Source organism: Paenibacillus alkalitolerans, from assembly GCF_016482785.1.
Classification (GTDB): domain Bacteria; phylum Bacillota; class Bacilli; order Paenibacillales; family YIM-B00363; genus Paenibacillus_AE; species Paenibacillus_AE alkalitolerans.
The window spans coordinates 1-57,671 of sequence record NZ_JAEMXM010000014.1; the positions used below are offsets into that span (position 1 = coordinate 1).

The window sequence follows — 57,671 nt, forward strand, 5'->3', positions numbered from 1 at the left end:
TTATGGTCCTCAATGGTATTGCCGATGAGCTCCCCTCCACTGTCGTTCAGCCACAGCGTAATTGGACTGTTTGGACTTGCTGGTGTAGCGGGGGCATTGGCCGCCAGCAGTGCGGGACGACTGGCAGACCGGGGATTAGGACAACGGACGACAGGCATCGCTTTGTTACTGTTAGTGTTTTCTTGGCTGCCACTAGGGTTACTACAGAAGTCCATGTGGCTGTTTATCATAGGGGTCGTTATGTTGGATTTCGCAGTGCAGGCGGTTCACGTTACTAATCAAAGTATGATATTAAGTGTTCGTCCAGAAGCGAGGAGCAGGCTAACCGCAGTGTACATGATCTTTTATTCCTTTGGAAGCGCAACAGGTTCAGTTGCGTCGACCTGGATTTATTCTTGGGCGGGGTGGTTCGGCGTGTGCATACTGGGGACCTTGGTAAGCATGATAGCGGTCGTTTTTTGGGCATGTACTTTGAAAATGTCCGATCGTTCTCCTATTGCTACAGCAATGAAGTAGAAATCGGCTAAATGAGTTCCGGCGTCCAATCGGCATAGTTGAATCGCAATTGGAGGGGGGAGACTGTGCTACTCTAGTAACTTAGATCCCTGATGAGTAGAGGGCCTTGTACTCCGAAGGCGTCATGTTCTGTATTTTTTTAAACCAAGTTGTGAAATAACTTGGCTGATGAAAACCGGACTCAATGGCCGCTTCCAGAACGGTACAATTCCCATTTCGTAGCATGCTCGCAGCGTTGTTTATTCGAATGAAATTCAAATATTCTATAGGCCGCATTCCGGTATGGGTTTTGAAAAATCTGCAAAAATGTGAACGACTTAAGGAGATGACGCCAGCCAATTGGTCGAGTTCAATTTTTTCACGGGCGTGTGTTTCCATGTAGATTAATACTTTCTTGATTAACGATTTAGCTTCGGAACGGTGAATGTGTTTGTTGGCTTTGCCTTTCTCGAGCAAATCATGCTGGTAAACATCTGAAAATAGTAGCAATAATAATCCTTTAAGCCCCAGTTCGTAAACGGCATGTTTGAGTTCGTATTTGTGCAGAATTTGCTGTATTCGAGACAGCAATTGGACATGGATGTTGTCGGTGATGGTTAAATACGAAGGGAATTTTTCAGATTTAAGCACCAAGGATGTAAGTTCATGGTCTGCGGCTTGATCCGAAGTGATCCAAGACAGCTTGAACACGATGGAATAATAAGTGACCTCGCACGATTGATCATTATAGCCGCTATGGAGTTCCCCAGGGTGAACAATTAGAGCCTCTCCTGCATGGAGGGGGAAATCGCTGTCCTCAATTCGAAAGACAGCCTGTCCTTTGTCTAAGAAAATAATTTCCATTTCATCATGCCAATGGATCGGCAGGATTTGTTGAACATCTTGGGGTTGCCTGACTTTATAGATTTGAAATGGAAAATTAGGCCTTCCATGTCTCTTATTCTCGTAATATCGGAATTCGAACAATTTAACCACTTCCTCGTTGAATGTTGGTTAACTGTCTGAGAATCATATTATTACAATAACATGTTGAAAATGAAGGAGGAAGATAATTAAGTGATAATATTGTGATAAATTCGAGCAATAATGTTGGAGAAATAAAAAGTTAGTAGCAATATAATGGCGATATAATGAAATGGAGAAGGTGATAGTGATGAAAATATTAGATTTTCAAGTGAATGAAAGCGGAATTACGATGAACACATCAAATGGTATGATTGATGTTTCTTTTTTCACTTCAAATATTGCTAGAATTCGGTATACCCTCGAGGATTTTTTTAGTGATAAGGAAAGTTTAATGATCGTGAAGCAAGCAAAAACGGAATCGATTCAATGGCATATGCATGATCATGAGGTTTACCTTGAATTGTCAACCGATGATTTGACCATCAGGATAGATAAAGCAACGTGTGCATTCACTTATTTCGATTCACAAGGAAATGTGTTGACGAAAGAGCCGGACAAGGGCGGGAAGACCTTAGAGCGAATCGATGTGATGCGGACGGTATTCAAAGATGCGGCGGAGCTCGAAACTAAACTCGGTGCGGATGGGCTCCGGGTGAACGTAGATGGACTGCAGCAGACTGTCGATAGACAGGCCTTTCGAACGAAGCTGGAGTTTGAATGGCAGCAGGATGAGGCACTGTATGGCTTGGGATCTCATGAAGAAGGCATGATGAATTTGCGAGGAAAGCATCAATACCTCTATCAACAAAATATGAAAGCAGTGGTGCCGGCATTTCTATCCACCCGCGGCTATGGCGTACTTATAGATAATTATTCGCTGATGACCTTTCATGACGACTCATTCGGTTCATACCTATGGAGCGATGTGGATGAAGAAATGGATTACTTTATGATTGTTGGCCCGGAATTTGACGACATCATTAAAGGCATCCGATATCTGACGGGAGAGGCTCCCATGCTCCCTAAATGGGCGTTCGGCTATGTCCAATCGAAAGAGAGGTATGTCTCCCAGCAAGAGCTGATCAATACGGTCAAGGCATATCGTGACCGCGATCTTCCGCTTGATTGCATCGTGCTTGACTGGCGTTCATGGGCCGGAGATCTGTGGGGGCAGAAAACACTTGACCCGGATCGTTTTCCAGATCCTGGTGGCATGATGGAAACACTCCATGCGCTCAATGCCAAACTGATGGTTTCTATATGGCCGATCATGAACTCAGGCGGCGACAACCACCGAGAAATGAGTGAACGCGGATACCTGCTCGGCAACCAAGCTACGTATGACGCTTTTCAAGAAGATGCACGTCTATTATATTGGCAGCAAGCCAACGACGGTCTGTTCTCTCATGGGATAGACGCATGGTGGTGCGACTGCACAGAGCCATTCGAGGCGGATTGGAAGGGCGCAATCAAACCAGAGCCTGAACATCGTATGCTCATTAATACGGGCGAAGCCAAGCGCTACCTCGATCCTGAATATATCAACACATACTCACTGCTGCATTCCAAAGGCATCTACGAAGGCCAGCGCGCTGCGACGGACAGCAAACGCGTGGTGAACCTGACTCGATCCGCTTTCGCAGGCCAGCATCGCTACGGCACCATCACCTGGTCGGGTGATATAGCTGCAAACTGGGACACGCTCAAGAAGCAAATTGCAGACGGACTTAATTTTTGCATCACAGGTTCGCCTTACTGGACGTTGGATATAGGTGCATTCTTCGTGCAAAACAAACCGGATCTATGGTTCTGGAATGGTGATTATGATAAGGGTGTAGATGATCTGGGCTATCGTGAGCTCTACGTACGGTGGTTTCAATTGGGCGCTTTTCTCCCGATGTTCCGCTCACATGGTACAGATACACCAAGGGAAATTTGGCAATTCGGTAAGCCCGGTGAGCCAATGTACGACACCCTAGTGAAGTATTTGAAGCTGCGGTATAGGTTGATGCCATACATTTACTCCCTAGCTGGAGCAGTTGCCCATCAGAGCTATACCATGTTTCGCGCTTTGGCATTTGATTTCCGTCATGATGCGAACACATATAACATAGACGATCAATTTATGTTTGGACCGGCATTTATGGTCGCCCCTGTCACAACGGCCATGTACTACGGTCCGGACTCTCGTGAACTGAAGGGTACACATAAAACCCGTAGCGTCTATTTGCCATCAGGTACTTGGTACGACTATTGGACCGATCAACGAATCGAAGGAAACAAGAGCATAGTGGCTAAAGCAGATTTGGAGACCATGCCGCTGTTTGTTCGAGCGGGCGCAATTGTTTCAACAGGACCTGATATACAGTATGCCGAAGAGCAGCGAGCAGCAGTCATTCATCTAAAAATCTACCCTGGTGCAGACGGGTCCTTCACGCTGTATGAGGATGAAGGAGATAATTACAACTACGAAGATGGACATTTTTCCACGATCGAAATGAATTGGCGCAACACTAAGCGCACACTTACGCTTGAGAAGAGGTCGGGCAGCTTTGAAGGGATGCAGCGGCAAAGACAATTTTCAATTGAAATAGCTGGGGAAGCTCATCATACCGCTATTTCGTATTCCGGTGAACAAGCCATCGTACAATTGTAGGATGACAACGCTTTGCGGCAGGTGAACAGCAAAAGGACCCTTGGACCCTTGGTACTGATCGTATCAAGGGTGTACTAAATGAAAGCGTTATCCAAAAAGGGGGAAGGATTATGCCTGATATAAAATTCAAGTCTTACTCTTTACGGACACTTGTGATTACATTAAGTATTTTTGCAATCATACTTATTGCCCTATGTGGCGGGCTCTTATATTCCAAAGCAAATCAAATAATGATCGAGGAAGTAGCGAAGGAAAGCCGCCATCGGGTAGAGAACATAAAGGATTTTATTGAAACCAATTTATTGGCCAAATATGAAAACGTTTTCTCGAATAAAGTCATGGCAACGATCAGCACAAAAAACAGTGAGGAAATCCGGTATTTTCTGGATCATTCCGAAGAAGACAATTTGTATCGGGTTTCACGACTTCGTAATGATTTGGAATTAATGCAGTCCGCACACTTGGGAATAGAAGATATCACCCTGTATTTTAAAAAATCCGACTTTGTGGTGGATACTAACTATTATTATGAAGATGCGTTAAATTCAGAGGAATATGATTTTATTAATCGTCTGTCCACTTCCGTACCTCATCAATGGTTTCAAAGGGTAAGACCCGACGGCCGTGAAGTATTAACTTATATTTTTACCCTTCCTTATAAAGCTGAATCAGATAAAATCAAGGGATATATGTATATAGATATTGATATCCAATATATCGAACATATGCTAGATGCTATGATGGGTTCACCGGATGAAGCTATTTATATCATAGATAAAGCCGGCAATTCAATTAACTCGACAACCGCAACGTATCAAATCAATTCAATGCAACTCAACCAATGGATGTCCGAAGCAGACTTCAAAGTCGAATCAATCGAAGGACGTAAGACAGTAGTTACATTTTCCAAAGCCGGGACCGGCGACAATGATTGGAATTATATTGTAGTAAGACCCATGCAGTCGTTCTTTCTGTCTGCCCAGAAATTACAGAGGGATATTGTCCTGGTCTGTTTGATTGTGATGGTCATAGGATTGTTAACTTCATACCTAATTTCTCGACGTCTGCATTTGCCTTTGAGGAAAATGGTGGCAGATATTAGACGCATTTATGGAGCTTCGTTTCCTGCTCATCAAGCAAATGAATACAAATATATCAATCAAGTGTTTTTTTTAATGGATATGAAAATTTCATCCTTGCATAATCAACTTAAGAATGAGCAAATTCACAGTTTACTTCGAGGTAACTTACAGGAGATGGATGATCTACCCATTCCTCCTGATTCTTCTTATCTGATCGGTTATATCCGTCTTCACAGCGGGAATATTGACACCTTCAGGACACGCTATCAAAAAATGGGGCACGTACATCCTTATCGTATAATCACGATCAATCCCCGGGAAACCGCTGTTCTGTATATACTGCATCAGGGAGAAGTCGAACACGATTCATATGATCAAATCAGGTCGGAAATCGAAAAATTTAAAATACTTACCCGGAACGACTTTGTTTTTTCAGTAGGTTTAGGAAATCTTGTACGATCCTATAAAGAAATTCCAAATTCATATGATAAAGCATTACAATCACTTGAATATGTATATTTATACGGCTATGGAGCCATCTTATTATACCGCGACATTATAGGACGACGCGGATGGCCTGAAAAAATGGAATATGATCGCCTTGAAACTGCGTTGAGTGCAGGGAATATACAGACTACAACAGATTTTATTCACAAGTTTCAGGAAAAAATGATGGATAGCGACTATTCCCTTGAAGTCATCCATCTTGCTGTTGTACGTTTAACGGCTACACTATATCAAGTCATGCTTCGTCACGAATTGCAAGATGTTTTCAAGGTGACAGCGGACTTTTTTACAAGCTTTAAGAAGGATACCTTAAAGGAGACACTTCACCACATCTTGGAATACTGTCAAAAGGTAGTCCGATTTATAGAAGATTCCCAAAATAATTCTCGCACAAGTACAATGAAGGATATCAAGAACTATATCGATCAAAATCTCGATCAAGACATATCCTTGGACGCGCTCTCTGAGCGGTTTTCATTCTCAATTTCCTATATATCAAGAACGTTCAGTGAAATATTTCAGGTTTCGTTTTCTGAATACTTAACCGGCATGAGACTGGAGAGGGCAGCCGAGTCGCTATGCGGCAGTTCAAAATCCGTAACCGAAATCTCATCGATGGTCGGTTACCGAAATGTTCAATATTTTTGCACGAAGTTTAAAAATAAGTATGGCGTTACACCAAGCCAATATCGAAAGTCTATGCAAGGAAAAGAAATACAGGATCCAGATTATATTTGAATGGTATGCTATGAGCCTCCAACAATGGAGGCTTTTATTATGCTTAAAATTTATTGTGTTCCTTTATAAAATCTTGTGCAGTCAAAATAATATAATCATTAAACTGAAATTGAAATTGCCCCCATTAAGACACTGCACTTAAAATAAGCAACGTGGGAAGCGCACCGGCTGAAGCCATGAGATCAGGAATTCATCTTTATCCCAAAGAACTCTCCTTTGAGGCGTACAAAGCAGCGCTTAATTCAGATGGAATCTGGGTTGGGTTTAGCAATACGATTTTCCGGACTGTGGTGGGAACGCTGCTTTCCTTGGTCTTGATGGCCCTGACGGCCTATCCCCTGGCCAAGAAGCACTTACCCCACCGCACCTTATTTACAATGGTGATTTTATTTACAATGTTTTTTCAGGGCGGCTTAATCCCCACTTACTTATTAATTCAAAATCTTGGTCTGATAGATTCCCGCTGGGTTTATATATTAGCGCCTCCATTCTTAATTAATACCTTTTCCATGCTGATCATGCGCAACTTTTTTATGGGCATCCCAGCCGAGCTTGAGGATTCCGCAAAGATAGACGGAGCCAATGACATACGAATTTTGTCTTCCATCGTAATTCCCCTATCGAAACCAATCCTGGCTACTGTGGCGCTTTGGGCCGCCGTCTTTCACTGGAATTCCTGGTTTGACGGGTTGATCTACATTCAGGACCAAAAGAAAATTTTACTGCAGATTTTCTTACGGCGACTGGTTGTAGAGAACCAAAATCAAGAGCTGGCGATGCTTATGGATATGGCAACCGGTCCCCAATTGGTAACGCCTGAGACGGTTAAAGCTGCTGTGTTGATGGTTACCGTACTGCCGATCTTGCTTGTCTACCCATTTCTGCAAAAATATTTTGTGCGCGGCATCATGATTGGCTCATTGAAAGGGTAATGACATGAAATGTTAAGCGGAACCTATGTTCTATTAACATAAAAAATCACAAGGAGGATATTACCATGCAAAAAGCTAAAAAAATGTTCAGCGTGCTGCTTGTGCTAATGCTAGTTATTGCCTTGGCAGCATGCAGCAGCAATTCGCAGCCCTCGCATTTAAACAAGGGAAATGCAAAAAAAGAAGAAACCAATACTAAAGGGGATTCATCCAGTTCAGCAGACAGTTCATCGTCAAAGGAAGCTCCCATAGAAATTACTTGGCTTAGCTTCTTTCCCCCTGATACCGATGACACCCCTGTACAAAAATATCTAGAAGAAACGTTTAATGTCAAGATTAAAAACATGCGCATTGACCGTTCTAATTGGGGGGAGCAGTTGAATATTAAACTGGCCTCCAAGGAAATTCCAGACATCTTCTGGCTATGGGGTGCGGGCGATATTGAAAATTATGCCACTCAGGGCCTTCTTGCGGAGCTGCCGGTGGAGTTAATTAAAGAGAAAATGCCACAATATGCACAATCCGTAGATGAGGTAGACCCCAAACTATGGGAATATGGGAAACACGAAGGAAAAAGCTACGGAATCCCATTGTATTGGCCTGATGGTACAACACCCTTCCTCCCGGCTTATAACGGCAAATGGCTGAACGCTGTGGGATATAACAAAGCACCGCAGACCTTAGAGGAAATGGAAGACGTTTTATACAAATTTCGCAATAATGACCCGGACGGCAACGGCAAAAAAGATACTTACGGCATCTCTGCCAGAGGAAAAGACGGTCTAGCCTTCGCTTTCAACAGTGTTTTTGGGGCCTTTGGTGTACAGCCAAAATTCTGGACGAAAGATGCGAACGGAGAGCTTGTGTTCGGGATGATCACTGAGGAAGCAAGACAAGGGTTCCTCGTCTTGAACAAATGGTGGAAGGACGGCATTATTGATCCCGAATTCATTACAGTCGATGATGCCAAGTCCACTCAGATTTTATCCGAAGGCCGTGTAGGTATGATGGACGGCGGGATGTGGATGCATTATCATCCGGTTTCAGGGAAAATCGGCTCCGCCTTTAAAGGAGCCCAACCCGATGCTGAACTCATAGTAGGCAAACCGGTAACAGGACCTGATGGAGCCAGCGGCGGATTAGCATGGGGTTCCAAGAACAGCTATATCGGTATGGGAATACAAGTTGCCGATGACCCAGAGAAAATGAATAAAATCTTCGAAATTCTTGAGGCAACTGCAACAGTAGATGAGGCGTATCTAATGACAACCTTCGGTGTCGAGGGCGAGCATTATGAATTGAAGAACGGCGTACCTGAGGCCAAGCCGGAATACGCTGATATCCAGAAAAGGGCAGCCAAGATTGGAGCCGGAAATTTCTACAATATGTTTATTGGAAAATCGTTGGCGATGTTTAAATACAACTACACGCAGGAACAGCTGGATCTCAGGCAGAAACTAACAGAAAACGCTCCAATCATAACGGACGAATTAACGTTCAGAGTACCTGTGATGTCTGAGTACCCCGATCTTGGTAAATTAGGAGACGAGTATTACATTAAGTTTATTACCGGTGAAGTTAATTTAACTGATGGATTTGATGAATTCGTCAAGGAATGGAAACAATCCGGCGGCGAAGCAATTACTAAGCAAGCTAATGAAATCTATGCAGAATAGTTCAATTCATCTAATGCAATGAACGCAAACAGGAGATGCAGCCATCCGCTATGGATGCATCTCCTGTTACATTAATTTGAAAGTGGTGGTTGTAAACCATGAAGTTCGGAATTGCTGATTACGGATTCAATGTTTGGGATGGCGGCTGTTTCGATTATGAAGAACGCTGGCTTCAGCTTAAGAAAATTGGTTATGAAGGAGTAGAGCGGCTTACCTTTGCCAACGCGGAGGATGCGATGCATAAGGCAGCGAGAATGCGAAAGCTAGGAATGGACTTTACGACTGTGCGAGGCCCGAGCGGCGAGCTTTCCATTCAATGGACGTCCGCTCTAGGCAAGTCCTATGTGTGGACGGAAGTCAGCGGCAAGGATTTCAATACCTTTTGCCGGCAGGTGAATATTCAAGCAGAAGCGTGTGAGCGTTGGGGCATTCATGTTGCCCTTCATAACCATATGGGGACCTTGGTAGAGACTCAAGAAGAGCTGGAGGCATTTCTAAACCGCTGTCCTAAGTGCAATCTTGTATTGGATACCGCCCATTTAGCAGCGGCAGGCGGCAATCCGGCAGAGATTGTAAAGAAATACCCGGAGCGTCTTCAGGTAGTTCATCTGAAGGATTGGCTGCTCCTTGACCCAGACAAAGAGCAATGGCATCAGCGCGGGCGGTTCTGCGAGCTTGGCGCAGGCAATATCGGATTGGATAACGTCGCTGTAATGAAAGCCTTGGTAGAGGTCGGATACGACGGATGGGTCTTCATCGAGCATGATACTCATTTGCAGGATCCGCTGAAGGACCTTTCCATCAGCAGAGAGTTTCTGCGAAATATTGGATTCTAGTAGAACCAATCATTGACTTTATAGTAAGGAGTGAACATCATCTGATGAGCAAACCAATCAAGATCGGATTAGTAGGCTTAGGGCGAGCCGGATGGGGAATGCACTGCGAAGAAATCAAAGGCAAAGAAGAGCAATTTCAAATTGTTGCCGCTTGTGATCCCTTGCCCGAGCGCTTGGAAATGATGAAGGAACGGTATCAATGCAAAACCTACTCTACCATTGAAGAACTGATCGCCGATAAAGAGGTTGAATTGGTCGATATTACCTCACGTTCCGTTGACCATGCGAATCACGCTGCCTTAGCACTCTCTAAAGGCAAGGACGTGTTCCTGGAGAAGCCGATCAGCTTAAATTACGAGCAAGCGTTGCAATTGAAAGAGGCTGCCGGACAATCACAAGGCACGCTGTATATTCGCCACAATCGCCGGTTCGATCCCGATTTCCTTCATGTCAAGGAAATCATTGCGAGCGGCTTATTAGGAGAGGTGTATGAAATTAAGCTGGCGCGCCATGGCTTCCAGCGCAGAGATGATTGGCAAACGATCAAAGAATACGGCGGCGGGCAGCTGTTAAATTGGGGACCGCACATCATTGATCACGCTTTGCGCTTGATGGAAAGTCCAGTTGAATCGATCTGGAGCAATTTAAAGAGAGTGGCCGCTGCAGGCGACGCGGAGGACCATATCAAAATTGTAATGACGGGAAGCAACCAGAGGATCGTCGATTTGGAGATTAGCGGGGGAGTGGCCATCTCTTCTCCGTTGTACTTGGTATATGGCACGAAGGGGAGCCTCTCGCTGTGTCACCATACGATCACCTTGAAATACCTGGATCCGGAACAGCCGCTAGCCCAGAAATCGGCCGACTTGGGGACCCCAGGGGCCACCTTCGGACAGCCTGAACAGCTGCCATGGATTGAGAAGGACCTGCCGGTACAACCCAAGCAGCAGTTTAACATTTGGGATGAGCTTTATCAATCGATCCGATTCGGTCATCCCTTCCCCATAACCCTGGATGAGGCTGTTGAAGTAATGAAGGTCATATCTGAAGTGAAAAGAGGGACTCCATTCTAAACCTTCGCTGGAGGTTAAGGTTATGAAATTAACTCCAATTAATGCACAAATGAGCCTCAAAAAGTACAAGCTTGGCGTGATCGGCCTTGGTGAAGGTCGCAGTATTATCTCGGCGGCACTTGAAAGCGACCGTTGGGAGTTGGTGAATGTTTGCGATCTTAATGAAGACCTGTGTAAGGAGCGCGCCAGGGAATTCGGACTGACACGCTATACGCTTAAATACGATGATTTATTGAATGATCCGGAAATTGAAGTCATTTCCATTTATACGCCCGATCAGCTGCACGGCTTGCATATCCGCCAGGCATTGGAAGCCGGCAAGCACGTTATTGTCACAAAGCCGCTGCTTACGTCGTTGGCTGAAGCCCACGATCTGCTCGATGCGTTGAAACAAGCGCCCGGCAAACATATTTTCGTCGGTCAAAGCTCGCGCTTTTTCGAACCGATGATCCATCAGCGCAACGACTTTCTCAGTGGAAAACACGGTGAAGTCGATACTGTGGAAACGTACTACATCTCCGACTCCCGCTGGTTTTTAGAAAAAGACTGGAGCAGACAGAAAGGCTTCAGCTGGATGTACAATTTCATGATCCACGCTGTCGACCTGGCCAAATGGTATCTGCCAGGCATCGAAGAAGTTTTCGCTTACGGACACTCCAGTGCCACAAACAAAGAATACGGTTTGAAGGTACCGGATACCATGAGATGTCTGATGAAGGATGCGGAAGGACGAATTGCGACCGTTGCGGGCTCGTATACAAAACCGGCCTTGAGACAGATTGATCCCGGCATCAGCTGTACGCTCAGGGGCACACTCGGTACGACCCGCTCCGTCTACTCGCATTTGAAATACTATACAAAATTCACAGGCGAAAAGATGGCCACTCACAGCTATGAAGAAAAGGAACCGTATTATTTCCGTTTTGAAGGGAAAAGCCATCACGCCGGCGAATACCAAAATTACATTGAATACTTTGCAAAGTGTCTGGACAAAGGCGAAACACCAAAGCCTGACTTGCATGAAGGGCTTCATACGATCGCGATTATGGAAGCGATCGAAAAAAGCATTGATTCCGGTCAGCCGGTTCAGGTAAACGATATTTTGAAAGAACATTCGCTTAATCTGCAAAGATTGCAATGAAAATCAACGGACGAAGGGCTTTTTGTCTTCGGTTTTTCTCAATCATTTATCTCCGATCCCGATTTCCATAAGAAAGAATTGACGCTCATGGGAAGCCGCAATGCAACGCGCGAAGATTTTGATTATGTTTTGGACGCATTACGCTCAGGCACGCTGGATATGGGAAGTTATATAACCCACCGCTGCGGTTTCGATCAGATGATCGGCCAATTTGACAGCTGGCTTCGGCCCACCGAACTCGTGAAAAAAGTGAAAGCCGGCGATTCCACAGCAGCTGCGATCGCTTCTTATCTTAAAGCGGATGTTAGGGTTGCAGCCTTATCAGGAGACTGGTCGAAGATTTTTCCCGAAATGGCCGGCGATACAACGACCGGTGAAGGTGCTTATTACCGCAATCAGATTGAGAAGTTGATTCAGCTGGGAGTTATGAGCAAGGATCCTCTCGGAAACTTTAATCCGGATGAGGAGATGACCGTTGGCGAATTCATTCGATGTATTTCCAAGCTGATGAATTTGGAAAAATCGACATTCGCCGGCTACCCGGACGGGAAGCTTACTCGGGAAATAATGGGCGCTATTCTGGATGACGCGTATCATGCGAAGTTCTCTAGTAAGCCGAAGTACATGACCGATTATAACGGAACAGCCGTGGTACCCGATGACCCGAATTATGATCCGTATATGGACCCGGGTTCCAGAGGCGCGATGTACTATCCTCTTGTTTCCTGGCAGCAGTTAATGGATACCGCGCAAATCGCACCCCACTTGGCTTCTAAAGTTAAGGAAGCCTATGAATTGGGCCTGATCCGTTCCGAGAAAGGAATTGCCAGGGGACAAATGGTTAACGGCACAGAGCTTGAACCGAAAGTGGCAGTAACCCGAGAGAAAGCTGCTAAAGCCCTGTACTTCATGTGGGTTCTCCAGCAGGCTGTAAATGTTGAGAACGATGTTTCTTATCTAAAATAGGTAAGTTACCGCCGGAAACCGGCTAATCTTAAATAAAATGAAAAAGAAGCCAGGGAGCATCCCTGGCTTTCTATTATGGCTCTGTGAATTTATGAAAATGACCGATCTATGGATGTTGTATGAGGCAGACAAGCGCATTCTGGGTTTTAGTCCGCATACTTTGAAAGCATATTCACTTCAATATTTAAAAGGCCGCGTTCAGAGGTGTTGAACTGTTAAGATAGATGATACAATGACAAAGTGAGACTTCAACATACATAGTGTTTTGCGTGTTGATCGTAACAGGGAGGGCATTATTTTGACAGTACGTAATTGCAGATATTCAGGTTATCTTTTGGTGCATTTTATCGGAGAACAGCCCGACGGAGAACAAGTCTATTTCTCCTACAGTGAAGACGGCTTGCATTGGAAAGACTTGAATGGGGGCTTGCCGGTTTTGCGTTCCGAACTGGGGGAAAAGGGCGTTAGGGATCCGTTTCTAGTGCGCTCGCCCAAGGAGGACAAGTTTTATCTGATTGCCACGGATCTCCGCATTGCCAACGGAAAGGGCTGGGACGCCGCAGTGAATGCCGGAAGCCGCGACATTATCGTATGGGAATCCGTCGACTTGGTGAATTGGTCTTCACCTTGGGCGGTCACGGTTGGCGTACCAGGGGCAGGCTGCGTCTGGGCACCGGAAGCGATTTATGACGAGGCCGCGGACGATTTCTTGGTGTTTTGGGCATCGGCAACGCAGGAGCCGCAGGAACAAGAGCGGAAGCAAAAAATATACAGCGCACGTACCAAGGATTTTCGCAGCTTTACAGCGCCGGAAAAGTACATTGAACGGGAAAACCACATCATTGACACCACGATCATTGTACACAACGGTACCTACTACCGTTATTCCAAGGATGAAACGACGAAAAATATCCGGGTCGAAAAAGGCACATCGTTGGAGAAAAACTCCTTTACCAATGTGCATGCTCCGGTTCTAGAGGAACTGTTAGGTGTGGAAGGCCCGCAAATTTACAAGCTGAACGACCGCGAGGAGTGGTGTCTCATTGTGGATCGTTTTGCGGAAGGAAAGGGCTACCTCCCCCTGCGTGCCTCCGACCTTGAAAGCGGTGAATTCCGGGTTGTGCCGGAAGGGTCGTTCGATTTAGGCAAAACCAAGAAACGCCACGGCGGGGTCCTCCCGATTACCGCAGAAGAATGCAGCCGCCTTCTGGCGGCGTTCGGCGACGGCCATCAGGTGCTGCCCGGGCAATTCGCAGACCCGGATCTTGTGAAGTTCGGCGACCGCTATTACCTTTATCCGACAACCGACGGCTTCACGGGCTGGTCGGGCACGCAATTTCATGTGTTTTCTTCGGCTGACATGCGTATTTGGAGAGACGAAGGCGTGATTTTGGATCTTGCGACGGAAGACGTCCCTTGGGCTGTCGGCAGTGCATGGGCTCCGGCCATTGCCAGCAAAGACGGTAATTACTACTATTATTTCTGTGGCAAAATGGAAAGCGGAGAGAGCGCCATAGGTGTTGCGATTGCCGAAACTCCGGTTGGCCCCTTTCGTGCGCAGCCGCAGCCGCTTATTACCATGGAGCAGATGAAGCGTCTAGGTATCGCCATGGGCCAGACCATTGACCCGTCCGTCTTTTTTGAGGATGACGGCACAGCTTACCTGCTGTTTGGAAATGCACACCCTGCAATCGTACAGCTTGGCGAAGATATGGTAACCGTAATTGAGGATACGATGAAGAATCTTGTCGGCCTGGACGACTTCCGGGAGGCGGTCACTGTTCTCAAACGCCACGGGCAGTATCACTTCACGTGGTCCTGCGACGACACCGGCAGCGAGGATTACCACGTAAACTATGGCACGGCGGAGCATCTTTACGGACCGGTAACTTACCGTTACCCGGTTCTAGTCAAAAATAAGAAAAAGGATATGCTCGGCACCGGACATCATTCGATTCTCCGGGAGCCCGGTACCGATAAGTATTGGATTGCTTATCACCGGTTTGTCACGCCGTTGACCCAGTTTACACAAGGAAAAGGTTATCATCGTGAAGTCTGCATAGACCCGCTCACCTTCGGCGAAGATGGGTTAATGCAGCCGGTGCAGTTGTAGAGGATGCTGCATTAACGAGGCGGCGGAGCCAAGTTTTCAAAGTTCTTCAATGAGGCCTTGATGTATCGTCAAGGTCTTTTCTTTGTTTTTTCCACCGAGTACCCACAGGCAGAAGGGAACTAAAAGCATCGAGTTTCCACACTAAATGTGAAAGGATATGACGCTATGAAGGATAGGAACGAAGTTTTATCGAAGAGGGGATTTTGTGAATTTTTACCAAAAGGCCCAAACAGGGTGGGTGAACCGTTCGGGTTTTCTCCGTTACCGTTTTCTATAAAATAAAGGAGCGTGTCCGGTGACCTGCTTGAAGACTCTTCCGAAATGCGTCACGCTCCCGAATCCAACCCTCTTAGAGATCATGTTGGCCTTCATGGAGGAGCTGAGAAGCAGCGTCATTGCTTCTTTGACCCGGACATTGTTCAAATACTCCACGAAGGTAAAGCCGGTTGCTTCCTTAAAGAAACGGCTTAAATAGTAGGGGCTGACGTAAAATTTCTCGGCCAACCGTTGGAGTGACAGTTCCTCCATATAATGACTGTTGATGTAACGAACCACTTCCGATATGCGCTCATGCTTGGAGCTGGGGTGTTCCGGCGTCTCGTAGCCGGTTTCCGTCATTAGCCGGCAACAATCGATTAGCAGCTGTAGCGTTAATGCCTGCGCATATGTCTCGTAGCCGGGCTTCTTATCCCGAACTTCTTGTATAATCTTGTTCGCAAGCGCGTCGATGGTCATTCGGTCGTGCGAGGAGCATTTTACATAGACATATTCCTTCTCGAACAGAGGGTGCAGGATATCCGCGTGAGATCCATCCGAAGCGATGAAATAGCTTTCATGAATATTGACGATGAGGCGTTCATGCGCCGGCATCTCCGTGTTGGTCGTACGGTGCAGGACATTCGGAGAAATAATGACCACGTCGCCCTCTTCAATCACCATGGTTCGGTCCTTGATGAAAAATTCCCTTTTGCCGGACATCAAATAGAAGACTTCGTAGGTTCTATGGAAATGACTGCTCGACATATGGTGACTCAGCGCCTTCCGGTGATGCACCAAGAAAGTTTCTTTGCCGTTATCGAAGTAAAGTTCTCCCAATGTGCCACCCACCTTTTCCAAACGTTGCCCTTCATTATACGCAATAATCGCGGGAGTGCAAGATGTAAGAAGAATTCGAGGAATTATGCAAAACATGTACATACTGTTGTGCTAGCATTGAGGGTAGCAAGCAATAAGGAGGAGGAATAGGAAGATGAGTGCTTCGGCGAATCATGTAACGGGATCGATGAAAGACACGCGAAATCCTCTTGAGTGGGCGGAGAAGGCCTGCGAAGCATTGATGGCGAAGTTCGAACCGGAGGCGCTTCCGCCGGATCGGTTCCACTACCATCAAGGGGTTTTCTTGTCCGGGATGGAGAAATGCTGGCGTGAGACCGGCAACCGGAAATATTATGATTATCTCAAGCGGTGGGTAGACAGCCAGATTCTTGAGGACGGCAGCATCAAGAAATATAAACCGGATGAGCTGGACGATATTCAACCGGGCGTGCTTCTATTCAATCTATATGAACAGACGGGGGACGAACGCTATAAGAAAGCCTTGTATACGCTCGTTCCTTTGTTAAAGTCGTGGAAGACCAATCCATCGGGCGGGTTCTGGCATAAGGAGCATTATCCGAACCAAATGTGGTTGGACGGGTTGTACATGGCCGGTCCGATCGCTGTTCAGTTCGCGAAGACGTTCGGCGAAAGCGAATATTTCGACATGATGACGTTCCAAGCGCTCCTCATGGAGAAACATACGAAAGATCCCGTTACAGGCTTACTGTACCACGGTTGGGATGAAACGAAGGAAGCGAGCTGGGCGGACCCTGTGACAGGCTTGGCTCCGGAATTTTGGGGTCGTGCCATCGGTTGGTACCCGGTAGCGCTGCTCGAGATGTTCGAGCATCTGCCCGAGGATCACAAGGACAAAGCGAAGCTGGTCGGCATCCTGCAAGATTTGCTGGTTTCATTGGTAAAGTACCAGGATGAGGCAACCGGCTTATGGTATCAGGTGGTCGACAAGGGCGACCGCCCGGACAACTGGTTGGAAAACTCCTGTACGTCCTTATACGTTCATGCGATCGCCAAGGCGGTGCGCTTCGGTTATCTGGACGCGAAGTATCTCGAGTATGCATGGAAGGGATACCAGGGCGTCATCGATACGCTTACGTTCGACGAGAACGGCAACGTGGTAATCGGCAACATCTGCATCGGCACCGGCATCGGGGATTACGCGCATTATATCGCCCGCCCGACCAGCGAGAACGATTTGCACGGCGCCGGCGCCTTCATTCTCATGTGCGTGGAGATGCATCTTGCAGCACAACAACGATAGTACTTTATTCACGGGGGTAGAAGAGATGAAATTGCAAATCGATACCGCGGAATTAAAACAAATCATCGATCGGGTAGCGGACTACACCCTTGGCATGGATTTGACCTGGGACTGGCCGTGCGGCGTCGCCTATTACGGCGTCAGTCGAGCGTTCGAAGCGACGGGGAACGAAAACTATTTAGAGCGCATGGCGGCGTGGTGCGACGAATACATCGAAGCGGGACTCCCGGTTTGGACGGTGAACGCTTGCGCGATGGGGCATATGCTCGTGACGCTGTATGAGCATACGAAGGAGCAGAAATACCTCGACCTCATCATGAGTAAGATCGACTATCTAGAAAAGAATGCATTGCGTTTCGGAGATCGGGTGCTGCAGCATACGGTATCGGCCAAAAACGACTTCCCGGAGCAAGCATGGGCGGATACGCTGTTTATGGCGGCTTATTTTATGCTGCGCGTCGGCGTCATGCAAGGGAATAAAGCGCTCGTCGAAGATGCGTTGCACCAATATTTCTGGCATATCAATTATTTGCAGGACGAGGAAACCGGCATTTGGTACCACGGGTACAACAACATCAACAAGGATCACATGTCCGGCATTTATTGGGCGCGCGCGAACGCTTGGGCGGCGTACACGATGTCTCGTGCGGCAAGGGTGCTGCCGGAAGGCTATCTGTATCCTCCTATGGTGCATATATGGAGTTCATTGCGCGATCAGCTCGCGGCGCTGAAAAAGCTGCAGAAGGATGACGGCCTTTGGGGTACCGTGCTCGATTACCCGGAAGCCTACGGCGAGGTATCGGCGACGGCAGGCATCGCGGCCGCGATGATTATGCAGGGCAATCCGATGCATGCGAAGTATGTACAGAAAGCACTGGACGGTACGATCGCGAATATCGCGAGCAACGGACGGGTACTTAACGTCTCCGGCGGCACCGCTGTCATGAAAGACATCGACGGTTATCTTGGTATTGACCGGAAATGGGCTCAAGGCTGGGGCCAAGGATTGGCGCTGGCCTTGCTGGCGGCGGCCCTCGAAAATCAAGAGAGAGTTCGCGGATAAGAATCGCTGCGTTGCCTTTTGGTGCGCTCGTGAATCAACTGAATGCGCAGACTATTGGCGCCGGAGAAATCATTGTATTGGTCGCACGGCGGCGGGCGGTAAAGTTAGTGCACAAGATCCCGGGCCTCGGCGGCGTGAAACCGTTCGGTGCGCTTCATCAAAAGTTGTAAATGTTCCTTACTGCTCTGTAAGTTTTGTTTCTAAATTAGCCAGATATAGATGAGGTTTTGCTGAGAAATGCGGATGCACTGGTAGATTAAAAAAGAGAATCATAAGATCTCGATAATCACATGACAAAGAGAGCAGCTCGTACCCTGACAGGAACCAGCTGCTCTTTTGTCATTAACAATTATTCGGATACATACTCCAATCGGATTACATTCCAAGAGGCTTTGGACAATTTAACCGACAACTTGCCGCCATCGATTAAGGTCGTTCCGCGGGTATGGGGGACCACCTCTTGAGGGCGATTTTTCGTATTGGTTGCCTTAATGTTTTCATGTTCCAAAACGATGTGTTCAATAAGACGTACCTGCCCGAAGCTGCCAAGATTGACATCCAGCTCCAAGGAGTCGGAGAGATGCCGGTTGACGGCAAATAGGGTAATCTGCCGGGATTCCTCGTTATAAACGCTGATAGCTTCCAGGTAAGGGACGTCCGTAAAATCCTTAGAGTCGTATTTGGCCGAACGGATGACAGGATGCAGAACAGTTCCTCTGCCGTATAAGGATGCATGCATATAAGGGTAATAAGTAGTTTGCAGCCATAACGGTCCGCCATTTTCAGTCATAATAGGAGCGATAACATTAATAAGCTGAGCCAAACAAGCGATCTTCACACGATCGGCGTGCTTTAGCAATGTAATCAGGCAACATCCGACAACGAGGGCATCCTCCATGGTATAGGTATCCTCGAATTCCGGGGGCGCCACCTGCCAGCGTTCGGAAGCACGGCTTGAGCCTATGGTGTTCCACACGTTCCATTCATCCATCGATAGATAAAGCTTCTTTTTACTTCTTTTTTTGGCTTTTATGTAATCGCATATGGAAGCGACGCTCCCGATGAATTGGTCCATATCCATCGATCGCGCAAGGAAGTTCATTGAATCGTTCTCATTGTTGTTGTAGTAAGTGTGCAGGGACAGATAATCCACTTGGTCATAAGAGAGGTCCAATACCGTAGCTTCCCATTCGGCAAAGGTCGGCATACCTCTTCCGGAACTGCCGCAGGCGACCAACTCCAAATTCGGGTCCACCCATCTCATCACCTTGGCGGTCTCATTGGCCAGCCGGCCGTATTCAACAGCGGTTTTCGCGCCGATTTGCCACGGTCCGTCCATTTCGTTGCCAAGACACCAGGTTTTAATACGATGGGGCTCCTTGTAACCGTGGGAGATTCTGAGATCGCTGTAGTAAGAGCCGGCAGGATGGTTGCAATATTCGACCAAATTTCTTGCCGCATCCGGACCGCGCGTACCCAGATTGACAGCCATCATCACTTCGGAACCGGCCAGTTTCGCCCATTCGGCAAACTCATTCGTTCCGACTTGGTTGGTTTCAGTAGTCCACCAAGCAAGCTCCAACTTACGCTTGCGCTCCGCTTGCGGGCCGACTCCATCCTCCCAATTGTAGCCGGATACAAAATTGCCGCCTGGATACCGGATAATCGGAACCTTCAGCTTGCGGATCGCTTCCAATGCGTCTCGGCGAAAGCCGCGCTCGTCCGCTGCGGGATGCCCTGGTTCGTAAATTCCGCCGTACACCGCGCGTCCCAAGTGTTCGATGAATGAACCGTAAATTCTGGGATCCACTTCTGAGAGAACAAAGTCCTTGTCAATAACCATGGATGCTTGAAGTGTCAATTACTTCCCCTCCGTTGAATTAATGGAAATATTAATTTAAATGCGATTTTGTGTTAAAATATAATAAACATATCGTAATGAATTAATCAATATGCTAAGCGAATAATTTTTATTGCAACCAGGAGGGCTGCCCAATCATGCAATTGTCCACGGACTCCGATTCCTTATTGGTGTTTGAAGCGCTCGCAAGCGAAGTCCGCCTGCGGATTATTGACCTTCTGCACCATGGAGAGAAAAGTATTAAGGCTTTGGCGGAAGCGCTCAGCCTGAGCAGCGCTATTGTCAGCGTCCACGTCGGCAAGCTGCAAAAGGCGGGTATTATCAGCTGCAGAAACAAGCGAATCCGGGGCGGAACGTACAAATTTTGCTCGCTTGCCACCCATCACTTGCAAATTAATCTATCACCGGACAGCAACCGATCATCCCGGAAGCTGGTCGAAATCTCCATACCGGTAGGGCATTACACGGATGTTCAAGCGATCCCTACATGCGGACTTGCATCAGTGGAGAAATTGATCGGACAATACGATGACCCCAGGTTTTTTATGGATCCGGAACGCGTTCAGGCCGGAATCTTATGGTTCTACAAAGGATATGTGGAATATAAGGTGCCGAATTACCTGTTTCGGAACCAAAGGCTGAATGAGGTCGAAATTTCTATGGAAATTGGCTCCGAAGCACCAAAAATTCATGAGCAGTGGCCTTCCGACATCCGGTTTTATATGAACAGCACTTATCTGGGGAAGTGGACAAGTCCGGGAGACTTCGGGCGGAGAAAGGGGAGGCTGACACCGGAATGGTGGTCGCCGGACGTGAATCAATACGGACTATTAAAGGTACTGAGATTAAATGCAAACGGAACATTTATCGACGGACAGCGGATATCGGATTTAAAAATTCACGATCTGGATTGGAATGCCGATTCGTGGACTTTCCGGTTGACAGCCGAAGATACGGGACGCGGGCGCGGGGGGCTTACATTGTTTGGAAGAGGTTTTGGAAATTATGACCAGGATCTCTTGTTCAGGGTTTATTATGATTCGCATTAGAGCGGTTTGACGGGCAATATTCGGCAATGGAGTGTCAGTTATGGAGGAATTTATTGCGTTGCTTCAGAGGGAATTGAACCGCAGCGCAATTATCGAAGCAAGCATATGTGAACCACTCGATGTATGAGTGGTTTTTTTATGCGAAAAAACACGTATGCAGATTGGAATTTTTTTGAGGCAGGTGCTGACCGAACTGGAAAGCACGCATATCGAACCTTATTCAAAAGGCGGTTAACAAATAATATTACGGGAAGAGGGGAGCGAAAGCTGCCCTTTATTCATTGTCCGAGCGATGAGACATCCGGTAAGCGCCTGCGGAAACCCGGTAACGCTTTTTGAACGACTGGCAGAAATGTTCGAATGCGGAATAACCGACGCTCTTCGCAATATCGTTTACAGGCATCGATGTCGTCTTCAACAAATGCGCTGCGGCGTGTAACCTCGCTTCGGTCCTCTTTTGCGTAAAAGTGAGGCCGTATTCGTTCTTCAGCGTTCTTTCCGTCTGTCTTTTGCTTAACCCAAGAAGATCCGCAAGCATCTGCAACGTAATGGAACGATAGTTGTACAAGAAACTTTGATCTATAAGCACTAATCGGTTATCATCCAACGTTTTGCCGCGGATTTTGCTCATGGAGGGGCGATTGTTCGTATAGTTCCGGACGAGCTTGATGACGATTTGCTCAATGATGTTTTTGACGACGATGGAATAACCGATAAACCGGTTGCTTGTTTCATCGGATAATTGCTCGAAAGCCGACAACATATTCTGCGTGTCTTGGCCAATCCAAAATGATGTTCCCGAAAGCAGTTTGCCGATTGCGTCAAGCTCTTGCTCGTCATCCGTTTGGCCGGAGTATGCCCGTGCTGCGCCCGGAACAACTTCAAAACAGATGCAGTATTCGAACATGGGATCGTCGGAAGACGCTAACTGTTCATGCGCAACGCCCGGTCCGGTCATGAATAATGTGCCCGGTGAAATCGGATATGCATGACCGTTTGCAATAAGGGTTCCGTATCCGCTCGGGATCAGATGCAGTTCGTAGCTCTTATTGCTATGGCTGTGCATGTGCATGGGGTTGAAAAAATAACCGCAACACACATAAAGTACATGCAGCGTGTAATTGCCGAAGCTTATTTTTACGTTCATGTTGTCAAGATGAATAGAAGGGTATTTCATGCGTGATCCCTCATCTCCGGGATGGTGTGGGGGTATACTGTCTGTTTTGCTTCCTCCAAGTGAATCGTATCCTATGACTATAATTAGGGCAAGTCCAAGATAAGGAAAGGGAGCATTCTCTTGCTCCGAAAGTTAGGCATAAGAACCCTCCTGGCGATACAGGAGGGTTTATTATTGTAATCCGGTCGGTTGTACAACCACCTGCGTAATTGCGACATCTTTGAAGATTTTGTGTCGCGCTGAACGATTCATGAACCATCTCCGGCCCGATATAATTAGAGTCACAACGAGCGCCGTTCGGGATCTCATTTTATTCAGATTAGGAGTGTACAAGTATGACTAAAGCGCCGGAAACTGCACGAATGTACGAAAGAGGAAATTATTGCAGCACCTACACGGAGGTTCCAACCTCAAATCCCGGAAGAGCTTGGCGGGACGGCATGATTAGCGGAAATGGCGAAAACGGTTATATTACGTCGGGATCGCCTTACACGGATACTTTTATTTTTCAATATATGTGGTTTAACTTTCCGTCCCGAGATCCGAGAGTAATTCCGGAGGAATTGACCGGGCAGCTTGCCGATGCCAGATGGAATGTATTTAACTTGAACGATCAATGGAAGATCACCCATGCGGACGGCAAAACAACAAGGAAAAGAACATTTCTTTACAGCTTCCATCCGGGACACCAGCTCAGGCTAAGCGCGACGAATACAGGAACCGTGTCCGATTATGAAAGATGGACGAACTATGAAACGGCGGAAACCGGTGTGCGTTACACGGATGAATACGGCGAGTGGATCCGCACCTCGTTTACTTCCAGAGAGGACAACGTTTCCATTACAAAGATCGTACAATCCGCCGCCGGCGCAAAGATCAACATGGTTATCTCCATTGATGACATTGCGAGCATGTACAAGGCGCGCAACGGTACGTCCGAGGTTGAGGCGCTCCAATATAAAAAGCTGGTCGATCCGAATGCCGAATATATCGCGCAGGCGGCGCATTACCCGTCCTATCCGGGCAGCGAGCTGAGCGACGGAGGATACGCAGGCCTGACACAGGTGATTGTCGTTAACGGAACCAAGAAGAGCGTGCTGCTTGCCGACTCGAACGAACCGATGAATGTCGGAACGGAACGGAATCCTGCGATTCAAGTGACCGGTGCCGACGCCGTATACTTGATCACGCAATCGAACCGGACATTCGATATGGGCAACATCGAAGATTTTGCCGGAATGACGCAATACGCCATAGTGGACGATCTGTTTAAGAACACAAATTCCATTGCGGAAAAATATAAGGATGCATTCGGCCATTTCGATTATGACGCAGCCCTTGCGCCTCACGCCTTACATCATTCCGCGGAATTCAACGCCGTACGGTTTCAACTCAAAGGCGACGAGGAATTCAAGAACGCGGACAACGTGGCGTTAATCAACGCGCAGAGGGCATCCAAAACGAAAATCAATCATGCGTTTATGGAGCAGGTATACGATCAGGGACGCTACGCCTTGATATGCTGCAGCGGTTCAAGCGCGCCGCGCTTGTACGGGATGTGGACCGGAGAGTGGAATCCGGCCTGGCGTGGGATCTATACTCTTGACGCCAACGTGAATTTGCAGGTTTCCCCCATGAACACAGGCCATTTCACGCAAGCGCAGCTCGGGTATATTACATTCTTCTTGAGAAACGCGCCCGACTTCGAATACAATGCGCGAATGGCGTACGGGATGCACGATGCGCTGCAGGTGTCGGTAAACTCGGACATCGACCGCGCAATGCATGTGGAATATGACAATGACTATCCGTTCGAGTATTGGAATGCAGGGGCGAGCTGGTGTCTGCTTCCCATCTTCGAGTATTGGCAGTGCTACGGCAACCGGCAAATTCCGATCAACGACTACATGAGGATTGACGACCTGAAGCGGCTGCTCAGTGTAAGAGATGGCGGGCTGACGGATGAACAATTCCGGCAATTGACCGAGAAGGGATATTTGGATTTGGAGAAGGATATTTTGCTTCCGCTGCTTACAAAGCAGGCCAATTTCTGGGGGCAGATATGCACGCCGGAATACTATACGGACAGTAACGGCAATGCGTGCCATGAGAAAGGCAAAACAGCGCTGCTTCCGGGCGAGAAATATATGATTATTCCAACCTATTCGCCCGAAAACAATCCGATCGGTTACAACAGTACGATTACGGCAAATGCCACCATGGATGTTGCCGCGGCGCGGGACGGTCTGCATATGGTCATAGCTTTGGAGAAAGCAGTCAAGCGGGACGGATATGAAGACGCCGTCGCCAAATGGGAAGCGCTGCTTGCGATGCTGCCGGATTATAAGGTTGATAAGGACGGCGCCTTGCGCGAATGGGCGATGAATGAATATACGGAAAACAACCACCACCGGCATTTGAGCCATCTGTACCCGGCATGGCCCGCATATGAAACGCAGAACAATATGGAGCTGGTCAAAGCCGCAATTATCGCGGTAGAGAACAGAAATAAATACAATACGGGGGATTCGACGGCGGGACACGGCTGGATGCACAAGGCGCTCGTTTGCGCAAGGTTGAAAGACGGCGACGGGGTTGTCTCTTCCCTTCTGCCGATGATGACGGAAGAAGGTTATTACGCTTCTTTAATGACGGACCATGATACAAACAGAAGATGCGACTGCTACTGCACGGATACATTATTCGGCACTGTGGGAGCGGTAAATGAAGCGTTGCTGTTTTCGAATACCGGAGAAATAGAGATTCTCCCGGCGCTGCCCTCCGAATGGAAAGCAGGATCCATCCAAGGACTGATGGCAAGGACCCGGGTGGAGGTTTCAGCGTTATCATGGGACCTGTCATCCGGCACAGTAAGCGTTACATTGAAATCTCTTGCCGATCATAATGAAATCATATTAAAAGCAGGCATTCCTTGGGCAAAAGCGACGGTTGACGGCCGCGAAGCAAAGGCGCTTGACGATGAATCCGGCAAGCATATTCCCTTGACGCTCAGTTCGGGTATAGACGTTACGGTCGTATTTACATTGTCCGGCCTATCTGAATAAATCAAACGGCGAACGTTGTCCTGAAATACGGGGGCTTGCGTTCGCTGTTTTTATCATTGTGCGCAAGCGGCTAACTTGAAATCTTGAAAAAGGACACAAGTTTATAAAAAATGAACCGTTTTCATGCGTTCCGCAGTGCCTCTATAATTTACTCAAGACAGCGCTTTCACAGGGGGGATCGTTATTCGGACAAACATTACTATGAAGCAATTTCAAAAGCAGCTGCCTTTCCATGCGTTCGTCGGACTCGGCATTGTGTTTCTGATCGTGTTCAGTTACATCCCGATGTTCGGGATCGTGATCGCCTTCAAAAACTACAAGATCACGATGGGGATTGAAGGGATATTTACTAGTTCCTGGGCGGGATTGACCCACTTCAAAGAATTGATCAACGATTACAATTTTCCGAATCTGGTGCGAAACACTGTTATTCTCAGCATTTTAAAAGTCGTGTTCTCTTATCCGGTTCCGATCTTGTTCGCCATCTTGCTGAGCGAAGTCCGGAATCTCGTGTTCAAACGTTTCGTTCAGACGGTCAGTTATTTGCCGCATTTTGTCTCGTGGGTTGTCGTTACCGGCATTGCGTACGCCTTTTTCTCGTCGGGCTACGGCATATTCAACGATCTGCTGCTCTCGCTGGGCATCCGGGAAAAACCGTTGGACGTGCTGACGGATCCGGATTCTTTCTATGGCTTGGCTGTAGCATCCGCGATATGGAAAGAGGCGGGGTGGTGGACGATCATCTTCCTCGCGGCGCTCGCCGGAATCGATCCTTCGCTCTATGAAGCGGCCGAGATCGATGGAGCCGGCAGACTGAAACGCATCTTGCACATTACGCTCCCGGGATTAAAGAGCGCCTGCGTCGTCGTCCTGATCTTATCCATCGGCAGCATGCTTGGCGGCGGGCTCGTCGGATCGAACTTCGAGCAGTCGATGCTGCTCGGCAATGCGCTTAACAGCGATAAATCGCAGATTATTCAAACGTATGCGTTCAACATCGGGCTGGCGCAGGGCAGATTTTCGTTCGCCACCGCCATCGATCTCATGCAATCGGTTATCTCTCTTATTTTGATACTTTCGAGCAACTACATCGCCAAACGGGTGACGGGCAGCGGATTGTTCTAGCTCGTTGCGTATTACAATTCGAAATGCAGGTGAACCTATGAACCGCAAAAGAAGAACATTGGAAGATTGGTGTCTCGACGTTATTATTGCGATCGTGCTGATCATCGTCGTAGCGGTCACCCTTTATCCGTTCTATTACATCCTTATCATAACTTTCAATTCCGGCGCCGATACGAGTCTCGGCGGCATGTACTTATGGCCCCGGCAGTTTACGTTCGCAAATTACATTCATTTCCTGGAGGATCCGAAATGGATTCAGGCTTTATGGATGTCTATGGTAAGGACCGTCACGGGAACGGCGCTCGGCGTGTTGTTTACCTCCATCGTTGCGTACGGTCTCGCCAAACGCGACTTGATGTTCAGAAAAACCTATTTCTTTATCATTATCGTCTCCATGTATTTCTCGGGCGGTCTCATCGCTTACTATATCGTGCTGAAAAGCTTGGGGCTCATTAATACGTTCGGAGTTTATGTCATTCCGGGCATGCTGAATTTATTCTTCTTGATCATCGCCGTCACCTTTTTCCAGGAAATTCCCGAAGAGCTCGGAGAGTCGGCCAGAATGGACGGCGCAAGCGAGCTTCGCATCTTCGCGAACATCATACTCCCGGTATCCATGCCTCTGATGGCCACCATGAGCTTGTTCACGGGATCGGGGCATTGGAATGCCTGGCTCGACTCGGCATATTTCGTTCAGGAAGAAAATTTGAGAACGCTCACCTACCGGATGATGCAGGTCATCAATCAATCGATGGTGCCTGTCAGCGATGTGCAGGCGGCTTCGATGTCCCAAGCGAGAGTGACGCCGTTCTCGATGCAGGCGACCGCCATGGTCGTGTCTATCGTGCCGATCCTGGGCGTGTATCCGTTTCTGCAGAAATACTTCGTATCGGGAATGATGCTCGGTTCGGTGAAAGGTTGAGATCACGGGGATTTTAAAGCTATCTTGATTTGGGCCCGAATGAAGATGCTTTAAAATAAATAAAACAACAGGGGGATGAACAAGGTGAAACGATACAGATTGGCGGCGCTGTTGGCTGCTGTGTTGTTGATGCTAAGCAGTATGCTGGCGGCTTGCAGTAACGGTGCGGGGGGAAACGGAAGCCCGGCGGGGAACGATTCGGAGCAGTCGGCCGGCAATTCCGGAGGCGGGGAGGCCGCTCCCGGCGGCGAACCGGTAGAGCTTTCGATGTTCGTCGACGCTACATGGTATCCTTTCCAAGAGTGGGCCGGCGAAATACCGGAGCTCATAACGAAGGCCACTGGAGTCAGGCCCAAAGTAACCGTCGCTACAGACGACAAGCAGTTGGCATTGATGGTGTCGTCAGGCGATCTGCCCGATATTGTCGTTTCCTTTAACTTCAAGCTGATGTCGGACGGCAATGTAAGCCTGCCTTATAATGAAATTTTCCCGAAGTACGCGCCGGAAGTGAAGTTCGATCCCGTCAAAGAATTCGTCAATACGGTGAGCGACGGCAATTACTACGCGATCCGCAACGATTTCTCGACCGAGGCTGAATGGAAGGCGAATCCGTATGCGCACATGATGGTGCCGGGACTTTCGATGCGCAAAGACATCCTGGAGGAGTTGGGCAATCCGGAAATCAAATCGCTCTCCGACCTGGATAGGGTGTTTGCGCAGGTGAAGGAAAAGCACCCAGAGATGACACCGCTTATTTTGAATCCCAACTGGCAGCGACCTTATTTTGATGTCCAATTCGGTGCGCAGGGCGGTTTTGTCGATCAGAATGGTAAAATTGTCTATTATCTGAGAACGCCAGAAATCGAAAAATCGATAATGTATATGAACAGCTTATACCGTAACGGCTATATCACATCCGAGAATTATGCGTACAAAAACGAGACGGAAACGGCGCAAATGATGCTTGCCGGCAAAGGTTTTGCTTACACGTGGACGTACTCGGGGGCCGATCGATTAAACGCAGATGCCAAAGGAGCCTATCAATTCGTTCAACTTGCTGAACCTCTGGGGCCTGATGCGTCGATTACGAGTACTGGAACAGGTGGTCTCGGCGTGTACGTGACGAAGAACAACAAGAACGTGGAGGCAACCGTCAAATTCCTGAAGTACATGTTCTCGGAAGAAGGCTGGAGACTTGGCCAATGGGGCGTGGAAGGAAAAGACTGGACTTGGAACCCGAAAGGCTATCCGGAATTCACGTACGATCCTGCGGATTTGGAAACGATCAAGAAGAAAGGCGTCTATTGGTGGGGCGTGCCTTGGGAGACCGGGGTCGGCATGGCGCTGTCTTCCTACAAGCCGGGATCGGAGACGACGCGTCAAGGGGAGCAGTATTCGAAGATCATCGAGTATAATCCGGCAATCGGTTTGCTGAATCCGGAAACCGATTCCCAGGAGCAGATTATCAAAACCAATATCGATAATATGGTAAAAACCGAGATCGTCAAAGCATATTTGGCTGAAACGCCGGAAGAAGCGAACAAAGTGTACGATGAAATACTGCAAAAAGCCGAAAAAATCGGCATGGCCAAACTTGAAGCATGGGCAAATTCCCAATACGGACCGTTGAAGGAAAAATATGAGGCTTTGACGAAATAAGCGGATCCCGCGTATAATTTTAACCATACGGAATATAAGGCCTTTGCCGGGACCTTATATTCCGTATTCCATATTCGGGGCTAAGACATTATTACGAAATCGGAGAACATGGTGAAATGCGGATCAGCACAAAGATGATCGTAGGGTATATGCTGCTTATCGTCCTGCCTTTCCTTCTTTTTGCCGTGTTCATCTATTATCAGCTGTACGACAAACTGCTCACGGAGTATCAATTGTCGAATCAACAAAATCTCGAGCAATTGGCCGGCAATCTCGGTTCCGGGTTGGGAAAGATCGAATCGTTGCATTCGATCTATCAGAACAATGTCGCATTGAGAGATTTTTTGCGCGGAGAGTACACGGCGGATCGCGATCTGATCTATACGTATTTGAAAGAGATCAGCCCGGCCTTTTCCTTCGCACATCTTGCGGATCCGTCAATTCGTTCATTGACCGTCTATCCGAAATCGCAGACGCGGTTATTGTCTTTGCCCGGTTTTCAACCGTTTGATAAGATACACGAGAAATTGGAACAAGCTGAAATTGAATCATTGCGGCCGGCCAGAGGGCTATGGAAGCGGACGGCGGTGAACGGGAACGACTTGTCCTTGGCTTACTATCATAAAATTTACAGCGAAACGTTCACAAGCGATCTCGGCATTATTGAGATGAATGTCAGCCCAGCGCTGATCGGCGGTTTCCTTCGCAATCTGAGGGAGGTGCACCCCGGCAACGTCATTCTTCTTATGGACAAAGACGGGCGTATTTCCCGCCATGGGACAGGCTTACACATTTCCGACGTTCAAGCATCGGCTATCGCGTCACTGATCCGGGACAACGGGAAGAAATCGTTTGTGACGGGCAAGGACCGGTGGCTGGTCAATTCGGTGAACATCCCGCGGCTCGGGCTGACCGTCATCGAAGTGAACAAACAAAATACGCTCTTTATATATTTGACGTCTAAGCTGTTATGGGTTGCCGGAGGAATTGGAGTATTGGCCTTGCTGTCGATTCTCTATTATTGGATCGTATCCTCCATGACGAAGCGGATCGTGCTGCTGTCCCGTCATATGCGCAGAGTAGGGGCGGACTCGCTCAGCAGTTTTACCGGCAAATCCGGCTCGGACGAGATCGGATTTCTTATTGACAGTTATAATGCCATGATTGCAAGAATAGACGAACTCGTGAATCGCGTTCAGAAAGTGGAGCTGCTGAAGAAAGAGGCGGATTTCAAAATGCTGCAAGCGCAAATCCAGCCTCATTTTCTATATAACACATTGGAGACGATGCGGATGCTCGCACGGTCGAACCGCGATTACAAAGTAGCGGATATGGCGTACTCCTTGGGGAACCTGCTCCGCTACAGCCTTTCCAAGAATGACGATACGACGCTGGAGGAAGAGCTTGAGAACGTCCGTGCGTACATTGCGATTCATCAAATCCGGATGCAGGATTTGGCTTTCGAACTGGACGTCGAAGACGGTATTTTGCCGCTCCGCTGCCCGCGGTTTATATTGCAGCCTTTGGTCGAAAACAGTCTGATCCACGGTTTGTCGCGCAAAAGAGGCGCCAAGACAATAGCGATTCGCATCCAACGGGAGAACGACCGCGCCATCGTCGAAGTATCCGATAACGGAGCGGGCATTGCGGCGGAAAAACTCGACAGGCTTCAGCGTATACTAAACGGTTCCATTCTTGACGGTGCCATAGAAAAACAAAGTGCCGGCATCGGACTTAGCAACGTGGCGGAACGGATCAAAGCATATTTCGGGCAAAATTCGGAGCTGCGCATTGCCAGTCCATCCGGCGAAGGAACGGTTTGTTCGCTACTTCTCGAGCTGAAGGAGAATGGACATGCTCAAACTGATGATCGTGGATGATGAACCCGTCATATTGTCGGGAATCCGGGACATGGTCGAACAGGAAAACACGGCTTTCACGAAAATCGTAACGGCCTGCGATGCCATCGAAGCGCTGGAAAAAATCGATTACTTTCATCCCGATCTGATTATTACGGATATCCAAATGCCCGAAATGGACGGATTGGAGTTTATCGGGCGTGCCAAAGATAAAGGTGCGAAGAGATTCATCATTCTCACCGGGTATGACGTCTTCGAATACGCACGGCAAGCGTTACGTCTGCAAGTGGCGGATTATTTGCTGAAACCGATCAACGAACGGCAGCTCCATGAATTACTAAAGCGAATGGCGATTGATGTGATGGCGGAACGGAGCCAAACCGGGGAATCCGGCGGCGCTTCGCGGGAGGAGCAAGCGGAATGGTTGAGCGAACATGTGAAAATGCTGAAGGACTACATTGCCGCCAACTATATGAAGGATATTTCACTTACGGAAGCAGCGGCTTATCTCGGTCTGCATCCGTCGTACATCGGCCAATTGTTCAAGAAGGAGACGGGCGAATCGTTCGTCCGCTGCGTCAATCAAATTCGCATCGACAAAGCGAAGGAATTGCTGACGAGCAGGGAAAAGATATCTCTTGAGAAAATCGCCGGCTGCGTAGGATTCGAAAACCGGCGTACGTTCTACAAAGTTTTTCGCAAATACACCGGACAAACGCCGGGACAATATCGTGACAGCTTGCCGAACCACTGCATCGACAAGAGTGAAAATTATTGAAAAGCGAATGGGCCGTTTCCCGGTTGATGACTGGGTAACAGCCTATTCGCTTTCTCTTGCGAAGCTGAAACCGGCAGGTCTTACCTTTGGTGTGGGGGACTGCAAGGCGATGACGGTGAACTTCCGTCTAACTTGCCCGATAGCTTAACTGTAAGCCAACTTCGTTGTACGGATACCCCACGCCATGTAGTGACAATTCATAACCGCCGGGCCTCGGCGACAACGCCGGGCGGTGCGGCTCGTTGGCGCTTGGAATCGAAGCGCTGCACAGAGGCGCGTGATACAGTTCGCACTTACTTGCCGTCTTTTGCCGTCTCAATAATTCGTTCCGGATGGGTATAAATATTGAGTCGATTATTCCGGATAAAGCCGATCGCGGTTATGCCGAGCTGTTCGGCCATTTCCAGGGCCAGCTCCGTCGGCGCGGATTTGGACAAGATGATGCTGACTCCGATTTTTGATACTTTTAACAAAACTTCCGATGAAATGCGCCCGCTGAACGCGATGATTTTGTCGTCCAGCCGGATGTTGTTTTTCAGACAATGTCCATATATTTTATCGAGGGCGTTGTGCCGTCCGATATCGGTGCGAGCGAGTATGATGCCGTCGGTATTGCATAAGGCCGCATTGTGAACTCCGCCCGTATGTTTAAAGGCCATCGAGGATTCCTGCATAACCTGCAGCAGATGAAATGCGTCCCGGAGATCGTAAGGGAGGACGTAACCTCTTTCGCCGTATGCGCGTCGTTGTAGAAATAGAACGATTGCCGGCTTTTTCCGCAGCAGGAGGTAACGTATCTTTTGTTATAAAATTTTTGGTTGAAATTGAGCGGATGCGAGGTGGTTACCTTGGCAAATCCTTGCCGTGCGTCGATCGATAACGAAATGATCTGGCCGAAACGGCGTATGATTCCTTCCGACGCCAAAAAGCCGATGACCAGTTCCTCCAGATCCGTCGGGGTACATACAATTGTAGCCAATTCCTCGTTATTGATATAGATCGTCAGGGCGAATTCCGTAACGATTTCGTCATAAGTTTCATGTACCGCAGAACCGTCAAAACGCCAAATTTTTCGCTGCTTGCTGACAGGCAAATCCAAACCGAATCCCTCCTTCGGTAATGAGAGGCGCGAATAAAAAAGTGAATAAAAAATGAAGCGAACCTATTATCATGACAGCGTTTTCATGTTATTATTAATTGTGTCTGAATTCACAAAAAGTTCAAGCCGAATTACGCGGAACAGCGATCCTGTTTCCCGTGACCGGATTTTCATGAAACGATTGCGTGGCGTTGGCGCTTGACAGCGTTCCTGTCGGAGACTAACCGTCGCATTTTTCGTTTGTTGTGGAGCTTCTTTCCACGATGAAACGGGATTGCGCCGGTTTTTCTTTTTGTTCAGACTACATTAAAGAATGGGAGATGAAAAACTTGCAGCAAAAAAATCGTTGGCTGATCGCCGCCGCAGCAGTGGGCATTCACATTTCCATCGGTTCGGTCTATGCCTGGAGCGTGTTCAGCAAGCCGTTGATGAATCAGTTCGGCTGGGACACGAAACAAGTTTCGTTTACGTTTAGTTTGGCGATTTTGTTCCTCGGTTTGTCGGCCGCTTTTCTCGGTCATTTTGTCGAGAAGCACGGTCCCCGCAAGTCGGGAACATTGGCATCGATTTTTTTCGGAATCGGGATTGCCGGATCCGGTCTTGCCGTACATCTCGGTTCGCTGCCGCTGCTTTATCTTTTCTACGGTGTTCTGGGGGGAATTGGTCTTGGTGTCGGGTACATTACTCCGGTTTCGTCGCTGGTGAAATGGTTTCCGGACCGCCGCGGCTTGGCAACAGGCCTCGCCATAATGGGGTTCGGCTTTGCCGCACTCATCTGCAGTCCGATCATGGCCCGTTTGATCCAATCGGTTGGCATCGCAAACACATTCTATATATTAGGACTCATTTATTTTATCGTCATGTTCGGTTCTTCGCAGTATTTGGCCCCGCCGGAATCGGGGTGGCTGCCGGCCGGATTTAAGGAAAAGGTGGCTGCCGGAAAGGTAAAGATAAAAGGCGATCTGGCTCAGCTGACGGCGAATCAAGCCGTCAAAACAATGCGTTTTTGGTGGCTGTGGCTGATGCTGTTTATCAACGTGACGTGCGGAATCGCGATCATTGCCGTCGCTTCGCCGATGGCTCAGGAAATCGCCGGGATGACGCCGCTGGCCGCAGCGGCGATGGTCGGCTTGATGGGGCTGTTCAACGGGCTTGGGAGGATCGGTTGGGCGTCATTCTCCGATTATATCGGCAGACCGAACGTATACACGACGTTTTTTGCGCTGCAAATCGCCGCATTTTTCTTGCTCCCGTCCGTCAACGCGGTTCTCTTTCAGCTTTTGATTTTCCTGATTCTTACTTGTTACGGCGGCGGATTTGCCTCAATTCCGGCTTATATCGGCGACTTGTTCGGCACAAAACAGCTTGGCGCGATTCACGGCTATATTTTAACGGCTTGGGCCGCCGCGGGTCTTGTCGGACCGCTGTTTGTTTCCTGGGTACGCGATACGACCAAGAGTTATGTCGGAACACTGTCGATTTTCGCAATCATGTTTGCGGTTGCGCTCGTCATTTCGATATTGATCCGCGCCGACATTAGAAAACTGCGCGCTGCGAATGCCGGCAAGGTGTTGGATGTTTCTGCCGAGGCATAGAAGGAGCATGGGCTTCGGCAACCATTGACGGCGCAAGTTGATTTTGGAAGATTGGAGATGTTACAATTTTGCATGGAAGCGAATCATAAAGGCAAAGGACAGACGAATCGCAATGAACAAATATGAAGCGGAGTTCAGCAACCTGGTCCGAGCCTTCCGGAAACGACATATGGGAAAAGGCCCGAGCAAAATCGTCACCACCTTTTGTAAAAATTGGGCAATATGCGAGATGGAGGGGAATCTGTCTCCGGTCGAAAAGTTTATAGCCGCCGCCGACGAAGGCAAGCAAATGCTGCGGGCAGCCCGAACAGAGATGGTGAAAGAGATGTACAGAAAAAATCGTCCGGTTGAAATGGAAGAGTTTCTCGGAGCCAACTTCGTTGAACTTTTCGTCGATATCAATATCGACAAAGATTTTGGTTTGTCCGTCTTCGTATTCGATCAAAATATTGAGGAAAAATTTTCAAAACTGCTATAATAATAAATTAGCTGAAGATGATATGAGCAGTTGGCACTTGGCAGCGACCCTGCTAAAGACTAACCGCCGCAGAATCTCTTTTCGTTGTTACGCGAAAAGACGATAAGCGGCGGTTTTTTATTTGAATGGAAAAAAGAGAGCTTGCTTCGAAAGGATGAGAAAAAGATGGGGAAAACAAAACATACCGGGCCGATGAAGTTAAACACATTCCCTAAACCGTCCCTGTGGGCCGGTTGGGTTCCAATGGGTCTGGGGAAGGTGAAGCCTCGCCATATCCGCGATACGATGAAAGTCATATATGAAAACCGGGATAATCTGCCTTATGCTTACCGTATTTTGACGCAAGGGGTTTGCGACGGTTGTGCGCTTGGAGTTTCCGGCCTTCATGACCGGACGCTTACCGGACCTCACCTGTGTACGACGCGATTGAATGTGCTTCGCCTCAATACAATGTCGGCGATTGATTCGAAGTGGCTTGACGATGTAGAGGCAATGCGAAAGATGACGAGTACGGAACTGAGAAAGCTGGGGCGTATTCCGTTTCCGCTTTCCCGAAAGCCGGGGGAAAACAAGTTTACTCGAATCACTTGGGATGAAGCTCTGAACCGGATCGCTTCAAAAATCCGCAGCATCGATCCGAAGCAGCTCGCTTTTTATTTGACGTCGCGCGGAATTACGAACGAAGTCTATTATGCAGCATCCAAAATGGCTCGTTTTCTCGGGACGAACAACATCGACAATGCGTCCCGCATTTGCCACTCCCCAAGCAAAACGGCGTTGAAGCGTTCGCTCGGCATCGGCGCTTCAAGCTGTAGTTACAAAGACTGGATCGGCACCGATGTGCTTATTTTTTGGGGATCGGCAGCGGCCAATAATCAGCCGGTCTCGACAAAGTATATGTATGCCGCTAAGAAGGCGGGAACTAAAATCATTATGATCAATCCTTACCGTGAGCCGTCAATGGAAAAATACTGGATACCGTCGATTGCTGAAAGCGCGTTATTCGGCACAAAGATCGTCGACGACGTATACCAGGTGAACATCGGCGGCGATATAGCCTTCATGAACGGCGTGATGAAGATCTGGTTTGAAATGGAGGAGCGGGAGCCGGGTTCAGCGATCGACCGTACGTTTGTGGAGGAGCATACGAACGGGATTGAAAAGCTGAAGTCCCATGTAATGGCGCAAGACTGGGAATTGCTGGAGAAGTCTTCCGGACTTAACCGTGAACGGATGCAGGAGTTTGCACGGCTTTTGGCAAGAGCGAATTCAGGTGTGTTTGTATGGAGTATGGGGCTCACGCAGCACCGGTTTGGAACCGACAATGTGTCGCAAGTGGCCAATCTGGCGATGCTGCGGGGTTTTATCGGGCGGCGGCACTGCGGCTTGATGCCGATCCGCGGCCACAGCGGGGTGCAGGGTTCCGGAGAAATGGGCGCCGAGCCGATGTCGCTGCCAGGCGGAATACCGCTTGATGAGGAAAATATACGGAGGTTCGAACAGCTTTGGGGTTTTGACATTCCGAAATGGCAGGGAGACATTGTCGGCGTTTCGCTGGAAAACCTGCTGCTGCCGGATGATCATGAGCGGAAGATCAAGCTGCTATATACGAGCGGCGGGAATTTCCTCGAAACGATGCCGGACCCGGAATTTATGCGCCAATGTTTGGAGAACGCGGAAATTCGGGTGCATCAGGATATTATTTTGAATACGTCTACGCTTGTCGATGCGAAGGAAGAAGTGATCGTCCTGCCGGCGATGACGCGGTATGAACAGCCCGGCGGCGGGACGTCTACCAGCACCGAGCGGATGGTTTATTTCAGTCCGGAGATCGAAGGTCCGCGAATGGAAGAAGCGCGTTCGGAATGGGAGATTTACGTCGATTTGGCCGGCCGGGTTTACCCGGAGAAGAAGCATTTGATTGAATTTCGGAGCGCACAGGAGATTCGCAATGAAATCACGGTAGCGGTGCCGTATTACGACGGAATTCAGCATCTGAAAAACCGCGGGGACGTGTTCCAGTGGGGAGGCGCTTGGCTTTGCGAAGGCGGGGTTTGTCCGACGCCGGACGGGCGCGGAAATCTGCTCCCCATCGAGCAACCGGAATTGCGCAAGCCGGAAGGACATTTTTATGTAACGACACGCCGCGGCAAACAGTTCAATTCCATGATATACAGCGAAACCGATCCTTTCAACGCTGCCGATCGGTACGATGTATTGATTCATGTCGATGACGCTGCTTCCTTGAACATCCGGGAAGGTGAAACGATCGTCGTTTACAACCGGCACGGGATGCTCCAAGGGAGAGCAAAATTCGAGGATACGAGGCCTGGGAACATTCAGGTCCACTGGCCGGAAGGAAACTGCCTCATTCCGAAAGGGGTATATGAGAAATACGCCGGCATTCCCGAATACAACACTGCCGTCATCGTGGAAAAAGCGGAAACATACTATGCATACAAAGATACGAAGTATGCCGAGAAACGGGTGGAGGAGCTGGAGATGGAAGTAGGCTAGAATAACAGCTCATGGCGGATGGAAACCAAGCCTTGAATAACCCGCATCGCTTTCATGTTTCTTAAGCTCGCTTGCCCGGATTTGATCGAAGAGACCAAGGCAAGCAAGGCGGCCGCCCAAGGTCTTCGCCGCCGGGGAAAGACTCGAGGGATATATATGAATCCACCTAACTGGAATCCTGTTGAAAAATGGCAAACGATCGTCCGGGTCCCCATTGAACAGATGTAAGTTTCTCATAAACTTTTTGATGTTAAATCGTTTTTGATGAAACATCACATGGTTCCCGTGGTTGGCGGGAAAGCTTACGGAATGGTACAATCCTCATATTCCCTGTATCGCAGGCTGCGGTTTCGTCATCGTTTCGAATCCGATCCGCAAATTTTCAAGTTGATCTGTTGATCTGATGAAGGAGAATTTCAACGATGAGTTCGGGAAAACGCGTACTTATTATGACCGCGGTTGTGGCCGAAAGAGATGCGGTGTTGCGCGGACTTAGGGGTGCCGGCAGCTTCGACGTGTTGGCGGCGGGCGTCGGCCCGGCTCCGGCGGCGGCGTCCACGGCCGCGGCACTGGCGAGCGGCGAATACCGTATGGTTGTTAGCGCCGGTATTGGAGGCGGCTTTCCCGGCCAAGCGGAAATCGCTTCGATCGTGGTGGCGAACGAAATCATTGCCGCCGATTTGGGGGCGGAGACGCCTGACGGCTTCCTCGGCTTGGACGAGCTGGGCTTCGGCTCCGCTCGCATCCCGGTTGAAGCCGAATCGGCGTTCCGGGTGGCCGAAGCGTTGAAGGCTGCCGGATTGAAGGCCGCAATCGGCCCGGTGCTCACTGTATCCACCGCGACGGGCACAGCGGCAACGGCGGCGGAGCTGGCCGCGAGGATACCGGATGCAGCAGCCGAGGCGATGGAAGGGTTTGGCGTGGCTACGGCAGCATTTCAGCGAGGCTTGCCTGTACTGGAAATCCGCGCGATCTCGAACACGGTCGGCCCCCGCGACAGGGCGGCCTGGCGGATCGGCGAAGCGCTCAACGCATTGGAATCCGCAAGCTCAGTACTTATAGAGGTGTTATAATGAGGATCGCTTTTTCACCTTGTCCCAACGATACTTTTGTTTTTCACGCTTGGGTGCATGGGCTGCTGCCTGGCGCTCCGAAGCTTAACGTGACCTATGCCGATATTGACATTACAAACAAACTTGCCGTTTCTGCGGACGGGCCGGACGTGCTCAAAATTTCCTACGCCGCTCTGCCGTGGGTATTGTCCGAATACGCGTTGCTGCCCTGCGGCGGCGCGTTGGGCAGAGGCTGCGGACCGCTTGTGCTGACAAGAAGCGGTGTTACCGCAACGCAAGATCCTGCCTCGCTTTCCGGCCGGCGGGTGGCGGTGCCCAGCGAGCGTTCGACTGCCTATTTGCTGTTCAGACTGTGGGCAGCCAGGCATGTACCTGGAGGCGTCGGGGAGATTGTAGTCATGCCTTTCCACGAAATTATGCCGGCCGTGCGCGACGGACTAATCGACGCCGGTCTGGTGATCCACGAGGCGCGTTTTACGTATCCGTCTTACGGGCTTTCCCTTCTGACGGACCTTGGCGGCTGGTGGGAATCGGACACGAATTTGCCGATTCCGCTTGGCGCGATCATCGCCAAACGGTCGTTGGATCTGAACGCAATTGCCGGCTGGACCCGCGCATCCGTCGAATACGCATGGGCGCACCCAGAGGCATCGCGCGAGTATGTATTGCATCACGCCCAAGAGATGGATCCTCAAGTGGCGCAAGCTCACATCGCTTTGTATGTGAACGATTTTACCGCGAATTTGGGCGATGACGGTTACGCGGCAGTTACCGCCTTGCTCGGCCGGGCGGCGGAAGAAGGGTTTGTTCCGGAGTTTGATCTCTCGGCACTCAGATAACAAGGAACTTCGGTTAAAGATTCGTGAAAAGCCAAGGAAATTTCCTCAAACGAACACCCCGATCTCTGTCTGGTTCAACGGTGAGAAATTACATGGTAAATTATCGGAACACATCGCTTTTAAGGGAGTCATTGCCACTCAAGCCGAGATGTACGATATGCAGTGGAAGGGGGAGTTCCGCGAGCAGATGACCTACATCTCTCCGGCCAGCGGCGATCCAGTCGGCGTATCCTTCTTACAGCCGAGATCCAAAGAAGATTTGATCCGGCGAAGAATCATGATGTCTTTGTGGGCCGAGATGCATCACGGATTTTTAGGTCGTGCGCCGGATTATATGAACACCGCGCTGATGGCCTTTAGCTCGGCTGCGGAATTATTGTCCGAACAAGATCCACGATACGCTGATAATATGAGGAACTATTATATTTACTGCCGCGAAAACGATATCACCCTCTCTCATGCTTTTGTCCAGCCTCATATTGGCAGATTCTCTACCTGTTTGCAAACATTAGAGGAACCGGACGCAGCCAAAGTGATAGAAAAGAGTGAAGTCACGCACCAAATTCTGTGCAGAACGATCGCCAAAACAGAGTTTCTGCTCGGGACGATCGAGTATATTGTTTCAGTACTCGGATTGAACAGCCATGCACACATCATCGAGAAGGTTTCGGAAGTCATAACCGTGCTGGAGACAATGAAGTCGTTGCTATTGGCAGCGGAAGAAAAGGCGTTTACGGACTCGTGGGGGACAGTAATTCCCGACCCGGACATCATGTTCACCGCTAACTTCATATTTCCCCGAGTGTATCCTCGCATCATCGAAATTTTGCAGTTGATCGGGGCCAGCGGATTGATCATGCTCCCGAGAGAGGAAGATTTTTATGCGGAATATCCGATGACATCAATAAATACTTAAGAGTAACTGATCTGGATGCTAAAAATAAAGGTGCTTATTCAGACTTGCTTGGGAAATTAGCACAAATTCGTTCGGAGGACGGCAAGTTTTGTATGAAAGGTTTTTCTTCGGCGATACGGCCCGGGTTGCCGGCCGGTTGTATAACGCCTATTCCAAAAGAGAGCATTATATCGATAAAGTAAAAAAATTTATAAGTATAAATCTCGACTTACATGAGCGTAGCAAGTGATGCAGAAGCCGCTACGAAAGTTCACCGACACGAGAAGGTTTCATTAACCACTTTCACTGACGGTAATTCGGAACCGCCAATGACGGTGGTTTTTTTGTTTTCGCCGCCGTCAAAGGTATGATGGAAAGAGTTAAATCGTAATTTTGTTATATAAAAAAATAGATATTGTTATTTATAAAGCATAAATTGTCATGTAAACTATTGTTAATTGATAATTTTGTTTTATCTTCAAGTCTCGCTCTTATCAGACGCTAGAAGGAGAAGCATGCCAATGTTCGGCGCATTACTATCGAGAAAGCGCTAACATTTTGTCTTCCGGCTTGAGGAACCGTTTACGGCTAAACCCGCGCCACATGCGGTTTAGTATACATGCAATCTGCCAACTGAGGAGAGGAGGCCAATTAATATGAACACGAACTGGTAACGACCGCTGTTATTCTGTTAGAAAGGAGGGCAGACAACATTCAGATTGCGTATGGTGCATCGCGAAAACTTTTTATAATTTTATTTCGATTTGAAAATGTTTGACGGATGTTGAAAGAAATCAGTACTAGCGAGGGTGAAAATGATGTTATTCAATCCAGTGAAAAGCGCAGCGGCGCACGTTAAACGCGTGTTGGCTGCCGGTCTTCTATGTGCATTGACGGTACAGGCTGCAGCTCCTGTTCCGGTGTTGGCGGCACAATCGGAAGCGGAGCAATCGGCGGCAGAAAGTGCAATCAGTTATTTGGACAAGCTCGATTTCGGCAATGCCGATTCCGAAAGCGCTCACAATTACAAGGGCGACTTTACAAGCGTCATCACCGGTTTCATGGGTGAAACCGCCCGGGTGTCGAATCCTCTCGTTCCGCAGGAAGGGCAAGGCGGGGATCTGACCTTCACGATGAAGGTCCATCCGTATCTCCGCAACTACTTTACCATGAAACTGGGGGGAGAAGACAACACGTCAGGCTATAACAGCATGATCAATATCAACGGCGAGCAGGTCGGGTATGTGAGACATGGCGATTATGAAGCCATCAGCAAGGGGGGGTGGTTGCCGAACCGCTTTTACTACAATACGGTTATGCTTCCGCTGGAGTCTACATACGGGAAAGAGACCGTTGAAATCACGATCAAAACGCTCAATCAGTGGGGGAATGTTACGAATTCTTCGAGAGGCTTCTATAACGCTTATACCCATACTCAGGCCTATCTAAACGTAGATGACGAACCGCAGGGCTATAAATTCAGGCCGGATCAAAACCCGGATACGATTGTGGCGGCGGATTTGACGAATGAGCAGAAGCAAGCGGCAATCGACGGCTACATGCAAAACCTCGTCAACCTGTTTAACAATTACTCGGCCAAAGTCGATTCCAATGCCGGCGGCAAGCTGTCCATCATCCGGTATCAGGATGAATTGAAATTTTACGCGAGCGCTTTGAAATACAGCTGGTCCCCGGCGAAGACTCCGGAAGAGAAGAGGGCGGCGCTGGAGCGCATTTTCAAAACGATCGACAACCATGTCAAGGATTATTACGGCAATACGAGACTGGTGCTGCGCGGCGGACACCAGGGCGACTGGGGCGGCTATTACGGTGCGCTCGGCGAAGCGCTGTACATCGCCGAGAACCTGATCAAAGACGATACGATCTATGGGCCGGCGGCGTTCAACGAATTTCTGGATCAGCCGTTCGTCACCGGAACGACGGAAGGCGAGTTCTCACTTGCGGGTGTGGACTGGAACGGCGGCGAGCTGACGCGCCGAGAAGCGTGGGAACGGGTGCTGAAAGCGAACTTCGATTTTGCACGCGCGCGTCTTTCCTATATTTACAACCAGATGCTCTATACGTATGAAGGGGCGTGGGAAGCTCACGTTGGTCTTGGCATTATCGGTTCTCCGTTCTTTGAAGGCAAGGAGCGCAGCCATCAAATTTTGCTTGAATCATTGGGGATCCGGCCGTTCCTCGGTGAAGAGGTGCTCGTCGGTCCGAACGGAGAAGAATTGGATCTGTATCATTCCTTGTTCTATCACGATGGGAGGGCGGTATTTACCGACGACTTCGTCCACATTGTCGGCAAAGGACTTGCCAAGAGCAAGCTGGACGAGAACGGCAACGTAGTGCGCCGCAAGCCGTACGGCGAACATTACACCGGCTTTACGGAAGCGGGGCTGACAAGGGAAAACGGCTACGTCGCCAACTATGGAGAAGCGGCAAACTACCTATTAAACTATTACTATAAAACGCTCGACCATGCCGGCGACGAGGAAATCAATGACGAAATCCTGAAAGCGGCGCTGAAAAACATCCACGCCCGCGGATATACCCGTTATTCGTCTTTGGACGGCGACGGAAAACGAGTGATGAGAGCGGAGCAAGTGACGGATGAGCGAAATCAGTCGTTGACCGGATTCCACGCGTACGGCGCGAGAGTAGGTCTTGGAATGACGATGCACTACGCATCGCTGGAAATGACGATGGCCCAGAACGAGCAAAAGTACAGCGGTCCGGAGTGGGACGAGTATTGGCAGTATGCGAAAGAAGCGGTCGGCTTTGCGCAGCAGCAGCTCGCGGATCGCCAGATGTTTAATGCGAACGACTTTGGCAACAGCGGTACAAATAGCGGACGAAATTTCCGGCTGGCGGATACGTACAAGTATGTGACGGCCGATCGGGCGAATTACAGCCGCTTCGGCGGCAGCGTGATGGCCGGGGTTGTGCTTCCGCAAACGGATTTCGATTATTACAAGCCCGAAGAAATCGCCGCCTTGGGCGTCAATCCGGACGATTACGAGCAGTTTGCGTGGGCGGATATCGACAATCTGTACCTGTCGGTAAGAGACGGCGATTTCCGGATGTTCGGCGCGTTCTTCTATCGCAATAAGGGCTCGGTTAGCAACGGCCGGCTTCATGTGATGAAAGACAACTACGACCATATCGTTCAGATCGCCACCAACAACCGGTTCCGGTATGAAGATTATTACTTGCGTCCGGATAATATCGACGTCGACTACATGTCGGATCAGGGGGGGAATAGGAGCGGCGCTCCCCAGGCGCTTATCGGCGAAGTCGCGCCGATTTCTTATCAACCGGGCGTCGGCACCGTCAACCGTGACAATCATGAACCGGATACGCCTTACTCCGGTTATCCGGAACTGCAAACGTCCAGATACGGGAAGTATTTCATGATTTTCAACACGACCCGCGAAGCATACGGCAATGAGCAATCGTTCGACGTTGAACTGCCGGCGGATTTCAGCGGCAGCACGGTACTCGACCTCGTATCGGGATCGAACGTTCCGGTTGTGGACGGAAAAGTGACCATTGCGGCCAAATCCGCGATGGTGCTGAAGTTAACGTCGGATATCGAGCTTGCTCCGAAGCCGTTGCACGTCGACTTCGTGAACGCTCTTGCAGGGAACGGCTATGTCGGCCTCTCCTGGAAAACGACCTCCGGCGGACAATCGTACACGATTACACGTTCGGAAACGGAAGAGGGTCCTTATGCGACCATCGCGACAGGCGTAGCCGGCAACTACTATAAGGACACTGCGGTTGAGAACGGCAAGGTGTACTATTACAAGGTCGCCGCGGTGAATGAGAACGGAGCGGGTTGGGAGTCCTGGCGCGCGAAGGCCGATTTGACCGTTCCGGTATCCGGCAATGCGGATACGGCCTGGCGCGATGACCGGATCGGCGGAACGGCCGGCAGCTCCGTGATCGACGGTTCGTCCGTCACGATCGGTTCTGTGGGCGGGACAGGTCTCGGCGAAGGCGACGATTACAACATTTACAAGCGGGATATTAACGATTCGCTGCACTTTGTCAGCCAGGTCGCAGCCGGAAACAGCTCGATCAGCGCGAAGCTGGACAGCGCGGCGGGGGAAGCAAGCGGCATTATGATGCGCGACCGGCTTACCGCCGACAAGGCTCGCTACATCTATTTCGGAGCGGATGCGAACGGCAACCTCGTTCTTCAGAACCGCACGCGGGTCTCGAAGCATCAATGGTCCAATCAGGTGGTAAGTCCGCTGAATGCGGGCATTGAAGGCTATACGGCGGCCGAGTATCCGTATTTAAAGCTGATGCGGGATCATGATTCGCAGACGGTATACGCGTTCGTATCCAGGGACGGTACAGAGTGGCAATATGTCACGAAGATGATGACATTGTTGCCTTACGCTTACTATACCGGCGTTGTGGCCTCCGACGAGGCGGAATTCAGCGAGGTAACTTTTACGGAAGCTTCGGAAGGAATCGTCACTCCTTTCACCGCAAGAGTGAAGGATCAGGTGACGTTGTATTGGAACAAGCCGAAGCAAGCCTCCTGGTTCAATGTATATAGAACCTATGATGAAGAGGCGAGCTTGACCGATCCGGTATTGAAACCGGGCACAACGGAATTGGAGGACGGTTCCCCTTGGGAGGAGGTTCTCACGGGCACGAGAGCGACGTCATTCCAGGAAACCGGCTTCCGTTTCGGCAGCGTGCACTATAAGGTGATGGCCGTTCACGGCGACGGAACGTTCGGACCGCTGTCCGCGACGGTTTCCGCATACGCTGACTCCATTGCCGTCGTTATGGCAGATGCAGAGAGACTCCCGGCTTCCGATTACACAAAAGTCAGCTTCTACCTGTACAATAAGGAATTGAGCCGGATCAAAAGCGAGATGGCGAAACCGGGCTTTGACGAGAAGAAGCTGATTGACGAGATTTACGACGCCAAAAAACTGCTTGTTTCCTACAGAACTCTTCTGACGAAAGTGCAGCTGCAGCCATCTATGGTAAGAGCATCGGATAAGGGTTTGGGAAGCGACAGTATCTCAGAAGAACAAAATGGATGGTATCTCTTCGATGGAGACTTTTCAACCGTAACCCAAAACAGATCCACCGTTAGTTGGGTTACCGTAGATTTCGGAGCAGGTAATGAAAAAGTTGTTGAAACCTTCCGCTTCAAACCAAGAGCTAACGTAGTCAGCCGTGTAATTAATACCGTATTTCAAGGTTCCAATGATGGCGTGAACTTTGTAGACCTGTATAAAATTACAAGCGCTAATGCTACCGATTGGAATAGTGCAATTAATCCTGACAAGACGCCATACCGTTATATCCGCATTTATGACGATCATTTGGGGCGTTGTACCTTTGAAGAAATCGAGTTCTTGGAGAGAGGCATTGACAAGACGCTTCTCACACAATTGTTCGATGAAGCTGCGGCTGCAAAAGCTGCGGGCATCTACACTGCTGATAGCCTCCAGTCTCTGCAGCAGGCTGTGGATGCGGCAACGGTGGTGGCGGGCAATGCCAATGCCACCCAAGATGAGGTAGATGCGGCGGATAACAGTATACTGGCTGAGCTGGAAGCACTGCAATATATCCCGGGCATGCCGGTGCTGGAATCGTTGAGAGACCGAACCGTAATTGCGGAAAACACGCTCTCGTTCAAGGTTGAAGCGGTAAATGCGGTAACCGAAGTCGTATATGGAGTGAATGATCTGCCGGCGGGAGCTTCCTTTGATGCAGCAACCCAAATGTTCGAATGGACGCCAAGGAAGGATCAGGGCGGTGTTCACGCCGTAACATTTACCGCGGCTGCAGGCGATCTCTCATCGTCCAGAACGATCAGGATCACGGTCAAAGGGCAGCCGGTGTTCGAGCCGGTAACGGCAGTGGAACTGACCGCGGAACAGCCGTTCACCTATGAGGTGCCGGTCTCCGATCCGACAGGCGAACCGCTTGTATACAGCGCTGGCACACTGCCTGAAGGTTCGGCGTTCGACGCATCAGCCGGCATATTTACCTGGACACCGAAAAATGCGGATTACGGCAGCCATCCGGTCACCTTCACGGTCAGCAACGGATTATTTGAGGTCAGCCAAACGATCGAATTTAAGGTAAACCTCCACATCCTGCCGCCGGAAGATTATACGAAAGGAAGCTACTACCTGTACACTCAGGAAGCAGAGCGGATTCAGGCGGAAATCGCCAAACCGGACGCCGATATAACGCAGCTTCTGGCCGAGCTTGAGCAGGCTGAAGAGCGGCTCGTTCAAGTGCCTTTATCACTCTATTCGTTTGAAGGCAACGCGGACAACGCAATCGGATCGTCTGACGGAACCGTTGTTGGAACTCCTGCTTATACAGCCGGCAAGGTCGGGCAAGCCATCGATATGGATGGAAACCAATACGTGACGCTGCCTGAGACGCATCCGCTTGCCAATTATGATGAGATCACTTTGGCAACGTGGGTGTACTGGAAAGGCGGCAACCAGTGGCAGCGCATTTTCGACTTTGGCAACAATACAAATGAATACCTGTTCCTTACGCCGAGATCGGGCAACAATACGCTGCGTTTTGCGATCAAGCACAGCGGCGGTGAACAAATGGTACAAACGTCGCAGTTGGCCGCCAATCAATGGGTTCATGTGGCGGTGACACTGGGAAGCGGTTCGGCGAAGCTCTATGTCAACGGGGAACTGAAAGCCACGAATAACAGCGCCACGATCAAGCCGAGCGATTTCAAACCGAGCCGAAACTATATCGGCGAAAGCCAGTGGCCCGATCCGCTGTTAAACGGCATGATCGATGAATTCCGCATTTACAACTACATCTTGACCGCGGAAGAAATTCAGGCGGCGATGAACAATACGGCTACGTGGGTTGACAACACCTTAATCCCGGTTTTGATAGAAGAAGCAGGTACGATCGACACTGAGCTTTACACAGAGGAAACCGTACAAACTCTTCAGTCGGAAGTATCGAAAGCTCAATCGGTGTATAACAATGCAGCTGCAACACAAGAAGAAGTCGATGCGGCAGCGGCGAGCCTGCTTGCGGCGCTCGAAGGGCTGCAGTGGAAAGACATCACGGCGTCGTTGGATGTTGCGGAGCCGAACGGCAAGAACGGCTGGTATACGTCGCCGGTCAAAGTAACTCTGTCTCCTGCGGCGATCGCGGAATACAGCCTCGACGGCGGAAACACTTGGACGGCTTACAGTACCCCTGTGAACTTGGACCAGGAAGGAAAGCATCAGGTTCAATACCGCCGTTCCGTCGAAACAGGTGAGACGGGGTCGCTCGAGGCGAAGATCGATCTGACGGCTCCTCAGGTAACGGTCACTGGAGATACGTACTACACGATCGATCAAGACATCTTGATTTCCTGCAGCGCGACCGACACAGTTTCGGGTGTAACGTATTCGCCTTGCGAAGTACCGCTGCTTCAAGCAAAGGCGTATACGCTCGAGTCCGGTCAGCATACCGTAACCGCGACAGCGGAAGACGCGGCGGGCCATCAAACGACGGTTACTCATACGTTTACGGTGGCGGTCACGTTTGACAGCTTGAAGACCGTCACGAATGTGTTCCTGCAGGAAACGAATTACAAAGCATGGGAAACAGTGGCCAAATCTCTGAATCAAAAGCTTGATCAGGCGAAAGCCGCGGCGGCCGAAGGGAGAACAGACGCAGCGAGGAGCATGATGGCCGACTACATCAAGCAAGTAACGGACCAAACCGGCAATTATTTCACGCAGGAACAAGCGGATATTCTGATCCGGTGGGCTCGAATCGTGATCTAGTCGAAAGATGCATAGCAGTACCTGGATCACCGAGAATAACGACAGTTCAAAAATAAAGCGGTCAGGCGGTCGATGGGAGCATCGGCCGCCTTCGCGTCTCTTCCGTTCGCTCGGGCAATAAACATGAATCATTGATTGACATCTGCAGGTTACAAGAGTAGCCTAAAAGGCTATCACTTTTTTTGGTATCGGCAGCATCTTAATGAGTGACTTAGCTGGTAACTTTCAATTATATGAAAGCGGTACATGTTGCTGATATAATAGGCTCCAGAGCAAATACCTTCTCCGTTAAGAGGTTGTGATCGTATGGGTTACCTGAGACAATTGCCGATCCGAGTCCAATTGTCCATGCTGCTTTTGCTTATCATCGTTATTGTCATTTTTATCATTTTCACCGATTATTCCAAAGCGGCGAGAGTCGTGGAAAAGAAAAACAGCGAGCACTTCTCGGAAACGATCTCGCAGATGAACCAGACCCTGTACTCCAATACCGATGTTGTAAAGCGACTGCTCCAGAATATATCCTATAACTCGTCCATTGTCCAAAAGTATTTGAATGAGACCGATCCGGCGGCAAAATTTTCGGAGTACACAGCTAAAAAGCTACATTTCAGACATGATCGGGATGAAGGACGGCATCGTCGATATTGCGCTTTTGAGCAATAATGGCGTTCACTTCAACACCAACGGCGAAATCAAGAATCTGCTCCCTTTCAAGGACGATATACCGAAAAAAAGATTGTTTTATTTTTTAGGACTCAAAACTCTCCCTATAAATTCTGAAAACCGAAATGTTTTTATCGCGGGAACTCACGTTTATTCAACGATTGACTTTAACAACGACAAGGAGATCGGAACCTTGCTGATTGTGCTGGACGCCAACGCGTTAATGGGTTCTCCGCATCAAGCGATGCGCTCCGGCGGAAGTAAAATATATATGGTGGACCGCAAAGGCACTTTGTTTTATTCCAATGATGAGTCGGCCAGAATCGGAAGCGCCTACAAGCAAATCGAATCTTCAGAAAATGATACGGAGTATTTCGTTCAGAGAGGTCCGATTCCCGATATCGAAGGGGAAATCATCGTAAAGCTGCCGCGAAGCGAGCTTCTGAGCGGTATTGAGGATATTCGCAAACAAGCTTTTTTGATTTTTCTTACTTCCCTGCTTTTGTTAACCGTTCCATACTTGGCTGTAATCAACAACATTGTCCAGCCTTTGAAAAAGTTAATGCAGCTCATGAACGAAATCAAATTGGGAAAATTGAACAACCTCAAAAAGCGGATCCGTCTCCAGGGGTATGCGGAAATCATCGTTATGGCCGACGATTTCAACCAGATGCTGGATGAAATCGACGACTTGACTCATCGGCTACTGGATAGCCGGACTAAACTCTACGAGTCGGAATTGGTCAAAAAGCAGTCCGAACTGGCGTATTTGCAGAGTCAAATCAACCCTCATTTTCTATACAACACGCTAGAGTCGATCAAAGGAATGGCAGCGGAGGAAGGGGCGAACAACATTTTCAATATGACAAAAGCATTGGCTCTGGTATTTCGCTACAGCATCAAAGGAACGGACAGAGTACCTCTTCGCGAGGAACTGAAGATCATCGAAAGTTACATCGATATTCAAAAAATCCGTTTTGGAAGCCGTTTGGGGGCAGAGTACCGGTTTCCTGAAGAAATACTGGACTGCAAGGTTCCGAAGATGATTCTTCAGCCGATCGTGGAAAACGCGATTTTCCACGGGATCGAACCCAAAGTCGGAGAAGGTTTGTTGCGGCTTGAAGGATATCTTTCCGAGAATGTGCTTCATTTATCCATCAAGGACAATGGAGTGGGCATTGCGGACCAAAAGCTTATTACCCTCATGAAAAGCGATGATACGACAGCCGGAATCGGTTTGAAAAACGTTAACAATCGGATCAAGTTGACCTATGGGAGCGAGTATGGCGTTCGACTGAACAGTGAAGCCGGAAAGGGAACCGAGGTCGTCATCATGATGCCAGCCGGGAGTGAATCCGATGTTTAAAGTATTTCTTGTAGATGATGAAGAACTGGTAATCAAGAGTCTGAAGGCAAGCGTGAACTGGAATCAATACGGATTTGAGATCGTCGGTTACGCGCTAAGCGGCGCCGAGGCGTTCGAAGCGATCGGGCAGCTGAATCCGGATGTCGTCTTTACCGATATTCGAATGCCCGGCATGAGCGGACTGGAGCTTATAAAAAATTTGAAGGATGCCGGCAACGGCGCGCTTCATATCGTCGTAAGCGGTTATGCCGAATTTGCGTTTGCACAGAAAGCGATGAATTACGGCGCGTTCGGCTATTGTCTGAAGCCGTTCGACGAGGCCGAAATTGCCGTTTACTTAAAAAAAGCGAAGTCGATTCTGGAAGAACGTGAAGGGTCCGTTCAGACGGATATTTTGGATCTTATTGAGGAAGAAAACGATCGTTCCAGAGAACGATTGCGCAAAGCGCTGTTATCTTCCGGAATCGATATGGAATCGGATGAGGGGCTCGGCGTCGCGGTTTCGATCGGAAACAACAAGCTGAAGCTTGACGGATGGAGAAGCTGCGTTACTCTAAGAATAGGTTTTGCCAAGCATGCTTATTTGTTTCGGATGAGCGATCATCATCGGTTATCTGCCGAGTTACAGGAAGCGGCTATGCATGGCATCAAAGGTGTCGGATTCAGCGGGGTCATCCATCGGGTTGACCGGATCAGGGACGCTATTCATTCCGCCGAAATCATGGCATATCAGTATTTTACGGCGGGAGCCAGGCTATCTGTCAAAGCGGACGGACTTCAGGAGAAAGCTCCTATCATTAAAAAACTGGAAGAAGCTATCGCCAGAAAAGATGGTTATCTCCTTCACGAACTGTTGGACGAACTGGGGACCTTATTTGAGAATGGACAATTAAACATCAAGCATGCTCTGATGGTCTACAATCGCATACAGTCCTTCAGACATCAGAGCGAAGAGGAACCTTTCGAAGATTATGTTTATTCCTATGAGAAGCTTACGAGCCTGTTTCGTACGGTCCAAGATATGTTGAAGCATTTGAAGGAGCTGCTGGAGGTTAAACATAATGCGGTTCATGAGCTGATGCTTTCCAAACCGCAAAACCGAACCTTCAAACCGATACTCGAATATGTCAACGATCATTTTTGTACCGATATTTCCATTCAAAGCATTTCAAAAGAGTTCAACTTAAATGCAAACTATGTCAGTCAATTGTTCAAGAAGGAAGTGGGGACGACGTTCACGGAGCATGTAACGAACCTCCGGATCGATTATGCCTGCAAGCTGTTGACCACGACGGATCTCCCTTTGAACGAAATCGCGGAGAAAGCCGGGTACGACGATTACTTCTATTTCAGCCGAATTTTCAAGAAAGTGAAGGGAATAACGCCCAGCTCGTATAGGGCTGCTCTATAAGAAAAACTTCTATCGAAGTACATTCAGAAATCCCGGTCGGGTCAAGGCCGGGATTTTGAGTTTCGGCGGATCCTTGCTGCATGGACAATACTTAGATGTACATGGACGAGGGTTAGCTTATCGAAAAATAAAACGTTTACAACTCATACAAATCGTGCAACTTTGCCTAAGAATCCTGTATGTTCGTGTCGAAAATTGTCTCTTAAAATAAATGTATAGAAAGAGACAGAGGTGAGACGAAATGAGAGACCATACGCAGCTTAGGCTTCATCAGGCACAGACCATACAGCAGTCACGGAGTCGACTGTGGAAAGAAATCGCAAAGCATAAGTACCTGTATGTTCTTGTTGTTCCAACCATTCTTTTTTACGTGTTATTTAGCTACCTTCCGATGTACGGAATTGTACTCGCTTTCAAGGAGTTCGACTATTCCCTGGGAATTACCGGGAGTCCCTGGATCGGTTTTCAAAATTTCGCGGATGTGTTCGCAAACCCGGATTTTTTGACCGCTTTTCGGAATACGATTTTGATTAGCTTCGGCAGGCTGATCATCGAATTTCCGGCGCCCATCATTCTTGCCTTGCTGCTGAATGAAATCTCCAAGGGCCGTTTGACGCGCGTGATTCAAACTGTCTTTACTTTTCCCCATTTTATCAGTTGGGTTGTCATAAGCGGAATTGTCGTCGGGATCTTCAGCAGTCAGGGCTTGTACAATCAAATTCTGTCCGTATTCGGCTTCGAGAGTCAATCTGTGCTGACGGATGGTCCCAGTTTTACGGCCGTGTTGTTCCTGTCTAACATATGGAAGGAGGCGGGGTGGTCGGCCATTCTGTATCTGGCTGCCATTGCGGGGATCAATCCGGAGCTGTACGAAGCGGCAGCCGTCGACGGAGCGAATCGATTCCAGCAAATGAAGGCGATTACATGGCCGGTCGTGAGATCGACTGCGGCAGTTCTCTTGATATTGGCCGTAGGCAATATTATGAACGGCGGGTTCGATCAAATCTTTAATTTGTACAACCCTGCCGTATATAACTATTCGGACATCCTGGACACATTAGTGTATAGAAGCGCATTTCAAGATGCTACCGGATTCGGTTTCTCGACAACGGTCGGATTTTTGAAGTCCGTTATCAATTGCGCCTTGCTTTTCGCCGCTAACTATTTCATTAAAACCGTCGCAAAGGAGGAGGGGTTGTAAGTGAAAAGAGGACCTAGTCTCGCCAACCTGATTATCACTCTTTTTCTTAGTTTCCTTTCGCTCGTTGCTTTGTTCCCTTTCTACCAGACGCTGATGCTGTCCTTCTCTACCCTTCACGATGCCGGGTCGAATCAATTGTTTCTGTATCCGAAAACTTTCGACTTGGCGGCCTACAAGTTTTTATTTGCGGAAGGCAAAGTCACACGGGGGCTGCTCATATCCGGCATCGTGACCGTAGCGGGAACCGCTGTCAGTCTGATCGTAACGTCGGCCGGCGCTTATGCTTTGTCGAAGAAATCGTTGCCGGGCAGAAATATCATTTTTGGCTTGATCATTTTTACGCTGTTCTTTAACGGAGGGCTGATTCCGTACTTTCTAACCTTGCAGAAGCTTCATTTGCAAAACAGTCTGCTTGTCATGATCTTTCCGTTAGCCGTGAATACTTTTTACCTGATCCTGATGAAAAACTTCTTCAATACGATTTCCCCGGCTCTGGAGGAGTCGGCCAAGATCGACGGAGCTAATGATATCACGATTCTGATACGGATTGTCGTCCCCGTTTCCATGCCCATCATTGCGACGATGACCCTGTTCTACGCCGTGGACCGCTGGAACGAATGGTGGCTTCCAACGATTTTCATTAACGACACCAAATTGTATCCGCTTCAATTGGTCTTGCGGAATGCATTAACCAACTTGAGCGCATCGGTTGGAGGCGCAGCCGCCGAGACGCTGGCGCGAGGAACGCAGAATGCTTATGAAGGTTCCGTACGGGGCGCCTTGATCGTGATTGCGATCGTGCCAATCCTTCTGGTTTATCCATTTATCCAGAAGTATTTCGCAAAAGGAATCATGATCGGTTCGATCAAGGGTTAAAGGGTTAATAGTAGCGAAGCTATTATTATATAAGTTTTGCACAAAAAAAAGGGAGGATTATGCATGACACACAAAAGTAAGAAACCGATTTTGCTGGCCGTCTGCTTGCTGGTTTTGGCCGCGGTATTTGCCGGATGCGGCACCGCCAAGAATGATCCGGCCGCTTCTTCCAACGAGCAGCCTGCTTCCGAGTCCGCAAGCGAATCCCCTGCTGCTGAAGATCCGTTTGCCAAGCATCAGGAACTCAGTGTTGCGATTTGGGGCATTCAAGACGGATTCGACAATCCGGAAGCCAAGAATGACACGATTTTCAATGATATGACAAAGAAATTCAATATTACTGTGAAACCGGTCCAGATCACCTGGAACGACTGGCAGGAGAAGCAGAAAGTGTGGGCTGCATCCGGTCAATTGCCTGATATTTTCGCGAATGCGCTTGCGACGGACAACCGCGCCTTGTACAGCACGTGGGCCAAACAAGGCGTAATCAAAGCGCTCCCGGAAGACCTGAGCAAATATCCGAATATCGCCAGGGTTATGGAGCTTCCTGCCGTGAAACCGCTGACGGTGGACGGTAAATTCTATATGGTGCCGCGGATGGGCTTCATCACGGATGGCAATGCGGGGGTTATGGACCGGCCGATCCTGTACCGCAAAGATTGGGCGGCACAGGCCGGGTATACATCCGATCCGAACAGCTACGAGGAATTCGTCGCGATGGTCAAAGCGGTCATGAAGCAGCGTCCCGGAATCACAGGCATTGCGATTAATAACAAGGATTATCTCCTGACCCCAATGCTCGGAAGCTTTCCGGAATTGGCGAGCATGAAGGATTCTTGGGTGAAAGAGGACGGGAAGTGGATCCCTTCTTTCGCTTCAACGAAAGCTCCCGAGGCCGTCAAACAGGTTTGGCAGCTTTATCATGAAGGTCTTCTGGATAAGGATTTCGCGATCCAGAAAGATGCGGACGGCCTTCTCAAATTTGTGAACGGGCAAGCTTTTATCTCGCTCGGAGGAAATATTGGCGCCAATATCGAGGCTTTTGTGAAAGCCAATCCCGACGCTAAAGTGTCGGATATCGGATTCATGCGCATTTGGCCGGCGGCGGATGGGAATCGTTACAACTTCGGCGTAACGCCATACTGGTCCGAGACGTTCTTCAGCAACAAAATGGACGACGAGAAATTCGACAGAGCGCTCCGATTGGTTGATTATATGATGTCCGAAGAATATTCCGCCCTTGTCAACAACGGTATTGAAGGCGTGGATTACAAGATCGAGGACGGTAAGGCGATTTCCTTGCTGTCGGCCGATCAAAATCTTGGAAAGAAATATCCGATCACCGCCGTTATCGGTTGGCTCGCATCATGGCACAGCGAATTCTCGGCGCAAGGCAAAAGAGTGATCAATGCCAATCCCGATTTGGCTGCATTTGATGCTATAACCAGTGAAACGTTCAATCGATTCAAGACCGAGAACAAACCGTCTCCAATCAACTTCGAGATCACGTTAATGTCCACTCCAGCCAAGGATAAGCTTGCCGGAGCACTTACGCCAAACAACGGCGGGATTGTAGATGAATTCTTCAATGTTATTCTGAAAAATGACGATCCCGTCGAATCGTGGAAGGCCGTAGTCAAATCCTACGACGCCAAAGGGCTGCAGGAAGCCATTGCCGAAGTCAACGCGAAAGCGCAAGAAATGGGCATTGAATAAGCACGGCTACAAGGGAAGTAACATCCTCAATACGGATGTTGCTTCCCAACTTCACAAAAATTCAAAAACGATGCCGTTGATTTCGGCAAAGGGCGATAATAAAGGAGTTGAGTGTATGTTTAAAAGTTCATGGTTTCACACAAGTAATATGAGGTCTAAACTGTTTTCCTTTCTGCTTGCGTTTGTAATCGCTTTCATTCCACTGGCGGCTAACTTTCCGTCAAAGGCTGAGGCGGCTACGACATTGCAAGTATATCCAGCTCCCGCGGGTATCCCCCTTAACGCCGACTATACCGTGCAAGTACGGGAACCGGGCGGAGTCTGGCAGGATCTGGATGAGTATCGAACAACTGTCGGCCATCCTACGAAATACAATGCTTCTTTTGTTTATTTCGATACGGACGGTCAGGTCGAGATGTCAGTGACCTATAACGCCGGAACGCTTACGTCGGCTCGAATTCGTGGTTTGAACACGGTGATTACCCCTAACATCAACGGCAATACGATGACATTTTCCATGTCTGGTCCTATGAAGCTCTCTGTAGAGGTGAACGGGGATATAAATAAGCATCTGATGATTTTTGCAAACCCTTTGGAAGTCAATCCTCCAAGCCCTAGCGACCCGAATGTCATTTATCTTGGTCCCGGTATCTATCAAGAGGACTATACCGTACCTAGCGGCAAGACGCTTTATATCGCCGGCGGAGCGGTCGTTCAAGGCGCCATTAATTTTGATAATGCCACTAATGCCAAAGTTATAGGCCGTGGTGTACTTGACCGTCCTGTGGGAAGAGCCATATCCGTTGACTATGCGAACCAAATCACGATTGATGGGATTATCGTTAATAATTACGGTAGTGGGAATAATGGCGGTTGCGCTATAAATGTCGGAAATTCATCCAATGTTCTAATCAATAACTTTAAAGCCTATGGCGTTAATAAATGGGGGGATGGCATAGATGTCTTTTCCTCTACCAATGTTACTATCAATGACGCATATATACGCAGTCATGATGATTCGGTCGCTGTTTATAATGCGCGCGCTAATGGCGGAAGAATCTGGTATGGCGATACCAAAAACAATATCCGCACTTGTCGGATATCCGAATATAAGCCACTTTTTCCGGGTGTTCAAGAAATATGCCGGTTGCACCCCAGGACAGTACCGGGAGATGTCGGGCGGGAAAGTGAAACACTAAATAGCGCAAACGGTGTTGCCGGATCGGTAATAAATAAACAGTAAGAGGAATAATGACATGATTAGAAGAGCAGCGGCCTTGCGCCCTGTTCTTTATTTCTTCTATTAACGTAATTTTGTTATACAGAATATAATATCTTATTATTTTACTTGAAAAGCAGGTGCTTTATACTAATGAAATAAAATAATTTTATTTTATACAAAGGAGTTTAACGGAACGTGTCAATTAAAAAATTGCAAGACGCCGAGCTTGCCTCCATGTTGAAAAGCAGCATTCGGCTGAAAAGCCGGGACGGCGTTGAGGCCCCCTGGCTGAACCTGAACGATGAGGACATGGAATGGTGGCGGGACGCCAAGCTCGGCTTTTTCGTCCATTGGGGACTTTATTCCATACTTGGGCGCGGCGAGTGGGCCATGTTCAACGAGAAAATTCCCGCCGACGAATATGCGAAGCTGGCCGGTCGGTTTAATCCGCAAAAGTGGAACCCGGAGCAATGGGCCAGCTTGGCTCAAGAGGCCGGAATGCGGTATTCGGTCATGGTCACCCGCCATCATGACGGCTTTGCGCTATGGGACAGCCCGGGCAGCTACGGACGGTTCGACAGCATGCATGCCGCCGCGAAACGCGATTTTGTTAAAGATTATACGGAAGCCTTTCGCAAAGCCGGTCTGCGGATCGGATTATATTATTCGCCGATGGATTGGCGGTTTCCCGGATACTTCAAGCCGAAGGAGCTGGCCGACAACGCGGCGTTGATGAAAGAGCAAGCCTATGAGCAAATCCGGGAGCTGACCACGCGGTACGGGACGATCGATATTCTCTGGTATGACGGCAGCTGGCTGGCTCATT

General features: G+C 49.0%; 39 protein-coding genes and 1 pseudogene (1 of these 40 running past the window's edge). 35 read left to right on the plus strand and 5 right to left on the minus strand.

Annotation, left to right across the window (positions count from 1 at the left end; all coding sequences use genetic code 11):
• The coding region (locus tag JET16_RS19625) for an MFS transporter (RefSeq protein WP_199619280.1) at positions 1-516 on the plus strand (516 nt) is incomplete at its 5' end.
• Between the two features lie 81 nt (positions 517-597).
• On the opposite strand, the gene JET16_RS19630 is transcribed toward JET16_RS19625, so the two are convergent.
• The gene (locus JET16_RS19630) at positions 598-1,482 is read right to left on the minus strand and encodes a helix-turn-helix transcriptional regulator (RefSeq protein ID WP_199619282.1); all 885 of its coding nucleotides are present in this window, start codon (positions 1,480-1,482) and stop codon (positions 598-600) included.
• A 187-nt stretch (positions 1,483-1,669) separates the two neighbouring features.
• Here JET16_RS19630 and JET16_RS19635 point away from each other — a divergent pair, with 187 nt between their 5' ends.
• The 9 genes from JET16_RS19635 to JET16_RS19675 all read left to right on the plus strand — a co-directional run bounded on the left by JET16_RS19635 (position 1,670) and on the right by JET16_RS19675 (position 15,142).
• Entirely contained in the window at positions 1,670-4,078 is a 2,409-nt protein-coding gene (locus JET16_RS19635) for a glycoside hydrolase family 31 protein (protein ID WP_199619283.1), read from the plus strand.
• Between the two features lie 110 nt (positions 4,079-4,188).
• Positions 4,189-6,405, plus strand: a complete 2,217-nt coding sequence (locus JET16_RS19640) for an AraC family transcriptional regulator (RefSeq protein WP_199619286.1) — start codon at positions 4,189-4,191, stop codon at positions 6,403-6,405.
• Positions 6,406-6,581: 176 nt separating this feature from the next.
• The gene (locus tag JET16_RS19645) at positions 6,582-7,337 is read left to right on the plus strand and encodes a carbohydrate ABC transporter permease (protein ID WP_199619289.1); all 756 of its coding nucleotides are present in this window, start codon (positions 6,582-6,584) and stop codon (positions 7,335-7,337) included.
• Positions 7,338-7,402: 65 nt separating this feature from the next.
• On the plus strand, positions 7,403-9,013 hold the full coding sequence (locus JET16_RS19650) for a type 2 periplasmic-binding domain-containing protein (RefSeq protein ID WP_199619291.1): 1,611 nt from the start codon (positions 7,403-7,405) through the stop codon (positions 9,011-9,013).
• A gap of 98 nt (positions 9,014-9,111) precedes the next feature.
• Positions 9,112-9,849, plus strand: coding sequence for a sugar phosphate isomerase/epimerase family protein (locus JET16_RS19655; protein WP_199619293.1), 738 nt, complete (start codon positions 9,112-9,114; stop codon positions 9,847-9,849).
• A 44-nt stretch (positions 9,850-9,893) separates the two neighbouring features.
• Entirely contained in the window at positions 9,894-10,922 is a 1,029-nt protein-coding gene (locus JET16_RS19660; protein ID WP_199619295.1) for a Gfo/Idh/MocA family protein, read from the plus strand.
• A gap of 22 nt (positions 10,923-10,944) precedes the next feature.
• Positions 10,945-12,063, plus strand: coding sequence for a Gfo/Idh/MocA family protein (locus JET16_RS19665; RefSeq protein WP_233531932.1), 1,119 nt, complete (start codon positions 10,945-10,947; stop codon positions 12,061-12,063).
• 87 nt (positions 12,064-12,150) lie between these two features.
• Positions 12,151-13,029 carry an S-layer homology domain-containing protein gene (locus JET16_RS19670; RefSeq protein WP_199619297.1) on the plus strand — a complete coding sequence of 293 codons (879 nt, stop codon included), beginning with the start codon at positions 12,151-12,153 and terminating at the stop codon, positions 13,027-13,029.
• A 298-nt stretch (positions 13,030-13,327) separates the two neighbouring features.
• Positions 13,328-15,142 (plus strand): family 43 glycosylhydrolase, encoded by a 1,815-nt coding sequence (locus JET16_RS19675; RefSeq protein WP_199619299.1) that lies wholly within the window; start codon positions 13,328-13,330, stop codon positions 15,140-15,142.
• Positions 15,143-15,403: 261 nt separating this feature from the next.
• Here JET16_RS19675 and JET16_RS19680 read toward each other — a convergent pair whose 3' ends face one another.
• Entirely contained in the window at positions 15,404-16,237 is an 834-nt protein-coding gene (locus JET16_RS19680) for an AraC family transcriptional regulator (protein WP_199619301.1), read from the minus strand.
• Positions 16,238-16,391: 154 nt separating this feature from the next.
• Between JET16_RS19680 and JET16_RS19685 the strand changes: the two genes are divergently transcribed.
• Together JET16_RS19685 and JET16_RS19690 are read left to right on the plus strand one after the other, a co-directional pair.
• The gene (locus JET16_RS19685) at positions 16,392-17,519 is read left to right on the plus strand and encodes a glycoside hydrolase family 88/105 protein (RefSeq protein WP_233531933.1); all 1,128 of its coding nucleotides are present in this window, start codon (positions 16,392-16,394) and stop codon (positions 17,517-17,519) included.
• A gap of 25 nt (positions 17,520-17,544) precedes the next feature.
• Entirely contained in the window at positions 17,545-18,582 is a 1,038-nt protein-coding gene (locus tag JET16_RS19690; protein ID WP_199619310.1) for a glycoside hydrolase family 88/105 protein, read from the plus strand.
• A 349-nt stretch (positions 18,583-18,931) separates the two neighbouring features.
• Here the strand turns inward: JET16_RS19690 and arfA are convergent, their stop codons facing one another.
• Entirely contained in the window at positions 18,932-20,425 is a 1,494-nt protein-coding gene (gene arfA, locus JET16_RS19695) for an arabinosylfuranosidase ArfA (protein WP_233531942.1), read from the minus strand.
• Positions 20,426-20,580: 155 nt separating this feature from the next.
• Between arfA and JET16_RS19700 the strand changes: the two genes are divergently transcribed.
• Positions 20,581-21,492 (plus strand): ArsR/SmtB family transcription factor, encoded by a 912-nt coding sequence (locus tag JET16_RS19700; protein WP_199619314.1) that lies wholly within the window; start codon positions 20,581-20,583, stop codon positions 21,490-21,492.
• A gap of 274 nt (positions 21,493-21,766) precedes the next feature.
• Here JET16_RS19700 and JET16_RS19705 read toward each other — a convergent pair whose 3' ends face one another.
• Complete coding sequence (locus tag JET16_RS19705) at positions 21,767-22,669, minus strand: AraC family transcriptional regulator (RefSeq protein ID WP_199619316.1); 903 nt, start codon at positions 22,667-22,669, stop codon at positions 21,767-21,769.
• Between the two features lie 335 nt (positions 22,670-23,004).
• Between JET16_RS19705 and JET16_RS19710 the strand changes: the two genes are divergently transcribed.
• The 6 genes from JET16_RS19710 to JET16_RS19735 all read left to right on the plus strand — a co-directional run bounded on the left by JET16_RS19710 (position 23,005) and on the right by JET16_RS19735 (position 32,077).
• Positions 23,005-25,734 (plus strand): glycosyl hydrolase family 95 catalytic domain-containing protein, encoded by a 2,730-nt coding sequence (locus JET16_RS19710; RefSeq protein ID WP_199619318.1) that lies wholly within the window; start codon positions 23,005-23,007, stop codon positions 25,732-25,734.
• A gap of 201 nt (positions 25,735-25,935) precedes the next feature.
• A complete protein-coding gene (locus tag JET16_RS19715) occupies positions 25,936-26,859 on the plus strand; it encodes an ABC transporter permease (protein WP_199619320.1) in 924 nt (307 codons plus the stop codon).
• Between the two features lie 37 nt (positions 26,860-26,896).
• The gene (locus JET16_RS19720; protein ID WP_199619322.1) at positions 26,897-27,781 is read left to right on the plus strand and encodes a carbohydrate ABC transporter permease; all 885 of its coding nucleotides are present in this window, start codon (positions 26,897-26,899) and stop codon (positions 27,779-27,781) included.
• A gap of 84 nt (positions 27,782-27,865) precedes the next feature.
• Entirely contained in the window at positions 27,866-29,440 is a 1,575-nt protein-coding gene (locus tag JET16_RS19725) for an extracellular solute-binding protein (RefSeq protein WP_199619330.1), read from the plus strand.
• A 116-nt stretch (positions 29,441-29,556) separates the two neighbouring features.
• Positions 29,557-31,320 (plus strand): sensor histidine kinase, encoded by a 1,764-nt coding sequence (locus JET16_RS19730; RefSeq protein WP_199619332.1) that lies wholly within the window; start codon positions 29,557-29,559, stop codon positions 31,318-31,320.
• Positions 31,295-32,077: a response regulator transcription factor gene (locus JET16_RS19735; RefSeq protein WP_199619335.1), complete on the plus strand. Its 783-nt coding sequence runs from the start codon at positions 31,295-31,297 to the stop codon at positions 32,075-32,077. The genes JET16_RS19730 and JET16_RS19735 overlap by 26 nt, the downstream gene beginning before the upstream one ends.
• Before the next feature lie 293 nt (positions 32,078-32,370).
• Here the strand turns inward: JET16_RS19735 and fdhD are convergent.
• Positions 32,371-33,170 (minus strand): annotated as a pseudogene (fdhD, locus tag JET16_RS19740) (formate dehydrogenase accessory sulfurtransferase FdhD).
• Positions 33,171-33,496: 326 nt separating this feature from the next.
• Between fdhD and JET16_RS19745 the strand changes: the two are divergent.
• The 16 genes from JET16_RS19745 to JET16_RS19815 all read left to right on the plus strand — a co-directional run.
• Positions 33,497-34,771, plus strand: a complete 1,275-nt coding sequence (locus tag JET16_RS19745) for an L-lactate MFS transporter (protein ID WP_199619573.1) — start codon at positions 33,497-33,499, stop codon at positions 34,769-34,771.
• A 112-nt stretch (positions 34,772-34,883) separates the two neighbouring features.
• A complete protein-coding gene (locus JET16_RS19750; RefSeq protein ID WP_199619337.1) occupies positions 34,884-35,249 on the plus strand; it encodes a DUF2294 domain-containing protein in 366 nt (121 codons plus the stop codon).
• A gap of 165 nt (positions 35,250-35,414) precedes the next feature.
• Complete coding sequence (locus JET16_RS19755; protein ID WP_199619348.1) at positions 35,415-37,766, plus strand: FdhF/YdeP family oxidoreductase; 2,352 nt, start codon at positions 35,415-35,417, stop codon at positions 37,764-37,766.
• Between the two features lie 422 nt (positions 37,767-38,188).
• Complete coding sequence (locus tag JET16_RS19760; protein WP_199619350.1) at positions 38,189-38,839, plus strand: futalosine hydrolase; 651 nt, start codon at positions 38,189-38,191, stop codon at positions 38,837-38,839.
• Positions 38,839-39,678, plus strand: coding sequence for a 1,4-dihydroxy-6-naphthoate synthase (locus JET16_RS19765; RefSeq protein ID WP_199619352.1), 840 nt, complete (start codon positions 38,839-38,841; stop codon positions 39,676-39,678). The genes JET16_RS19760 and JET16_RS19765 overlap by 1 nt, the downstream gene beginning before the upstream one ends.
• Positions 39,590-40,594: a 4-hydroxyphenylacetate 3-hydroxylase N-terminal domain-containing protein gene (locus JET16_RS19770; RefSeq protein WP_267908725.1), complete on the plus strand. Its 1,005-nt coding sequence runs from the start codon at positions 39,590-39,592 to the stop codon at positions 40,592-40,594. Before JET16_RS19765 ends, JET16_RS19770 begins: the two co-directional genes overlap by 89 nt.
• A gap of 88 nt (positions 40,595-40,682) precedes the next feature.
• Positions 40,683-40,823 carry a hypothetical protein gene (locus tag JET16_RS30630; protein ID WP_267908726.1) on the plus strand — a complete coding sequence of 47 codons (141 nt, stop codon included), beginning with the start codon at positions 40,683-40,685 and terminating at the stop codon, positions 40,821-40,823.
• A gap of 565 nt (positions 40,824-41,388) precedes the next feature.
• A complete protein-coding gene (locus JET16_RS19775; RefSeq protein ID WP_199619354.1) occupies positions 41,389-48,387 on the plus strand; it encodes a LamG-like jellyroll fold domain-containing protein in 6,999 nt (2,332 codons plus the stop codon).
• 306 nt (positions 48,388-48,693) lie between these two features.
• Positions 48,694-49,053 (plus strand): hypothetical protein, encoded by a 360-nt coding sequence (locus tag JET16_RS19780; RefSeq protein ID WP_199619357.1) that lies wholly within the window; start codon positions 48,694-48,696, stop codon positions 49,051-49,053.
• A gap of 202 nt (positions 49,054-49,255) precedes the next feature.
• Entirely contained in the window at positions 49,256-50,419 is a 1,164-nt protein-coding gene (locus tag JET16_RS19785) for a sensor histidine kinase (protein WP_325176736.1), read from the plus strand.
• On the plus strand, positions 50,412-51,830 hold the full coding sequence (locus tag JET16_RS19790; protein ID WP_199619363.1) for a response regulator: 1,419 nt from the start codon (positions 50,412-50,414) through the stop codon (positions 51,828-51,830). Before JET16_RS19785 ends, JET16_RS19790 begins: the two co-directional genes overlap by 8 nt.
• Before the next feature lie 241 nt (positions 51,831-52,071).
• Positions 52,072-53,031 carry an ABC transporter permease gene (locus JET16_RS19795; protein WP_199619366.1) on the plus strand — a complete coding sequence of 320 codons (960 nt, stop codon included), beginning with the start codon at positions 52,072-52,074 and terminating at the stop codon, positions 53,029-53,031.
• Positions 53,032-53,907 (plus strand): carbohydrate ABC transporter permease, encoded by an 876-nt coding sequence (locus JET16_RS19800; protein ID WP_199619369.1) that lies wholly within the window; start codon positions 53,032-53,034, stop codon positions 53,905-53,907.
• Positions 53,908-53,970: 63 nt separating this feature from the next.
• A complete protein-coding gene (locus JET16_RS19805) occupies positions 53,971-55,623 on the plus strand; it encodes an extracellular solute-binding protein (RefSeq protein WP_199619372.1) in 1,653 nt (550 codons plus the stop codon).
• Positions 55,580-56,866, plus strand: a complete 1,287-nt coding sequence (locus JET16_RS31245) for a glycoside hydrolase family 28 protein (RefSeq protein WP_233531934.1) — start codon at positions 55,580-55,582, stop codon at positions 56,864-56,866. The genes JET16_RS19805 and JET16_RS31245 overlap by 44 nt, the downstream gene beginning before the upstream one ends.
• A 174-nt stretch (positions 56,867-57,040) precedes the next feature.
• Positions 57,041-57,671, plus strand: partial view of an alpha-L-fucosidase gene (locus JET16_RS19815; RefSeq protein ID WP_199619376.1) — the beginning only. The gene runs 659 nt beyond the window's last position; the window shows 631 of its 1,290 coding nt (coding positions 1-631); its start codon is at positions 57,041-57,043; its stop codon lies off the right edge, out of view.

Bases quoted from the DNA above. Each gene is read 5' to 3' on its own strand.
- JET16_RS19660 (WP_199619295.1), top strand. From the start codon at position 9,894: ATGAGCAAACCAATCAAGATCGGATTAGTAGGCTTAGGGCGAGCCGGA.
- JET16_RS19730 (WP_199619332.1), top strand. From the start codon at position 29,557: ATGCGGATCAGCACAAAGATGATCGTAGGGTATATGCTGCTTATCGTC.
- JET16_RS19655 (WP_199619293.1), top strand. From the start codon at position 9,112: ATGAAGTTCGGAATTGCTGATTACGGATTCAATGTTTGGGATGGCGGC.
- JET16_RS19640 (WP_199619286.1), top strand. From the start codon at position 4,189: ATGCCTGATATAAAATTCAAGTCTTACTCTTTACGGACACTTGTGATT.
- JET16_RS19780 (WP_199619357.1), top strand. From the start codon at position 48,694: ATGGGTTACCTGAGACAATTGCCGATCCGAGTCCAATTGTCCATGCTG.
- JET16_RS19765 (WP_199619352.1), top strand. From the start codon at position 38,839: ATGAGGATCGCTTTTTCACCTTGTCCCAACGATACTTTTGTTTTTCAC.
- JET16_RS19650 (WP_199619291.1), top strand. From the start codon at position 7,403: ATGCAAAAAGCTAAAAAAATGTTCAGCGTGCTGCTTGTGCTAATGCTA.
- JET16_RS19745 (WP_199619573.1), top strand. From the start codon at position 33,497: ATGAAAAACTTGCAGCAAAAAAATCGTTGGCTGATCGCCGCCGCAGCA.
- JET16_RS19795 (WP_199619366.1), top strand. From the start codon at position 52,072: ATGAGAGACCATACGCAGCTTAGGCTTCATCAGGCACAGACCATACAG.
- JET16_RS19805 (WP_199619372.1), top strand. From the start codon at position 53,971: ATGACACACAAAAGTAAGAAACCGATTTTGCTGGCCGTCTGCTTGCTG.
- JET16_RS19700 (WP_199619314.1), top strand. From the start codon at position 20,581: ATGCAATTGTCCACGGACTCCGATTCCTTATTGGTGTTTGAAGCGCTC.
- JET16_RS19720 (WP_199619322.1), top strand. From the start codon at position 26,897: ATGAACCGCAAAAGAAGAACATTGGAAGATTGGTGTCTCGACGTTATT.
- JET16_RS19770 (WP_267908725.1), top strand. From the start codon at position 39,590: ATGACGGTTACGCGGCAGTTACCGCCTTGCTCGGCCGGGCGGCGGAAG.
- JET16_RS19690 (WP_199619310.1), top strand. From the start codon at position 17,545: ATGAAATTGCAAATCGATACCGCGGAATTAAAACAAATCATCGATCGG.
- JET16_RS19705 (WP_199619316.1), bottom strand. From the start codon at position 22,669: ATGAAATACCCTTCTATTCATCTTGACAACATGAACGTAAAAATAAGC.
- JET16_RS19790 (WP_199619363.1), top strand. From the start codon at position 50,412: ATGTTTAAAGTATTTCTTGTAGATGATGAAGAACTGGTAATCAAGAGT.
- JET16_RS19750 (WP_199619337.1), top strand. From the start codon at position 34,884: ATGAACAAATATGAAGCGGAGTTCAGCAACCTGGTCCGAGCCTTCCGG.
- JET16_RS19645 (WP_199619289.1), top strand. From the start codon at position 6,582: ATGAGATCAGGAATTCATCTTTATCCCAAAGAACTCTCCTTTGAGGCG.
- JET16_RS19735 (WP_199619335.1), top strand. From the start codon at position 31,295: ATGCTCAAACTGATGATCGTGGATGATGAACCCGTCATATTGTCGGGA.
- JET16_RS19665 (WP_233531932.1), top strand. From the start codon at position 10,945: ATGAAATTAACTCCAATTAATGCACAAATGAGCCTCAAAAAGTACAAG.
- JET16_RS19715 (WP_199619320.1), top strand. From the start codon at position 25,936: ATGAAGCAATTTCAAAAGCAGCTGCCTTTCCATGCGTTCGTCGGACTC.
- JET16_RS19710 (WP_199619318.1), top strand. From the start codon at position 23,005: ATGACTAAAGCGCCGGAAACTGCACGAATGTACGAAAGAGGAAATTAT.
- JET16_RS19755 (WP_199619348.1), top strand. From the start codon at position 35,415: ATGGGGAAAACAAAACATACCGGGCCGATGAAGTTAAACACATTCCCT.
- JET16_RS19775 (WP_199619354.1), top strand. From the start codon at position 41,389: ATGATGTTATTCAATCCAGTGAAAAGCGCAGCGGCGCACGTTAAACGC.
- JET16_RS19635 (WP_199619283.1), top strand. From the start codon at position 1,670: ATGAAAATATTAGATTTTCAAGTGAATGAAAGCGGAATTACGATGAAC.
- JET16_RS19760 (WP_199619350.1), top strand. From the start codon at position 38,189: ATGAGTTCGGGAAAACGCGTACTTATTATGACCGCGGTTGTGGCCGAA.
- arfA (WP_233531942.1), bottom strand. From the start codon at position 20,425: ATGGTTATTGACAAGGACTTTGTTCTCTCAGAAGTGGATCCCAGAATT.
- JET16_RS19670 (WP_199619297.1), top strand. From the start codon at position 12,151: ATGGGAAGCCGCAATGCAACGCGCGAAGATTTTGATTATGTTTTGGAC.
- JET16_RS19685 (WP_233531933.1), top strand. From the start codon at position 16,392: ATGAGTGCTTCGGCGAATCATGTAACGGGATCGATGAAAGACACGCGA.